General features: G+C 50.5%; 54 protein-coding genes, 1 tRNA gene and 1 pseudogene (2 of these 56 only partly in view). 33 read left to right on the forward strand and 23 right to left on the reverse strand.

All coding sequences use genetic code 11. The features are described 5' to 3' along the window. From rpoD to BD_RS01120, 3 genes are all read left to right on the forward strand, one after another. On the forward strand, positions 1–1,140 hold the 3' portion of the coding sequence (rpoD, locus tag BD_RS01110; protein ID WP_011162842.1) for an RNA polymerase sigma factor RpoD. 690 nt of this gene lie to the left of the window's left edge; the window shows 1,140 of its 1,830 coding nt (coding positions 691–1,830); the start codon falls outside the window, past its left edge; the stop codon is at positions 1,138–1,140. Between the two features lie 143 nt (positions 1,141–1,283). Then, positions 1,284–1,360: transfer RNA gene (locus BD_RS01115), tRNA-Met, on the forward strand. Positions 1,361–1,652: 292 nt separating this feature from the next. Continuing rightward, positions 1,653–2,009 carry a hypothetical protein gene (locus tag BD_RS01120; RefSeq protein WP_011162843.1) on the forward strand — a complete coding sequence of 119 codons (357 nt, stop codon included), beginning with the start codon at positions 1,653–1,655 and terminating at the stop codon, positions 2,007–2,009. A 33-nt stretch (positions 2,010–2,042) separates the two neighbouring features. Here BD_RS01120 and BD_RS01125 read toward each other — a convergent pair whose 3' ends face one another. From BD_RS01125 to BD_RS01135, 3 genes are all read right to left on the reverse strand, one after another. After that, positions 2,043–2,570, reverse strand: coding sequence for a hypothetical protein (locus BD_RS01125; protein WP_011162844.1), 528 nt, complete (start codon positions 2,568–2,570; stop codon positions 2,043–2,045). Positions 2,571–2,711: 141 nt separating this feature from the next. Next, positions 2,712–4,076, reverse strand: a complete 1,365-nt coding sequence (locus BD_RS01130; RefSeq protein ID WP_011162845.1) for a short-chain fatty acid transporter — start codon at positions 4,074–4,076, stop codon at positions 2,712–2,714. Positions 4,077–4,191: 115 nt separating this feature from the next. Further along, a complete protein-coding gene (locus BD_RS01135; RefSeq protein ID WP_226987886.1) occupies positions 4,192–4,494 on the reverse strand; it encodes a hypothetical protein in 303 nt (100 codons plus the stop codon). Between the two features lie 96 nt (positions 4,495–4,590). Here BD_RS01135 and BD_RS01140 point away from each other — a divergent pair, with 96 nt between their 5' ends. Beyond that, complete coding sequence (locus BD_RS01140; protein WP_231839235.1) at positions 4,591–5,355, forward strand: helix-turn-helix domain-containing protein; 765 nt, start codon at positions 4,591–4,593, stop codon at positions 5,353–5,355. Here BD_RS01140 and BD_RS01145 read toward each other — a convergent pair. From BD_RS01145 to BD_RS01155, 3 genes are all read right to left on the reverse strand, one after another. Continuing rightward, the gene (locus BD_RS01145) at positions 5,352–5,600 is read right to left on the reverse strand and encodes an AbrB/MazE/SpoVT family DNA-binding domain-containing protein (protein ID WP_038450573.1); all 249 of its coding nucleotides are present in this window, start codon (positions 5,598–5,600) and stop codon (positions 5,352–5,354) included. The two genes, BD_RS01140 and BD_RS01145, sit on opposite strands and share 4 nt — an antisense overlap. A 107-nt stretch (positions 5,601–5,707) precedes the next feature. Beyond that, positions 5,708–6,331, reverse strand: coding sequence for a type IV pilus modification PilV family protein (locus BD_RS01150; RefSeq protein WP_011162849.1), 624 nt, complete (start codon positions 6,329–6,331; stop codon positions 5,708–5,710). Next, positions 6,332–7,306, reverse strand: a complete 975-nt coding sequence (locus BD_RS01155; protein ID WP_011162850.1) for a DUF4214 domain-containing protein — start codon at positions 7,304–7,306, stop codon at positions 6,332–6,334. 219 nt (positions 7,307–7,525) lie between these two features. Here BD_RS01155 and BD_RS01160 point away from each other — a divergent pair, with 219 nt between their 5' ends. Continuing rightward, positions 7,526–10,996: a hypothetical protein gene (locus BD_RS01160; protein ID WP_011162851.1), complete on the forward strand. Its 3,471-nt coding sequence runs from the start codon at positions 7,526–7,528 to the stop codon at positions 10,994–10,996. Here the strand turns inward: BD_RS01160 and BD_RS01165 are convergent. From BD_RS01165 to BD_RS01180, 4 genes are all read right to left on the reverse strand, one after another. After that, entirely contained in the window at positions 10,971–11,483 is a 513-nt protein-coding gene (locus BD_RS01165) for a methylated-DNA--[protein]-cysteine S-methyltransferase (RefSeq protein WP_011162852.1), read from the reverse strand. The two genes, BD_RS01160 and BD_RS01165, sit on opposite strands and share 26 nt — an antisense overlap. Beyond that, positions 11,480–12,919, reverse strand: a complete 1,440-nt coding sequence (locus tag BD_RS01170) for an AlkA N-terminal domain-containing protein (RefSeq protein WP_011162853.1) — start codon at positions 12,917–12,919, stop codon at positions 11,480–11,482. The genes BD_RS01165 and BD_RS01170 overlap by 4 nt, the downstream gene beginning before the upstream one ends. Before the next feature lie 82 nt (positions 12,920–13,001). Further along, positions 13,002–14,537, reverse strand: coding sequence for a GIY-YIG nuclease family protein (locus BD_RS01175; RefSeq protein WP_011162854.1), 1,536 nt, complete (start codon positions 14,535–14,537; stop codon positions 13,002–13,004). A 20-nt stretch (positions 14,538–14,557) separates the two neighbouring features. Continuing rightward, on the reverse strand, positions 14,558–16,936 hold the full coding sequence (locus BD_RS01180; RefSeq protein ID WP_011162855.1) for an ATP-dependent DNA helicase: 2,379 nt from the start codon (positions 16,934–16,936) through the stop codon (positions 14,558–14,560). Between the two features lie 208 nt (positions 16,937–17,144). Between BD_RS01180 and BD_RS01185 the strand changes: the two genes are divergently transcribed. Continuing rightward, the gene (locus BD_RS01185; RefSeq protein ID WP_231839236.1) at positions 17,145–18,017 is read left to right on the forward strand and encodes a hypothetical protein; all 873 of its coding nucleotides are present in this window, start codon (positions 17,145–17,147) and stop codon (positions 18,015–18,017) included. Here BD_RS01185 and BD_RS01190 read toward each other — a convergent pair. After that, a complete protein-coding gene (locus tag BD_RS01190) occupies positions 18,014–18,769 on the reverse strand; it encodes a substrate-binding periplasmic protein (RefSeq protein ID WP_011162857.1) in 756 nt (251 codons plus the stop codon). The two genes, BD_RS01185 and BD_RS01190, sit on opposite strands and share 4 nt — an antisense overlap. A 51-nt stretch (positions 18,770–18,820) precedes the next feature. On the opposite strand from BD_RS01190, the gene BD_RS01195 reads away from it, so the two are divergent. From BD_RS01195 to BD_RS01215, 5 genes are all read left to right on the forward strand, one after another. Further along, on the forward strand, positions 18,821–19,093 hold the full coding sequence (locus BD_RS01195; RefSeq protein WP_011162858.1) for a peptidylprolyl isomerase: 273 nt from the start codon (positions 18,821–18,823) through the stop codon (positions 19,091–19,093). Between the two features lie 2 nt (positions 19,094–19,095). After that, the gene (locus BD_RS01200) at positions 19,096–20,379 is read left to right on the forward strand and encodes a Na+/H+ antiporter NhaC family protein (RefSeq protein ID WP_011162859.1); all 1,284 of its coding nucleotides are present in this window, start codon (positions 19,096–19,098) and stop codon (positions 20,377–20,379) included. 43 nt (positions 20,380–20,422) lie between these two features. Beyond that, entirely contained in the window at positions 20,423–21,226 is an 804-nt protein-coding gene (locus BD_RS01205) for a transporter (RefSeq protein WP_011162860.1), read from the forward strand. A 9-nt stretch (positions 21,227–21,235) separates the two neighbouring features. Then, positions 21,236–22,651, forward strand: a complete 1,416-nt coding sequence (locus BD_RS17925) for a HAMP domain-containing methyl-accepting chemotaxis protein (RefSeq protein WP_011162861.1) — start codon at positions 21,236–21,238, stop codon at positions 22,649–22,651. 168 nt (positions 22,652–22,819) lie between these two features. Next, complete coding sequence (locus BD_RS01215) at positions 22,820–24,097, forward strand: hypothetical protein (protein WP_011162862.1); 1,278 nt, start codon at positions 22,820–22,822, stop codon at positions 24,095–24,097. On the opposite strand, the gene BD_RS01220 is transcribed toward BD_RS01215, so the two are convergent. Further along, positions 24,078–24,965, reverse strand: coding sequence for a DMT family transporter (locus BD_RS01220; RefSeq protein ID WP_011162863.1), 888 nt, complete (start codon positions 24,963–24,965; stop codon positions 24,078–24,080). The two genes, BD_RS01215 and BD_RS01220, sit on opposite strands and share 20 nt — an antisense overlap. 150 nt (positions 24,966–25,115) lie before the next feature. Here BD_RS01220 and BD_RS01225 point away from each other — a divergent pair, with 150 nt between their 5' ends. After that, on the forward strand, positions 25,116–25,670 hold the full coding sequence (locus BD_RS01225) for a DUF4383 domain-containing protein (protein WP_011162864.1): 555 nt from the start codon (positions 25,116–25,118) through the stop codon (positions 25,668–25,670). Positions 25,671–25,723: 53 nt separating this feature from the next. Here BD_RS01225 and BD_RS01230 read toward each other — a convergent pair whose 3' ends face one another. The 3 genes from BD_RS01230 to BD_RS01240 form a co-directional block, all read right to left on the reverse strand. Next, positions 25,724–26,140 carry a glycine cleavage system protein H gene (locus BD_RS01230; RefSeq protein ID WP_011162865.1) on the reverse strand — a complete coding sequence of 139 codons (417 nt, stop codon included), beginning with the start codon at positions 26,138–26,140 and terminating at the stop codon, positions 25,724–25,726. A 74-nt stretch (positions 26,141–26,214) separates the two neighbouring features. After that, positions 26,215–27,627, reverse strand: a complete 1,413-nt coding sequence (gene glnA, locus BD_RS01235; protein WP_011162866.1) for a type I glutamate--ammonia ligase — start codon at positions 27,625–27,627, stop codon at positions 26,215–26,217. 31 nt (positions 27,628–27,658) lie between these two features. Beyond that, on the reverse strand, positions 27,659–27,997 hold the full coding sequence (locus BD_RS01240; protein WP_011162867.1) for a P-II family nitrogen regulator: 339 nt from the start codon (positions 27,995–27,997) through the stop codon (positions 27,659–27,661). 252 nt (positions 27,998–28,249) lie between these two features. On the opposite strand from BD_RS01240, the gene BD_RS01245 reads away from it, so the two are divergent. From BD_RS01245 to BD_RS01270, 6 genes and pseudogenes are all read left to right on the forward strand, one after another. Then, a complete protein-coding gene (locus BD_RS01245; protein WP_144313893.1) occupies positions 28,250–28,852 on the forward strand; it encodes a gamma-glutamylcyclotransferase family protein in 603 nt (200 codons plus the stop codon). Beyond that, positions 28,845–29,327 (forward strand): tRNA (cytidine(34)-2'-O)-methyltransferase, encoded by a 483-nt coding sequence (locus BD_RS01250; RefSeq protein WP_011162869.1) that lies wholly within the window; start codon positions 28,845–28,847, stop codon positions 29,325–29,327. The genes BD_RS01245 and BD_RS01250 overlap by 8 nt, the downstream gene beginning before the upstream one ends. A 130-nt stretch (positions 29,328–29,457) precedes the next feature. Next, positions 29,458–31,947: pseudogene (gene secA, locus BD_RS01255) on the forward strand (preprotein translocase subunit SecA); the annotation flags it as partial. 300 nt (positions 31,948–32,247) lie between these two features. Continuing rightward, on the forward strand, positions 32,248–32,964 hold the full coding sequence (locus BD_RS01260; protein WP_231839237.1) for a hypothetical protein: 717 nt from the start codon (positions 32,248–32,250) through the stop codon (positions 32,962–32,964). Positions 32,965–32,980: 16 nt separating this feature from the next. Beyond that, positions 32,981–33,544 (forward strand): hypothetical protein, encoded by a 564-nt coding sequence (locus tag BD_RS01265; protein WP_231839238.1) that lies wholly within the window; start codon positions 32,981–32,983, stop codon positions 33,542–33,544. 86 nt (positions 33,545–33,630) lie between these two features. Further along, entirely contained in the window at positions 33,631–34,074 is a 444-nt protein-coding gene (locus tag BD_RS01270; protein ID WP_011162873.1) for an outer membrane protein assembly factor BamE, read from the forward strand. Between the two features lie 4 nt (positions 34,075–34,078). On the opposite strand, the gene BD_RS01275 is transcribed toward BD_RS01270, so the two are convergent. From BD_RS01275 to BD_RS01295, 5 genes are all read right to left on the reverse strand, one after another. Continuing rightward, the gene (locus BD_RS01275) at positions 34,079–34,732 is read right to left on the reverse strand and encodes a hypothetical protein (protein WP_231839239.1); all 654 of its coding nucleotides are present in this window, start codon (positions 34,730–34,732) and stop codon (positions 34,079–34,081) included. 40 nt (positions 34,733–34,772) lie between these two features. Further along, positions 34,773–35,429 (reverse strand): matrixin family metalloprotease, encoded by a 657-nt coding sequence (locus tag BD_RS01280; RefSeq protein WP_011162875.1) that lies wholly within the window; start codon positions 35,427–35,429, stop codon positions 34,773–34,775. Between the two features lie 66 nt (positions 35,430–35,495). After that, positions 35,496–36,020 carry a hypothetical protein gene (locus tag BD_RS01285; RefSeq protein ID WP_011162876.1) on the reverse strand — a complete coding sequence of 175 codons (525 nt, stop codon included), beginning with the start codon at positions 36,018–36,020 and terminating at the stop codon, positions 35,496–35,498. A 73-nt stretch (positions 36,021–36,093) separates the two neighbouring features. Continuing rightward, the gene (locus tag BD_RS01290; RefSeq protein ID WP_041583430.1) at positions 36,094–37,593 is read right to left on the reverse strand and encodes an acyl-CoA synthetase; all 1,500 of its coding nucleotides are present in this window, start codon (positions 37,591–37,593) and stop codon (positions 36,094–36,096) included. Between the two features lie 14 nt (positions 37,594–37,607). Beyond that, a complete protein-coding gene (locus BD_RS01295; protein WP_011162878.1) occupies positions 37,608–38,618 on the reverse strand; it encodes a ketoacyl-ACP synthase III in 1,011 nt (336 codons plus the stop codon). Between the two features lie 144 nt (positions 38,619–38,762). On the opposite strand from BD_RS01295, the gene BD_RS01300 reads away from it, so the two are divergent. From BD_RS01300 to cyoE, 10 genes are all read left to right on the forward strand, one after another. Next, entirely contained in the window at positions 38,763–39,512 is a 750-nt protein-coding gene (locus BD_RS01300; protein ID WP_011162879.1) for an SDR family oxidoreductase, read from the forward strand. A gap of 35 nt (positions 39,513–39,547) precedes the next feature. Beyond that, entirely contained in the window at positions 39,548–40,549 is a 1,002-nt protein-coding gene (locus BD_RS01305; protein WP_231839240.1) for an alpha/beta fold hydrolase, read from the forward strand. Next, positions 40,546–41,322 carry an alpha/beta fold hydrolase gene (locus BD_RS01310; protein WP_011162881.1) on the forward strand — a complete coding sequence of 259 codons (777 nt, stop codon included), beginning with the start codon at positions 40,546–40,548 and terminating at the stop codon, positions 41,320–41,322. The genes BD_RS01305 and BD_RS01310 overlap by 4 nt, the downstream gene beginning before the upstream one ends. Before the next feature lie 148 nt (positions 41,323–41,470). Further along, positions 41,471–42,007, forward strand: a complete 537-nt coding sequence (locus BD_RS01315) for a c-type cytochrome (RefSeq protein ID WP_011162882.1) — start codon at positions 41,471–41,473, stop codon at positions 42,005–42,007. A 36-nt stretch (positions 42,008–42,043) separates the two neighbouring features. After that, positions 42,044–42,901, forward strand: a complete 858-nt coding sequence (locus BD_RS01320; protein ID WP_231839241.1) for an SCO family protein — start codon at positions 42,044–42,046, stop codon at positions 42,899–42,901. Positions 42,902–42,907: 6 nt separating this feature from the next. Beyond that, positions 42,908–43,864 carry a cytochrome c oxidase subunit II gene (gene coxB / locus BD_RS01325; RefSeq protein ID WP_011162884.1) on the forward strand — a complete coding sequence of 319 codons (957 nt, stop codon included), beginning with the start codon at positions 42,908–42,910 and terminating at the stop codon, positions 43,862–43,864. 10 nt (positions 43,865–43,874) lie between these two features. After that, positions 43,875–45,482, forward strand: a complete 1,608-nt coding sequence (ctaD, locus tag BD_RS01330) for a cytochrome c oxidase subunit I (protein WP_011162885.1) — start codon at positions 43,875–43,877, stop codon at positions 45,480–45,482. After that, on the forward strand, positions 45,469–46,134 hold the full coding sequence (locus BD_RS01335; RefSeq protein WP_011162886.1) for a cytochrome c oxidase subunit 3 family protein: 666 nt from the start codon (positions 45,469–45,471) through the stop codon (positions 46,132–46,134). Before ctaD ends, BD_RS01335 begins: the two co-directional genes overlap by 14 nt. Before the next feature lie 3 nt (positions 46,135–46,137). Next, complete coding sequence (locus BD_RS01340) at positions 46,138–46,473, forward strand: cytochrome C oxidase subunit IV family protein (protein ID WP_011162887.1); 336 nt, start codon at positions 46,138–46,140, stop codon at positions 46,471–46,473. A gap of 7 nt (positions 46,474–46,480) precedes the next feature. Continuing rightward, a complete protein-coding gene (gene cyoE, locus BD_RS01345) occupies positions 46,481–47,359 on the forward strand; it encodes a heme o synthase (RefSeq protein ID WP_011162888.1) in 879 nt (292 codons plus the stop codon). Positions 47,360–47,386: 27 nt separating this feature from the next. On the opposite strand, the gene maiA is transcribed toward cyoE, so the two are convergent. Continuing rightward, positions 47,387–48,043 carry a maleylacetoacetate isomerase gene (gene maiA, locus BD_RS01350; RefSeq protein ID WP_041583431.1) on the reverse strand — a complete coding sequence of 219 codons (657 nt, stop codon included), beginning with the start codon at positions 48,041–48,043 and terminating at the stop codon, positions 47,387–47,389. A gap of 118 nt (positions 48,044–48,161) precedes the next feature. On the opposite strand from maiA, the gene BD_RS01355 reads away from it, so the two are divergent. Genes BD_RS01355 through BD_RS01365 form a run of 3 tightly spaced genes read left to right on the forward strand, consistent with a single transcriptional unit; the run spans position 48,162 to position 50,449 of the window. Continuing rightward, positions 48,162–48,833, forward strand: coding sequence for an LTA synthase family protein (locus tag BD_RS01355; RefSeq protein WP_231839242.1), 672 nt, complete (start codon positions 48,162–48,164; stop codon positions 48,831–48,833). 54 nt (positions 48,834–48,887) lie between these two features. Beyond that, complete coding sequence (locus tag BD_RS01360) at positions 48,888–49,445, forward strand: porin family protein (protein WP_231839243.1); 558 nt, start codon at positions 48,888–48,890, stop codon at positions 49,443–49,445. A 23-nt stretch (positions 49,446–49,468) separates the two neighbouring features. After that, positions 49,469–50,449 carry a fumarylacetoacetate hydrolase family protein gene (locus tag BD_RS01365; protein WP_011162892.1) on the forward strand — a complete coding sequence of 327 codons (981 nt, stop codon included), beginning with the start codon at positions 49,469–49,471 and terminating at the stop codon, positions 50,447–50,449. Between the two features lie 28 nt (positions 50,450–50,477). On the opposite strand, the gene BD_RS01370 is transcribed toward BD_RS01365, so the two are convergent. Continuing rightward, positions 50,478–51,047, reverse strand: a complete 570-nt coding sequence (locus tag BD_RS01370) for a superoxide dismutase family protein (protein ID WP_011162893.1) — start codon at positions 51,045–51,047, stop codon at positions 50,478–50,480. A 57-nt stretch (positions 51,048–51,104) separates the two neighbouring features. After that, on the reverse strand, positions 51,105–51,227 hold the full coding sequence (locus BD_RS18385; protein WP_015089486.1) for a hypothetical protein: 123 nt from the start codon (positions 51,225–51,227) through the stop codon (positions 51,105–51,107). Positions 51,228–51,469: 242 nt separating this feature from the next. Here BD_RS18385 and BD_RS01375 point away from each other — a divergent pair, with 242 nt between their 5' ends. Further along, the gene (locus BD_RS01375) at positions 51,470–56,938 is read left to right on the forward strand and encodes an alpha-2-macroglobulin family protein (RefSeq protein WP_011162894.1); all 5,469 of its coding nucleotides are present in this window, start codon (positions 51,470–51,472) and stop codon (positions 56,936–56,938) included. Next, positions 56,935–57,509, forward strand: the beginning of a protein-coding gene (pbpC, locus tag BD_RS01380; RefSeq protein WP_011162895.1) for a penicillin-binding protein 1C. It continues 1,444 nt past the right edge of the window; 575 of the gene's 2,019 nt are visible here — the first part of the coding sequence; it begins with the start codon at positions 56,935–56,937; its stop codon lies off the right edge, out of view. Before BD_RS01375 ends, pbpC begins: the two co-directional genes overlap by 4 nt.

Genomic DNA, 57,509 nt, shown 5'->3' on the forward strand with positions numbered 1-57,509 from the left:
ACTCCGGCTCGTCAGGCTGCTATGAAAGAGCTTGTTGCCATGAATGACAAGTTGATGGCGAACTTCGAGTCCGTGAATTTCAACCGTAAAACTATCAACCGCGTTGTGATCAAGTTCAAAAACCTGGTGAACCGTATCGGAACTCTTCGTCGTCGTATCAAAGACGGTGTGGAGCGTACGTTCTCTAAAGACGTCACAGCGATGGCTGAACGTATGAAGTTGATCGATGCGAATGAAAAAGAACTGACCCGTATGACCCGCGATACTGGTTTGAACTATCAGAAGTTCAAATCCTACGTATTGCAGGCTCAGGAAGCGGAAAAGCGTATCAGCCGTTTGGATTCAGAAACTGAAATGAATCACAACTGGGTGAAAGAAACCTACACGGCCATCTGGAAAGGTGAGCGTGAGGCCGATGCGGCGAAATCTGAGTTGGTTGAAGCCAATCTTCGTTTGGTTGTATCCATCGCGAAGAAGTACACCAACCGCGGTCTGCAATTCCTGGATCTGATCCAGGAAGGTAACATCGGTTTGATGAAAGCCGTTGATAAGTTCGAATACCGTCGTGGTTACAAATTCTCGACTTATGCGACTTGGTGGATCCGTCAGGCGATCACTCGTGCTATTGCCGATCAGGCGCGCACGATCCGTATCCCTGTACATATGATCGAAACCATCAACAAACTTGTTCGTACATCCCGTTACTTGATCCAGGAACTTGGCCGTGAGCCGACCCCGGAAGAGATCGCGGATAAAATGGACATGCCAGTTGATAAGGTTCGTAAAGTTCTGAAAATTGCGAAAGAACCTATCTCTCTGGAAACTCCAGTGGGTGAAGAGGAAGATTCGCACCTGGGCGACTTTATCGAGGACAAAAAGGTTATCAATCCTGCAGAAGCGATTGTGAACCTGAATCTTGCTGAACAAACCCGCCGTGTGCTGTCGACCTTGACTCCAAGAGAAGAAAAAGTCCTGCGCATGCGTTTCGGTATCGGGGAAGAGTCAGATCATACTTTGGAAGAAGTGGGTCAGGACTTCAACGTCACCCGTGAGCGTATCCGTCAGATCGAGGCGAAAGCTCTAAGAAAGCTTCGTCATCCTTCTCGCAGCAACAAACTGAAAGCGTTTGTTGATTCCTAGTGGCCAGCGGCCGCAGTGCCGTTAGGCTGAAGCAGCTCAAATTTCAAAGGCTCCCTTCGGGGAGCCTTTTTTCGTTTAGGCTGATGCACTGTGGTTTTGCCAAGCCTTTTTTAGTTTGATAGGCTCTCTTTATTCCAGATCGTGGGGGGCTAGCTTAGTTGGTTAAAGCACGGTGCTCATAACACTGGGATCGGGGGTTCAAGTCCCTCGCCCCCTACCATTCCTCTGTTTCTTCTTTATTGCCGATAGTTTTGATTTTTAAATGAGTTTGGTGCTGGCTTTGTCGGGACGCGAAAGCCGAGGCATCGAGCCTCGTCTTTCTAAGCGTTCGACATTTGCGGCCTTCGCCGCAAGAGCCTCACGCATGCTCCACACTAAAAAGTGCCACTGGCACTTTTTAGCGCGGGCACAACCTCGCCCCCTGCCATTTTTGTGAAGCAAAAATCCTTTAATCTCCAATTTCCAATATCTCTGCCGGGTCGCCAGTGTTAAAAATGTAAATGGGGGTACTGATGAAATTCCTAACTATGTTTTCTGTATTGATTCTTGGCGGCGCAGCGCAGGCGATGACGGCAAAGGTTGTGAATTCAACGGATGTGCGTTTTATGGCGGACTTGATTTTGACTCGTGCAAGTGGCGGAGCCCCACTGAGTGTTGTGGATGACAAGATCCTTGCGCCGGGAGAAGCCTTCGAGAAAAACTACGGAGTGTTGGACGCCAATGAGCTTGTCCTAAGATACGAAATCATCTCCACCGACAATAAACCCATCTGTTTGGGCAAGGTGGATGTGACTTCTAAAAGCAACTTCAAGCTTGTCGTCGACGGCCACCCTGGGATGGCTCCTGTGGATTGCAAAGTCACCCAATAAGGGTGTCGCAACAACAGAAGACCCGCAGAACTTTTATTGTGCTACGAACTCAATGGGCTGCGGGTTCCAAATAACTTTTCCTTCGGAATCCAGGTCATAACCATAACGAAATTTAAGTGTGCCTGTCTGAATAAGGCTTGCAGGTGTGCAGGGCCCCAGTGGCAACTTTATCTCGTGGCCCATCGTCAGGGTTAGTATCTGGCCGTTGCCTTTCATGCATGCCGACGGATTGCGGTCATTGTAAGGGATGATGATGTGAGAGTTTCTATTGCCGTACTTGCCTGTGCCGTGCAGATAGGCGCAGCCTGTGTCGGTGGCTCTAGGTTTTAGAATATCAATGCCGGAAGCAGTCAGTGCCCAGCCTAAATCCCGGACATTCAGATCCCGCGTTTGCTTTTGGGTTTGTTGTTTGGTGGATTTCATCTTCCAGCGAGTGCCTTCACAAGTCCACTGTGTCCAGTCAGTAGAGGTCACTCCCTGGAGTCTGTAGGTGCCGCCGGGAATTTCGCCGGCAAAGGAAAAGAGTGGCATCAAAAGAATCAGTACTGAAAAAAGCTTCATGAAGACTCCCTGTCGACAAGGTTACTTTCATCCATGAGCTTAGTTAGCGGCAAAGTGATGTCTATAATAAAACAGTGCGAAAGAAAGACTTTTTCATCAGAGCCAACGAAGTTGGCCCTGATGACCAGAAAACTCAGGTAATTACAGGAACAAGAATCCCGCCGAGATCACAAGGCCTGAGTACAAAAGGACGATCAAACAAAAGCCCATGATGTCGCGGGCGCCAAGGCCTGCGATTCCCAAGGCTGGCAAGGCCCAGAAGGGCTGGATCATGTTTGTCCATGCGTCACCCCAGGCAATCGCCATCGAGGTCTTGGCGACAGACACGCCCAGCTCTTGCGCCGCAGGCAGCATGATCGGAGCTTGTACGGCCCACTGACCACCGCCGGAGGGCACAAAGAAATTCACAATACCCGCGCTGATAAAGGTAAAGAACGGGAATGTTGTGACGGTGGAGATGTTCACAAACACATTAGACAGGGCTCCGGCCAGCGAAACACCGCTGCTGCCGCTGGCCACCATCAGACCCATGATTCCCGCATAGAACGGGAATTGCAGGATGATCCCGCTGGAGCTGATCACGGCAGAACGAATCGCCAGAATGTAGCGACGTGGAGTCCCGTGCAACAGAATGCCCAGGAACAGGAAGATGAAATTCACAATGTTCAGATTCAGATCCAAACCTTTTTTGAAGAAGTAGTTTGCGATGTACACGCTGGCAAGGGCGCACAAGATCAAAGAAACCCATTTGCTGTTTTCAATGCGATCTGCCCACGTACTGTTGCCGTTTTCCGTGTCTGAAACTTCGTCATTTAGCAAAGCCGGATCCACACTCACGGTTTCTTCCAGGCGTGGGTGCATGAACATGTTCAGCAGGGGCACTGTCACCAAAAGGACAATTACGATAACCAGGTTGTAGGTTGAAAACAGGGTTTCAGATACTGGGATCATTCCGGTGACGACATTGTTAGAGGCCTTGGCCAGATTCCCGTCCGTGGCAATCGTCAAAGGAATAGATCCGGAAAGACCGCCGTGCCAGATTAGAAAGCCGGAATAAGCAGAAGCGATCAGCAGGCGGTAGTCGACAGTTTTTACTTTTTTCGCGATCTCTTTGGCAAAAAGAGCACCGATCACCAGGCCAAAACCCCAGTTGAACCAGGAACCCAGCAGCGAGACCAAAGAAACGACAACGATCGCCTGACCAGGGGTGCGCAGGTGGGAGGCCAAAGATGACAACAAGCTGGAGCAGGGGCGCGAGTTCGCCAACGCATGGCCGAGCACGAGCACCAGGACCATCTGCATCGAGAATCCCAACAAGCCCCAGAAGCCTTCATACCAACCGTTCACAGTTTCAAGGAAGCTCATGCCAGTTACGGGCATTGCCGCGGCAAATACGATAAAAGTCAAAAGCGCGCAGAAGATAAAGGGATCAGGCAGGTATTCATTGACGAGCTTCACACTGAATCGAATGAGTTTTTGAAAGGCATTGTCGCGGGCTGGGTTCATTGCTGCTCCTTGGTGAAGACTAAATTAGAGCGGCAAAGGTCGTGATTGTCATCTTAAGAAGAGCTAAAGGGGGCACTGGCGAACGTGTGCCCCCACTCACTTTGGGTCCAACTTTTTAGCAGCCGGGCATGCAGCCTTTGATGTTTTCGCCCCAAGAGCAGCAAGCCGCAGCCATGGTTTCGGCTTGGCTGTTGTCTTGGCAGTTTTGTTTCTGCTGCGGGTGTTGATTGATTTTTGGTCTTGGGTTGGTTCTGCCACCATAGCATTTCGCCACGCACTCGTTGTGGTTGCTGTAATAGTCGTCGATACAGCCCTGATAGCACCAGTAAGAAACGTTCTCTGCAGGAGGAAGATAGGCTGCTGAAGCGGCTGCACTGAAAAGGATCATGAATGTTGTTTGAATAAGTATTTTGATCATTTGATAACTCCTTGTTGGAATTAGAAATGTCAAAATAAGATACTTTTATCAAATATGTTTAAATCGGTATCTTTTGGTGATACTAAATTTATGAATATGGATCAAATTAGCCAACACACCGATGCCAAAAAGCTGCTTAAAAGCCTTCAAGAGGTTTTAAAATCCAAGAAGATCACCTATGCGGATCTGGCGCTTCAGATGGAAGTGTCCGAAGTCACCGTCAAAAGACTTTTCTCAACACAGAACTGTAACCTGCAAACGGTTTTTAGAATTTGTGATCTTGTGGGGATTTCGTTTTTTGATCTGGCAGCGCTCGCGAATCAGGACAAAGAAGTCGACTATGTTCTGTCCGAAGATCAGGAAAAGTTTTTTGCGACGAATCCGGCGATGTTTGGAATTTTCAGAGCACTTCATCGCGGGGTCAGTCCCGACAAGCTGGCCGAGGTCTGGAAACTTTCAAGTCAGAAGATGTTTAAGGTCCTTCGTAAAATTGAACAATTCGGATTGTTGGAAGTTCTTCCCAAGAATCAGGTTCGCATCAAAGCTGTTGGCAATATTCGCTTTCAACACAAGGGCCCGCTGGCGCGGGCCATCTTGCGCCCGCAGATTATGCAGTTCTTGGATCACGTGGATGTGGTTCTAAAGAACAAAGATGTGTGCATGCATTCTGCCGAAGTGGAACTGTCGAAGAAAAGCATCACAGAACTGGTGGAAGAGATTCACGCCCTGGGGGCGAAGTATCGCGCCCGGGCTTTGCGTGATAAAAATCTTCTGTCGGCAGACCAGCTTCAGTCGGTGCGCTGGTTGTTTGCGTTTGCGCCGTTTGAGACCAACTGGCAGCAGTACGAACTTAAAGATTAAAGACCGGCCTCGGGCTCGTTTGATTTTTCAGTTTCGGCAGTCCATTCCAGCAAAGACAGTTCAGATGTTTTTGTCCAATCAACTTGTTTGCGGTTGATGATGCGGATATTCACTTCGTCGCCGTTCACAGTCCACAACAGGGTGTCGCCTTTGGCGATGCCCAATGCCTGACGGACGCGGGCCGGGATGGTGGTTTGGTTTTTACGGGACGCTTTTGAAGTGGCACCTGATTTGCTATTGCTCATTGATGTTCTCCGTATCTTCATTCTAAAGGTCCGTACAGAGTCTTGTCGCCAATAGTCTTGTTGGGGGCTTGCAAAACAATCCGTTGGTCCGTTCCCAAGGCGCACTTTTACTTGCAGACCCACTTCTGAATGCCGGCGGAAACCATAAATTGCCCGCTGGCGCAGGCATACTGGGGCAATTCACATTGGCCCGTTTGATCCAAATAGCGTCCGTCCTGGCGATGGCAGCGGTCTTTGCTGGAAAGTTCCGAATAGCAGGATTGTGTCACTCCGGCGGCGTTGACCTCCAAATACAAGGGGCCGACGAAGTGGGTTCTGTTGTCAGTCAAGCTGGTCAACTGCACCTCACCATAGATCAAACGCCGTCCACTTTTTAAGGTGACAACATTCATCAGGTTGCGAATCTCGACAGAGACATTCTTGGACCAGGAGCCGACATAGGACTCGGCAAGTGCCAGAGTTTGTGAGGCCGGCAAAGATGCCGGAGAAAGTACCGGCGCAGTGCCAAAGGCCGCCAGGCAGGATGTGTTTATTGAAAGCAGATCGCGCAAGCTTAGAACCGAGGTCTGTGTCAGTGCCATCTGCTCCAGATCCAATTTTTTTTGGGCCACCACAGATGAGGTGATGAGCCAGGCGGAAGTGACAATCGCAAGAACACCGGCGGCGACAAGTGCTTCCAGCATCGAGAAGCCCTGTTGGTTTTTTCGGCTTTGAAAAAAGCGGTGGGACATTTATTTTCCTGCCTTCTTCTTTTCCGCAGCTTCCGGACTGTTGGCGATTTCATTGCGGATGGTCTGAAGGCTTTCTCCAGGGTCGTACTTGTTTCCCTTGTTCACGGCATTCCAGTATTCAAATCCTTCTTTGTCTGGCTCACGCCCCAGGATCTCCCGGTAGGCTGTGCAAATTGCCGGATTCGTTGCGCACATATTGCCGCTTCCGCCAGAGCTGCCATTGCCACTGCCTCCTCCTCCGGAGCCGCTGCCACCAGAAGAGGCCACATACACAGTCTGTGTGACGTACTCAACCCGCACCGGAGGCACTTCGCAGTTTCCGGGCTGATTCGGGCCCCGGGAAACCAGGATCTGGCCCGTCGGGCAGGCAGGAGGAACGGAGCAAGCCGGATCGCTGGTGGGCCTGTAGACTCCGCCCATCATGCGACAGCTGCCTTCGACACTGATATCTGAAAAGCACGACGCCATTTGGTTGCTGGCATTGACCTCAAACAAGAGGGAGCCCATGTCCGTTGACTTGTTTGTTTTGCCTCCCACCAGATCACCTTTTTTGGACGACTGAAAAGACAGCTGCCCTTTGAAAAGTCTGTTGGGTGATCCAGGGATTGGTTCAATCAAAGTGATGCCGTCCAGACTGAAGACGACATCGGTCAAACCATAGAGGTTTCGGGCGGCATTGGGATCTTTGCCGATCTCGGTCCCGCCAATGGTCACAAAGAGCTTGGATCTGCCGTCATGGATGTTGTCTGCGGGATCCAGTTTGATCTTTTGCGAGCAAACCGTTTTATCCGAAAAGATTCGGCGGGCATCTTGCTGAAGATTGATTTTCCCAAAAGAGGACGAGGCGGACTGTTCCAGATTCTTGGCTGTTGAAACCAAGGCCATGGATCCAACGCTGACCAAGCCGGCAAGGCCCGCCGCAATCAGGACATTTGCCATAGAGAAGCCTTTTTGATTGGAAATCAGTTGTTTCAATGAACCCCCTCAAGACCGTCAGATCACCTGTCGGTCGGAAAGTCCCCTGATATGAGGAATAAAGTGATTTTTGTGTTGCACGGGGAGCACAAGTGTTGCTGGGCAAGAGCAAGCAACAGCCGCATTTCGCACTGGTAATCCACCTGATCTTTTCGCAACTGGCATTGCTCACGGCTTTCCACTAAGACGTGACCTTTAACAATCCGGAAGGAAAGCTCTATGAATCTTTTGCTTTGTTTTCTTATGGCCGTGGCTTCTTGGCCCTCTCTGGTTCTGGCGACCAGTCCTTATTCGCCGTCCGAGGGGGTTGTGGAAAAGGGACATGATCCGGCTTTGAACAAATATCGCCAAAGGTTCTTTTATAACCCTGACGGAACGTTATCCGCGCAGAAGCTTGAATCTTTGGTGCGTTTTTTGGATTTTCAAAAGTCTCTGTTGATGGATTCGGCCAAAATGAACCGCAAAGCCAATCTGATTCTGGTTCATGGCTATGAAAACGACAAAGCGGAAAAAGAGGGCCTGGAAGCGCAAAGCAGCGAGTCGGAAACCATTGCCCCGCTGATCTTCGCCCTGGAGCACGCCCGGGATCTGCAGGCGCGCCACACGCGCATGAGCCGCAATGAGGTCCATGAAAAGGCGGAATTGATTTTATTGTTTCTTGCTGCGGGTTACACACCTTATCCGATGACAATCTTTACGTCACTGGTGGAGCGGGTGAAGAATCTGGCAGAAAATTTCTTTGAATTTTCAGTCAATGACTCTGGAAAAACTCAGGCCAGCAACCTGCTGCTGAACGGCCGGTTTGCGACCCAGAATGAACTGCGTCTGCACCGCCAGAGTGGGAATGATCTTTCAAAGTTGGATCCGCCCTCATCAGCGATCTGGACTGACAATGATATTGAATCTTATGACCCCTATCTGGAGATCTACTGGGGTCGTAAGTTCTTCCCGCCGCGCGAAGATCCTGTTCCGGTATTCCACTATGAGCGTCTGGGAAATGGCACCATCAAATTTAAAACCCATTGGTTTGATTCGCAGGAACTCAATAAAAAAGGTCTGCCGAAGAAAAAGGATGTCACCCTGCGGGTGGGCTTTGAAGCGTACAACGCCTCGGTGGTCAATCACCTGGCGCGTATCATCGGCTATCCGGCAAATCCGACGACCTTCCGTTCGGCGATCAAGCTCGAGCTGGGCGAGACTGATTTTGAAGAGTTCCTGACTCAGTGGAGAAATCTGCATGGTCTGGAGATGGGATCGGCAATGACCCATGTGGATCGCATCCCAGGCGAAAATGCCGTGATCTTGAAAAACGTGACCCTGGAAGCCTATCCGGACAAGGATGACTATCGTCGTATGGGGCCTTTCCGCATGGGCGACAACGGCCTTCGCAACCGTCGTGAGTACCGCGCCATGGTGCTTTATAATGCTTTGATTTCTTTACAGGATCAGTTCGAATATCAATCCCGCGTGGATGCGGTCCGAGATTCCAAGCGGGGCTGGCTGCCGTTGTTCTTCCTGTCGGACACAAGTTCGGCGCTGGGTTTGCCAGCGATGTTGGGGAATGTGGGGGCAGTAAACGAATTCACCTGGGAATTCACCAAAAAATCAGACGGTCAGGTTCGTCTGTTCTGGTTCTCGGTTTTCAATTCGCGCACCTGGAAAGACACCACTTACAGCGACGTCAAATGGCTGGCGCGCCGAATGGCTCGGATCCGAACAGATCAGATCGACGGAATCATGGAGACGTCCGGATTCCCCGAGCCAGTGCGCAGACTTTATGCGGAAAAATTGAAATCACGTTTGAATAAGATGATGGTTGATTTTGATTTGTCCCAAGAGGGCTTTGCCGCGCATCCTGTGCGCTCCAGACAGGAACTTTCGGCCGCCTATCCCGACTATATCAATGAAAAAGGTTTTTTGAAGGAAGGGGCGCAGGAATACCCGGGAAACACCTTGCCGATTCTGGGGAATCGCTTCACCCCTTTGCAGGGGGCCCTTGTTCTGACCCTGAACGCCCTTCATAACAAGTTTCTGACTTTGTTTAATCCAGCCAACTATGGCAAGGGAGACTTTGTCGTCGATCTGGGTAACACCACGATCGAGGGCGGAATTGGCATTGAGGCCTCTCGGGGGGTGAGTGTGAATCCCGAGCTGGGGCCCGGGCAAAGAAGGTACTTACTTAATGACAAGGTCAGCATCAGCATTCCCGTGGGGATGTTTAGCGACCGCGTGACGACACCGCTGGCGCTGTATTACACCTACACTTTTGAATACCTGCACAGTGTGTCCACGATGAAAGAGGTCGGCACCAGCCGGTTCTTTGCGCTGCTAAATCCTTTTAGCATCCTGGAAATCCGCCGCTCTTTGGGAGTGGGCGAGCAACTTCGGGTGACCCACTCGTTTGGGGCCTCAGTGGGCAAGACCAAACTCAAAGTCATTGATGATGTGCAGATTGAAGCGGCCCTGATCGGGTTGGGTTATGCTTCGATAAAAACGGTCTACTATTCGAAACCGCATCCCACGCTGGTGGAAATCAGCACAGACCATGTGGATACGGCGTCCATCTCTAGCGGCATTGATGTGCGAACTTATCTTCGTGTGGCGGCGAGCATGCGGGCGCAGCGATCCAAAAAAGTCTATCGAATGTACCGCGTGGATTTGTTAAATGAATCTTTAGAGTCGCAGGCCCACCTGCAGGACGCGGTGGATGCCGCCCTGGTGGACAGTGACTTTACCGCCCTGACTCGATTGGTGAAGCCCCATGAATGGATTGAGTCCGCCAAAAGCAAACACTTCAACCTGGCCTTTATGGTGTGGAAGAGATCTTCAGATTCTGGGGTCAGTGATCTGTCTGTGAATGGTCAGAAGCTGGTGCTGGCTCACAAGTCCAAATCCTATGACCGCTCTTTAAGCCGTCTGTGGGATGAGAAACTGGATATTGGCTTTGCCAAGCCGGCCGTCAATGTGGTCGGTGAGTTTTGGGGGGAAGGCATGCAGGTGGGAACGACGATCGAAGGCGTTGTGGACAGCCAGCAACGGCGTTTTTCGGAGATCGAAGTGATGATCACACTTTCGATTTTTGATAATTACTGCACGCGCAAGGAATTTGAAAAGACGTTCAAAAAGTTCTTCAACAAACGTGCGGGGATGGATAACTACATCCGTTTCCAGATGCCGGATGAATTGGAGGCCTATCCCGAACTTGTCGGAACCATGCGCTGGCAAATCAGCAAAAAAGCCCTCCGGGATATTTTAAGTGCTGCCAGCAACGTGAATAATCTGGATTATCTCCTGCCTTCCGGCGGAGCATTCCATCAGCGGAATGAAGGCTCCACGAATGATCCTCGCGACGACGTCAGTCGCCGCGCACAGAAGCTGCTGCGCGCCCTGGATAAAGAAGTCACCACCTTTGGCAAGCTCTACACATTGGAGGCCCAGGCGAAGGATCTGCTTTCTGTTCTGGAGGACCTGACAGGGAGAAAAGGCGAGACCGTGGCGCAGCTTCGTAAATTCACCCGGGATGAAAACATCTGGCTGACGACGAACATCGCCAACATGCTGGAGCTAAGCCATCCGACCTTCCGTCAGCAGAAAAACGGTGAATTCTGGGCCAGGGAAATCGGCAAGTACCAGGGGCATAGTTATCTGGATCGCTTTCGCCGCACTAAACTTTTGCAGCCGGTGTATTAGGCGTGCCGCCGCTTTGCTCTAAATTCAGCAGCTTCCTTTTTCTGTCCAGGCCTCCGGAGTATCCTCCGAGGCCTCCGCCGGCAGCAATCACGCGATGGCAGGGTATAATAATACAAATCGGATTCTTTCCGTTGGCGGTTCCCACGGCGCGCACGGCCTTTTCATTTTTAATCCGGCGGGCGATGTCGGTGTAGGACACCGTCTTGCCATAGGGAATCTTTTTAAGCTGCCGCCAGACGGATTCTTGAAACTCTGTCCCGGCAACATCCAATGGGACATCGAAATCCTGGCGCTGGCCTTTAAAATATTCCGTAAGTTCGGCTTCGGTTTGCTTAAGAATCTTAAGGGCGCCGTCTTTCCCAGTAAGGGAAGGGGCCAACGGAATCCCCGCGGTCTTTCCCCAATACAGGGACTGCAGGCCCATTTCAGAGGCGACCATGTACAGGTCTCCTAACGGGGAATTCATTTTCCACTGAAGCTGATTCATTTCTTTCTCCCGGTTTTCTTCAAGACTTGGGAATACTCCCGCCACAACAAGGCGGCGACATAGCCGCGCCATGGGCTGAAGCTTTCAAACTTGGTCTTGGGATGTTCGGCAATCGCACGAGCAATAATCAAATCTGTCGCGGGGAAGGCATCGGTGTGACGAAGAGCCTTCAATGCCATGTAACTGGCTGTCCACGGGCCAATCCCGGGAATGCCAAGTATCTTTTCCACGAAACTATCCACATCCTGGGCTGGTTCCAGCGAAAGGTCGCCGTTGATCAGCGCCTTGGAAAGGGCCACCAGAGTCTCTTTGCGTCGGGTGGTGGTTTTTAAGCTTTTCAGATCAGCTTTAATCACCTGCGCAGGAGTTGGGAACAGGCGCACCGATTTTCCATCGCGCAAAAGTCCTGAGTCGCTGCCTGCAAGATCGATCAAATCATTCACCAGTGCGCGACCCCGTTCAACACTCACGACCTGACCCAGAATGGCGGCGACAACCACTTCAAACGGATCCCAGGATGAAGGCAGCCGGATGCCCGGATGTTTTTTCAGCAAGGCCTTCATGTCTTTGTCGGTTTCAAGCACGTTTGCGATAATCACCGGATCTGAATCCAGATCCAGCAGACTGCGCACGCGGGATATGATGGTGTGCAAGGCTGTTGTATCGGGGAAATCGATCTCTAGCTTTATGCACGATTCATCAGGCAGATCGCTCAAAGTGATCTGTCCCACTTTGCCGTTCACCTCAATAATTCTGTGCATAAGGCCTTCTTCAAACCACTCCAGCTGTCCCACCGCGTGGGAACGATAAAAGTGCAGCAGTCCGGTGAAATCAAAAGGGGGGCGGTAAGAAAGCCGGATGGTTAAAGTCGATTTGTCTTTAACAGGCTTTCGGCGGATCTCGGAGGGGCTTTTCTTAAAACGTTCTTTGAAGGCATCATTGAATCTGCGAATGGAGTTAAAGCCGGCCGCAAAGGCGACCTCGGTGACAGGCAACGCTGTCTCGGTGATCAGTTGTCGAGAAAGATTCAGACGGTTTTCAAAGGACAGCTGTTTTGGGGTCTTTCCTACTTCTTCTATAAACAATCTGCGCAGGTGACGGGCGCTCACGCCAAACAGATCAGCAAAATCATTATCATTGAATTCCAATGTTTCAATTTTATCGATCATCCTGATCGCACGGCGGACCAAGGCAGACTTCCCAATCCACGCCGGTGACTGTGGGGCGCTTTCTGGTCGGCAGCGCAAGCAAGGACGATAGCCGGCCTTTTCGGCCGCCAGATGATTGGAAAAGAATTCGACGTTTTCACGTTTGGGTTTGGCGGGGCAGATGGGGCGACAATAGATGCCCGTGGTTTTGACGCCGACAAAGAACTTGCCGTCAAAACGAGGATCCCGGGCTAGCATGGCATTATAAAAGACGTCGTCCTTTTTCATGCAATCAGTATAACCCTTCTGGGCTCCTGACTATAGCCGTTTTCGGACATGGTCGGGACGAAAAGAAACCCCTAACTGAGCTTTAAAAGCGAATTGAAACCTGGCCCTTTTTGCTGCGGACTCGTTCCAGTTCGGTCAGCAGCACGGCCATCCGGTCATAGGTCTCCACCGAATGCCCGCTCCAGGTGCTGCGCTCTTGGGGGGCGGGCTCGTTGATGGGGTGCCCACCACGCAAGTAAAGCTGGAACTTCTTTCCTTTGGCGCTAAGGGAATACTCAATGTCGCAGTTTAAAAGCTTCGTCATACGACGGGCGCGCAAATAGGCCTGGGCTGCCCGCTTAAAATGACGTTCAAATTTATCGGCGATGTCTTCGGCAGTAAGTTCAATTTCGATATCTTCAGCTGTGTCACTGGCAGCCACGGAAGTTTCCGATTCCTCTTCCATCGCAAGCTCGGTGTCCTCTTCCTCGTCCGGAGCATTTTTCACAAAGACCAAACCTTGCGCAAAAATGGATCTTAAAGACTTAAACACGTCCGGGCTTTTTCCCAGGCGCTCGCAGAAAAGAGCAAATCCGGATTTCAAAAGATCCGCATCCAAAGGTTCAAAGAACATTTCTGGATTGAAGGTCTGATCTTCTGAAAGCAATGATTCATTCAGCTTCAGGATGGAATCAAAGACCAAAGCATTCGTAAAAGGACCGATGCTGTGCTGGTCATCTTGTTCCGGACTCATCGAGGTGAAGTCGTGGCTAAAGAACACCAAACCGCGTTCTCCGGCTTTCAAGCTGATGTTGTAGCGAGGGTTGTATTTTTTGATCTCGTCGGTTTCAAGCAGAGCCGACTCCAGCGGAGTCCGGCATTCTGTCACAATCAGGTCATAGGCTTGGGTCAACATCTCCAGTTTGAAAGAGTCACGGCCTTTTTGCCCTCGGAAATAACTATTCACCCGATCATGCAGGGAGGTGGCTTTACCGACGTAAAGAATTTCACCCCATTGCGAGACATAGCGATAAACACCCGGCACCTTCGGCAGGTTCAGGCGTTTTTCCTTGGCCATTGGATACTCATACTTGGTGCGCTTCTTTGGAGCCTCGGTGGATAGCCAGGTCTGCATATCCACAAAGGTCAAAATGCCCTTGGCTTCAAGTTCTTTCACCAAGTGCTGCCAGATGATCTTAGTGGCTTCCACGTGACTGGCGCCGCGCTTGAATTCACCTGAAGAGTGTCCAAAGTATCCGGCCAGTCCCTTGATTCCCCGTGCAGGCAGGTTGGGGAAAAGTCTTTTGGCAATTTCATGTGTGCAGATGATGGGGAATTCACTGCGCTTAAAAGTTTCAAAGGCGGCCGTCAGAAAAGGTCTTTCAAACTGGGCAAAGTGAATCACCGCCGGACGATCCTGAATATCCTGATAAAGGCGATCGAAGATGTCAGATAGTGGAGTTGCGCTTTCCAGTTCTTCAGAGGCAATTCCCGTCAGAGCCAGAATGCGACGAGGTACGGGGCGGTCTTCGGCCTGGGCTGACAGCACACTGTGAACCTCGGAGTGGCCTGACAGCGACCAGGCCACCTCTAGAATATCAGCGGCACCGGGTTTGGCCCCCGTGGTTTGTAAGTCCAAAAAGAAAACAGGAAGATCTTTTAAGAGCATGGTGTATCGCTGTTTTTCCAGAATGTTTCAAGATCAGCCAGAATTTTTTGCGACACCAGTTCGCGTGGGCTTTCTTTGAACCAGCCCTGCGGCATGGCTTCAGCATAAACCGGATTCAAGAACCGGCTATCCATCAGGATGATCACACCCTTGTCGGTTTCAGATCTGATCACCCGGCCTGCTGACTGAATGGCTTTGGCCATGGCCGGATACACATAGGTGTAGTTAAAGCCGTTTTCTTTGCCATAGCGGCCGTCAAAGTAAGTGCGAATCTGTTCGCGTTCAAAATCAAAGCTTGGCAATGCCGGTCCAATGACAAAGGCCCCGATCAGCATGTCGCCCGGGAAGTCGACCCCTTCTGAAAAGACGCCACCTTGCACGCCCAAAAGTAAAATCGGCTCGTTGGCGGCTTTCAGTTCTTCCAGATAAATCTGCACATCCAGTTGTTTCATGTCGCGCTCTTGGCGAAGCACACGCAGATGTGGCACTTGAAGCTGTTTTTCCACTTGCGCCAGAAACTCAAAACTTGGGAACAGGGCAATGTAATTGCCTGCTTTCACGCGTGTCACCCGGGAAATGACCTCGGCCACTTTGCCAGAGCTGACCACGCGGTCGCTGAGCTTGGTGGAAATCTGCGGGATGATCATCAGCTGACGGTTCTCGGGTTTAAAAGGCGACTGGAATTCCAAAGTTTTGGATTTTTCCAGATCAAACCCCAGAAGCTCCTGATAGTAAGTGAAGGGTTTCAGCGTCGCTGAAAATGCCACGACATTTTTGAATTGTTTGTAGGCGATCTTCAGTTGTTCTGAAGCATCACAGCAGGTGACCTTCAGCATTTCCGTGAAGCGGCTGTTTTGATAGGTGGTAAAAAACTCCGGCCCCCGGTATTCCAGGGCGGCGATGAATTCACTCCACAGATTCATCAGGCGCAACATCGGGTCGCGGGTGATGATTTCGGTGTCGCTGTCCAGATATTCCGTGGTCAGGGCGCGAATTGAACGCTCATGTTCCAGAAAAGGTTCAATATCAATGTCGACCTTGCGGGAGCCGCCGTCCTCGCCATACTCTTGTATGAGCGACTTGGCTTTGCGGATCAGGGACCCGGCCTGCAAAGAAAACGTCGGCGGCAGTTTGGTGAAGTCGCCTTCCAGAATATCCAGTTCCTGAACACTCAATGACGGCGAGAAATAATCCTGTGCCCGGCTGGGCAGATTGTGGGCCTCATCAATCACCAGATTGGGTTTTTCACCGGCTTCCAGTAACGGTTCCGAAAGACGGCCCAACAGACTGCGCGGGGCGAAGGCATAGTTGTAATCACCAATGACAACATCAGCGCGCTCAATGGCTTCAACGGAAAGTTCAAACGGGCAGACTTCGAACTCTTTGCCCATTTCGACAAGCTTTTCCTGAGTCAGTTTGCGCTTCTTGGAAAGTTTGTTCACCAGATCATGTTCGGCAAGCTTGGTGTAGTAGTCGCGCGCAAACTCACAATAACCCGGATTGCACAGGGTTTCGGCCTTCAGGCACATTTTGCTTTTTGCGGTCAGGGTCAAAGAGCGGATCTTGCTGCCTTGTTCCTGCAGCTTTTCCACCGCTTCTTCCGCGACAATGTGCTGGGAGTTCTTGGGTGTCACATACACGGTTTTTTGCCCGCGGGACAAAGAGTCTTTCAAGTTGGGATAAAGCACACCCACGGTTTTTCCCAGGCCCGTCGGAGCCTGCACCAGCAAAGGATGTTCATCGGCCACCTGGGCTTCAATGCCTTCGATCAGTTCACGCTGACCGGGACGTGGAGTTGCAAACGGGAAGGACATTTCCTCCGCCATTTTCTGCCGGGCTTTGAAAAGCTTTTCTTTGACCTTGGTTTCTTCAACCAGTTCATCCAGACGCAGTGCCAGCCACAGTTCATAGTGGGCGATGTCCAGCTCCACGCGCAGGTCCATGGATTTGAAATTGCGTGAAGACACCAGATGCAGATTCAAAAACGGAATGCGCCCGGTTTCTTTATAGTGGAAATATCCGTATGTGCGCAGCTGCCAGATATAGGGATGATTGTCGTCCGAACGAAGCTTGCGCCAAAGTTCCTCGACATCAAAGGCCGTTTTGATTTCTTCAATTTGCACAGGGTTTTCAGTGATACCGTCGGCACGCCCGGAAATGTGAAATTCATAAGGCCCGGCCTCGAAGACCCAGCTCATTTTCTTTTCCGGAGTATAGTCATCAAACTCGCGCTGACGGCGGCGTTGGATGGCCATATGGATTTCCTGCCCGCTCATCGGAGGGGCGCCATAGCCGGAATGCAGCTCGATACTTCCGCGTCGAGGGCAGGGCAGGGCAAATTGTCGGACATCCAAGGACACTTTTCTCACCCTCTTAAATAATCATAATCGGCGCGTAATAGCGACCCATGGCGTTCCACGTTAAGTGGCTGATTCCAGTAATGACATTTGTGAAGTGGCCCCCTAATCTGAATCTATGAGGGTTTTTTCGTTTCTTTTTTGTTTATTTCTGATTTCTCCGGGCCATGCCGAGGAAACACCAAACCCAAGTCCACAGCCCATTTCCCAGGAAAACCCGATGCCGGTGCCGGCCCCGCAAACCGGGGTTGTTGAAGAGTCCATGCGTGCCGGCCGAGTCTATCTGGAAGACACCCGGGAAGTCCTTAGCAAACGAGTGGTTCGTCTTTCTGAAAGTGTCGATGCCCTGTTTGGAAACACCCGCGCCGATGACGCCCGTAACACCAGCACCTTGCGTGTTTCGCAGACCCTTTATGTTCGTGATGGAGACCTGGGGGCAGAGGACCTTTCGACGTCTCTGAATCTTTATTTGCCGAACTTTCAGAAATGGGAAAAGAGCCTTCGCGACAAGTACTTCAGCCGGAATAACACCGATGAAGGGGGCGAGGGTGAATCCGGTCAGGAGCCCGCCCAGCGTTATTGGGATCTGAACACCGAGGCGGGGTTGGTGGTGACAATTCCGGTGAATTATTTTGCGAAGCTGCGCTTGCGCCGGAACTTCTTGATGGGAATTTTTGAAAATTCATTTTATCAGGAATTTCGCTGGTCCAAAAAAGACGAGTGGGAGGAAACATCATCATTGACCACGGACTATGCCTTCGATCGTGAATTGCTGTTTCGATTTATCAATGAAGCCAACTGGGCCATGACCAACGAACGATTTGGAACTCACCATGGTCCGTCGTTGATTCAGACCTTCACAGCAGATTCGGCCCTGTCCTATGACTTCCGTTTTAACACCAAGATGGAAGGCTACTCCCTTTACGGCGACAGCCTGGTGCTGTCGTCCACGTACACCCAACGAACCAGCATTGACTGGATTTATCTGAAAACCACGCCGGAAATCGCCTGGGCCCGCAAAGATGACTTTGCCCCGGTCATGACGCTTTATCTGAAAGTGGATTTGATCTTTGGTAATGAGGGCAAAGACTAAAGCTTGGATTCACTGATGCCCTTGCTTTTCAGCAGGGCGGGCCAGGAGCCATCGTTCATCACCATATCAATCAACCGGTTCATTTCTCCGGTTGAAATGGGGCTTTTTTCCCTGCTCAGCAGAACTCCCAGTTCGTAAATCTGGTCTGGCTTTTTAGAGACCAGAATCTTATCGCGATCGTCGGGATGTTTGCTCAGGTAAATATCCAGATACTCTTTGGCAATCACGGCAATGTCCGCGCGTTTCATCACGACCGAGCGGATGTTTCCGTCAGGAGTGTTGGTGAACTCAACGTTGAAACCTTTCAGGGCCTTGTTGCTGGTGGACAGCCCCAGGAAACCATAGTGATAGCCTTGCATTCCCTTGATCGTTTTGCCTTTAAGTTCATTGAAGAAGCTTTGATCTTTGGCGCGCTCTTTGTTGGCGACAAAGACCTCGGCGCCAAAACGGAAGATCTTGGTGGTGTCGACCTGTTCGTTGCTCCAACCCCAGGATTTGCTTTCAAACGCAATGATTTGATATCGCCCGGATTTCATATCATGGTATCTTCGGGTGGACGTCGTCGGGACAAAGGTGAATTTATATTTGCTCTGTTTTTTGTTTAGTAATGCGATAAAATCCAGCGTCAGGCCTTCATAGTGGCCGCCGGAGTTGATCACATAGGGTGGAAATTCATATCCACCGACATGGACTTCCACAGGTTTTGCCCATGCGGAAAAGCTGAAAAGAAGCAGAAATAAAGTGAATTTCACATTTACGACCTTAAGGAAGCTTTAAGTGATCGTCAAATTAAAAGGGACAGTATGAAAATCAGAGCCAGCCATATTTTGGTAAAACATCAGTATGAGGCGGAAGACATTTTGCGTGCGCTGAAAAGTGGAAAGACTTTTGAAGAACTGGCGCAAAGGTATTCCCAGTGCCCTTCGGCCCGTGTCGGCGGGGATTTGGGTGTTTTTGCCGAAGGCCGTATGGACGAGGTTTTCGAGGAGGCCGCCTTTGCCCTGAAGGTGAATGAGACAACATTACACCCGGTGCGCACACGTTTTGGCTATCACATCATCCGAAGAACGGAGTAGGCATGAGACCCTTTCTTCCACTGCTGACTTTTATTGCGGTATTTTTGGGGAGTGGATTTTATTATTTGTGGCAGGGTGTGGATTTCGCCTTCTATCAATTACCGTCTCCAGTGGCGACTTTGCCTGCGGTGATTCTGGCTTTCTTCCTTATGAAGGGAACCTTTGACCGGAAGTTGACAACTTTCATGCAGGGGCTGGGGGACTATAATGTCCTTACCATGTGCATGATCTATCTGCTGGCCGGAGCTTTTGGCTCGGTGGTGAAGGCCATTGGCGGTGTGGATGCCACGATATACTGGGGACTCAAAGTGATTCCCGAAAGCCTGATGGTTCCCGGCTTCTTTTTCCTGGCAGCGTTGATTTCGACTGCGATCGGAACTTCAATGGGAACTATTTCCGCACTGGGGCCGATTGCGTTGGGGCTTTCCTCTGCGGGGGGATTGGACAAGACTCTGGTGTTCGGCGCGCTTGTCGGCGGCGCCATGTTCGGGGATAACCTGTCCTTTATTTCCGACACCACAATTGCGGCCACGCGCTCCCAGGGGGCCTCGATGCGTGACAAGTTCCGTGTGAACTTCGCCATCAGTTTGCCGGCGGCCATTCTGACAATGATTCTTCTTTATTTCACGGTGAAGTCAGGTGCGGCTGTGCCGGTGGCTTCCGGCGAACTTTACAAAGCTCTGCCGTATGCGGTGGTGCTGATTCTGGCTTTGTTGGGTCTGAATGTATTTTTGGTTCTGATGCTGGGGATCGTCCTGGCGGGAGCGTTGGGATTGTTCTTTGCTGACTACACGGTCCTGCGCCTGGGGCAGGACATCTATGCAGGCTTTAAGGACATGCAGGAGATCTTCCTGCTTTCCATGGTTATGGGCGGCTTGGGTCAGATGATGAAGGAGCAGGGGGGGATTCAGACTCTGAAGTCCTGGCTTAAAAAGTTGCAGTTCCGCAGTGCCCGCTTGGAAAAAATGTGGCCGGAGTTCAGCATTGCCCTGTCGGTGTCCCTTGCTAACTTTGCCGTCGCGAACAACACGGTGGCCATCATCATCACCGGCGATCTGGCTCGTGAGGTGGCTAAGACCGAAGGGGTCCCACCGGCCCGCAGTGCCAGTATTCTGGATATCTATTCCTGTGTAGTGCAGGGGGTGATTCCTTATGGCGCCCAGATTCTGTTGGCAAGTCAGATGGCAAAGATTTCTCCACTGGGGTTGGCCGGAAGTGTGCAGTATTGTTACTTCCTGGGTCTGGTGACTATAGTCTCGATGGTATGGAGAACCTTGCGTCGGTAAGATAAATTCGAAAGAATATCATCTATATCCGGAGGGAAAATACATGATGTTCTTTAGAAGTCTCACTGTTGTGCTGTGTGTGTTGTCTGTGTGTGCGGTGACATCCGCCGAAGTTGTCAAAGACAATTCCTTTTTGATTGAAGAGGCCTACAACCAGGAGGCCGGGGTTGTTCAATTCATCCAGTCATATCAGTACATTGATCCAGCCCATGAATGGACCTATAACTTCACAAATGAGATTCCAATAACCGATGAAACTCATCAGTTTTCCTATGTGATCCCTGTGATGAAGCTGAACGGTGTTGAAGAGGAAACCCAGGTGGGTGACGTGCTCTTGAACTATCGTTATCAGTTACTCAACACTGACCTTGTCGCCATCGCTCCTCGCTTTACCCTGATTTTGCCGACCGGGGATTATAAAAAAGGTTTTGGTAACGGCGTGGCGGGTTTTCAATTCAATCAGGCGGTGTCTCTGACTCTGAGTGAAAAGTGGACCAACCATTGGAATGCCGGATTTACTTATACTCCGGATGCAAAAAATTCGGATGGGGACACGGCTTCTGTATTCGGATTTAACTTCGGCACCAGTGTTGTTTACAATGTGACCCCGAAAACGAATCTTTTGTGTGAATTTGCCTTTAATAATGCCGAGTCTGTGGTGGCTCAGGACACCAAGGCCAACGAGTCCACCTATTACATCGTTCCTGGGATACGTACGGCCTTTGATGTAGGTCAGGAAACGGAAGTGGTTCCGGGCATTGGTGCACTGCTGGGGTTGGGTCCGTCAGCGGTAGAACATGAACGGGGTGTCTTCGTTTATCTCTCTATCGAATCCAAGCTTTGGTAGAAGGCAGTCATGAGCTGGACTTTAAGAAAAAGACTGTTGTTCCTGTGTGGGGGATTCATCGTTGTTCTGGTGGGAGTGGCGGTTCTTTCCTATGTGAATTCCACCACCTTGATGAATCAGTTTGATAATGTTGCTAAAGTTCAGCTGCCGGCGGTTCGTAACATGACTCTGGCGGATATGATGCATGACGGTCTGCGATCCGTTGTGCTGGCATCCTTATTGGCGGCTGAAAGTAACGAAGCAGACAATCTCAAGGCGATTGCGCAAGAGACAGAGGAAAAAGCAGGTGACTTCCAACGGTATCTGCAGGCTTTGGAAGAATTGCCGTTGAACGAAGGCACTCGTCGAGCCATTGCCGAAACCAAGCCCGAAATGGAAAGGTATATTGGGCAGACCCGAAAGATTGTGGGTCTTGCCAGCACCCAGGGGTATCGGGCGGCCTTAAGCGAGCTTGAAGATTTCAACAAGAGCTTTAAGGTGCTTGAGGAAAAAATGGAAGCGCTGGGGGGGCTGATAGAAAAGGATGCCGAAGCGGCCCATCAATCGGGAGCGGGTTTGAGAACCTTGAATGTGGTGGTGGCAGGTCTTGGTGTTTTGTTCTGTTTGGCGGGTGGAATGCTTGTGACCCAGAGTCTGGTAAGTCGAATGACCCGGTTTGCGGCCAATATCGAAAGTTCGGGAGATTCACTGGATGAAACCAGTGCTCATTTGAATCGTGCCAGTCAGGATTTGGCGCAAGGTGCGACCCAGTCCGCAGCCTCACTTGAAGAAACGGTGGCTTCTCTGGAGGAGCTTTCCGGCATGGTGAAGTTGAACTCTGAAAGTGCAAAAACCGCATCAGCTTTGTCGGCCGAAAGTTTTGCCGCATCCAAGGCCGGGGCCGAGTCCGTGCAGAAACTGATAGCCTCAATGGAGACATTAAAAGAATCCTCCGCGGCGATCCGGGATGTCAGCCAGGTGATCGATGATATTGCCTTTCAGACAAACCTGCTGGCTTTAAATGCCTCAGTGGAAGCAGCCAGAGCCGGAGAGATGGGAAAAGGTTTTGCGGTGGTTGCGGATGCTGTTCGGGGACTGGCGCAAAGAAGTGCCGATTCAGCCAAGGGCATATCCAAGATGATCGAAGAAAGTGTTTCCCGCATTCACGACGGCAGCAAGGCGGCGGCCGAAAGCGGTGAGCAGCTTCAAAAGTTTTTGGACTCAGCAAAAAAAGTGCTTGAGATCAATAACGAAATCGCCGGTGCCAGTCATGAACAGTCCCGCGGCATCACTTTGATCAGTGAAGCAATGAACAGGCTGGATCAGGCTTCACAAAAGAACGCCCAGGTCGCGCAGGAAGTGGCGCAGACCAGCGATCAAATGTCGCAGATGTCCCATGGGATGCAGGGGCTTGTGAGTGAATTAAAGTCCCTGGTCGGAAAGTAAAGAAAGATCACGGACCTCGCCTCGAGGTCCGTAAACAAACAAGCCTTCTTGTTCTTTCATTCAGAATTTCTGCACTTGCAGTCAATCTGGTGAAAAAAGTTTTTACACCTCCAAAAACATTAAATTCCTAATGTGAGTCGGCCGAAGACCTCTGTGAACGGAGGTCCCATGGCAGGAACCACAATAATCACCAAGTCTCTTTTGTTGGCAGCACTTTTGATTCTGGCGGCATGTGCACCAGCCAATGATTTCCCGGCGATTGATGAAACCGGCAACGAAAGCGCCTCGATTGTTCCACCGACTCCTGAAGTGGAGTCCCCGGAAGAAGAAGCGGGCGGCAATACCGGTGCAGGCGGTGGTTCAGCGGTCGCCAGTCAGAAGTTGTTGCTAAATCAGGCCATGACTCTGCGCTATGAAAAATCCGGTATCCTTGAAAATAAGGTCGAACTTCCCCCGGGAACCCAGATCGAAGTTCCGTCCAATTACGAAGTCAAACATCTGGATTACCGCACCTCCAGCGGAGCCATTGAAAGATCCAGCACCGGATTTCTGTATCCGGTGAAGATCGTTTCTGTCACTGATGCGTTCAAAACGCAGTTCCCGCAAAGCAAGATTGATGAAATCAACAAAACCTCGGGTGGACTGTTTGTTTTTGCTTCCATCGTTGGAAACCTGGAAGGAACCGAAGGCAACTTTGCAGTGGTTCAAGCGGCCTCTCCGGGGGAAGGCTTTCTGAAGTATTATCAGCCCAGCGGAAAGCCGAAGTTCAACTATGTCACTTCTGTGACCAAACGGTTTGGTGCGAAACTAAATCAGGGTGTAAAGCCTGAATCAATGTCAGCGGCTCAGCGTGAAAAGTACCAGAGCATCTTTGCAGAATTGCAGAAAGCGGTAAACCGTGAAGTGGCCACGCCCAAGTCTTATTTGATGATCGATAAAAAGGTCGCGACCCAAAGATCCATCGACTTTGAAAAAACCGGAGCGATCACAACCACCGGGGCCTGGAGCATTGCGACTCAAGGCACGGCGGTTCGCCACGGGTTTGCGAATGTTCCTTGTGCAGAATTTCAGTCGGAACTTTTGCGTCAGGCTTATCAGCGCGCAGGCTATCGTGTGACGGATGACTTTAACAAAACCAAAGGCAATCAGCTGATCTGGTCCAGCACTGCGGCGGTCGTGAACTATTCCATGGCCCTTTACAAGGCGGGCTGGATCGCCTGGGATTCCACAAAGTATCGCCCGATTTTGGGTGCGATCATGATGAATGGCGCAGGTTATACTCCGGGGCATACTTATATTTCCGGCAGCAATGACGGTTTGATCATCGTGGATAACGGCGCCCCTCAGGGCCGGGATTTAAGAAAAACGACAGATAAAACGATTTCCATCATGTTCCAAGTGGGTGTGTTCTTCCTTCCTCCGGGAATCAACCCGCCCGCTTGGTAAGCGTCAGCACATTTCCCAGCAGACACAGAACCACACCCAGGATGATATAAGGCGTCCAGTGGAAGTTCTCAAAGAAACTGGAAAGTGTCAGAGCAATCACCGGAGAAAGCACGCTGGTATAGGCGGCTTTCTCCGCTCCAATTCTTCCTGCCAAAGACAAGTATGCGCCAAAGGCGATCACCGATCCGAACAACGCCAGATAGAACAGCGCCCCCAGGAAACGGGCATTCAGGGGAATGCTTAAATCATGTTGCAGCACCAGGGCCACAATCAGGGTGAACAGACTTCCGTAAAGCATACCCCAGGTGTTGGTGACGACCACGGGAATGCGCTTCTGATAGCTTTTCTGCGCGACCATGTTTCCCAGGGAAGCCGAGAGTGTTGCCAGGAAGCCCACCAGCAGACCCCAGATAGTTCTGGAACTGGGATCAAAGTTCAGAATCTCGTTCAGGAAAATGAATACGATTCCCACACCGCCCAATAAAGAACCCCAGATCACATTCTGTGTGATGGGTTTTTTGAAGAACAGACGCATTCCAAACATATTGTAGTAAACCAGCAGGGTGAAACTTAGTGCGACCATCCCTGAGCTGACCATGGTTTCCGCCACATAGGTCAGCATGTAGTTGATGGAAAACATCAGCACACCCTGGCCTGCAAACAGCAGATGATCCTGGCGGGAATACTTCAGGTTTTGTTTTTTCCAGAAACAGAAAAGTAACAAGATAGCCGTGGACAGCAGGAAACGCCAAAACACCGAAGTCACTGGCGACGCCGCATCGATCTGGAAGGTGATCACCAGCCAGGTGGAGCCCCAGATCAGGGTGCAAATTGCATATAAAATCAGATTCTCAAATCTTGCAGGCATCGGCGAAATTTAGCAGAAGGTCCAAGTACGGTCACCGGATTCCTGTCGAATCGCATCTGGGCCAATGAATCTTGTCAAAATTCCATAAGACTTCTGCCGATGCCCCCGGGGAAGGCGGATAATGATGCTGTTTAAACAAAGGAGCATCTTATGGAACCGCAAAGATCGAACTTTGAAAAAACACCTAAAGAGATTCCGAAACAAGAGAAAGTCTCGAAACCGATTCAGCGTCCTGAAGAAAAACCCGTGGTACTGGCCGAAACTGAAACCTCACCCGCGCAGTGGGTGTGCATGGTTGTCGGGGTGGCTTTTGTGCTGGTCGGAATGGCAGGGTTTGTGCTGCCGAACCTGTTTGGAATGCATCTGGGCTGGACCCACAATCTGGTGCACATCTTCTCGGGAATTGCGGCATTATGGTTTGGTGTGAACAATTCGCTGCTTTCGGCAGAGCGCTTCAGTTATGTTTTCGGAGCCATCTATGGGATGTTGGGGCTTGCCGGATTCCTTTTCGGTTCCAACACCAGTATGATTCCTCCGGCTATGGACTATGATTCGTTCTGGTGGCGTTTGGTTCCTGGCTATCTGGAGTTGGGTACCGCCGATCACATCGTGCATATTCTGATCGGGGCGGCTTTTGTGATCGGAGCCTGGCTGACGGCCCGAAAGCTGGATCGCATGGCTCCGAAGGGAACCACCTGGCATTGATTCGTGAATAAAAAAAGCCCCGGTTTTCCGGGGCTTTCATTGATAGTTAAGGACTAGTCTTCGTCCTCATCCTCGTAATCGTCGTCTTCATCCTCATCATCGTCGTCGTCGTCGTCGTCATCATCTTCGTCTTCATCGTCCTCATCGGCTTCTTCATCAGCCTCGATGCGGATCAGCCAACCCTCTTCGTAAGGGTCTTCCATGATCAAAGATGGATCGTCGATAACCTGGGAGTTCACTTCCACCACAGTTCCGGCAACCGGAGTGTAGATGTCCAGTGGACCGTCATCAGTTTCAAGGGTTCCGATTACAACATCTTCTTCGACCTGTTCATTTTCTGCAGGAAGGTCCACAGAAGAAATGGATTCGAAGTCTTCAAGACCGTCTTCGTTGATACCGATAGTGATGAGTCCATCTTCCTTTCGGATCCACAGATAGCCCATAAAATTTCTTACGTCGTCAGATGCCATATTCTTTCCTTATCTAAAGCTGATCTAGTCCAGCGATGCGAGCAAGCCCGCATCGCCTCCTGCGCAAAAGCGCCTTAACAATCGTAGTACAAGTGGAACTCGTAGGGAACCGGTCTTTGTTGAACCGGACGCACTTCTTTGTCGATTTTGTACTGAACCCAGGTCTCGATCAAGTCATCAGTGAAAACATCGCCTTTTTTCAGGAAGCTGCAGTTTTTCATCAGGTGATTCAAGCTTTCTTCCAAAGTGCCCGGAACAGAAGGGATCGCCGCTGCTTCTTGTGGAGGCAGACCGTAGATGTCTTTGTCCAGTGGATCGCCCGGATTGATTTTGTTGATGATGCCGTCAAGACCCGCCATCAGGATGGCTGCTTCTGCCAGATAAATGTTGGCAGATGGATCTGGAGTACGGAACTCAATACGTTTTGCCTTCGGATTTGGACCGGAGTTCGGGATACGCATTGCCGCAGACCGGTTTTTGAAGCTGTAAGCCAGCTTGGTCGGAGCTTCAAAGCCCGGAACCAGACGCTTGTAAGAGTTGGTTGTCGGGTTGATGATACCGCAAAGAGCCGGAGCGTGTTTCAAAACGCCACCGATATAGTGCAAAGCCATTTCAGAAAGGCCTGCGTATTTGTTGCCGGCAAACAGGTTTTTTCCATCTTTCCACAGGGACATATGGATGTGCATGCCGGAACCGTTGTCGCCGAAGATCGGTTTTGGCATGAAGGTCACGGTTTTACCGTAGCGTTTTGCCACGTTTTTCACGATGTATTTGAACCACATCATTTTGTCGCCCATGTTCAGAGCGGTGTCGAAGCGGAAGTTGATCTCCCCCTGGCTGGAAGCGACTTCGTGGTGATGACGTTCCACTTGCATGCCGCATCTTTCAAGCTCAAGGCAGATTTCGGTTCTTAGATCCTGCTGGGAATCTGTCGGCAGAGCCGGGAAGTAACCCTCTTTCGGACGGATTTTGTAACCCAGATTTTTGCCACCTTCGTCGCGTCCGGTGTTCCAGACAGCTTCGTCACTGTCGATCATATAGAAGGCCGAGTTGTTGGTTTGTTCGTAACGGATGTCATCAAAGATGAAGAACTCCGCTTCCGGACCGAAGTAAGCCGTGTCAGCAATGCCGGTGGACTGCATATAAGCGATGGCTTTTTTCACCACTTGGCGAGGGTCACGGTTGTAGGCTTGAAGTGTTTCAGGAAGGCAGACATCGCAGATCAAAGACAATGTTGGAACCTGCATGAACGGGTCCATCATCGCTGTGGAAGGATCCGGCATGATGATCATGTCTGACTCTTCGATCCCTTTCCATCCGCGGATCGAGCTTCCGTCAAAGCCGTAGCCTTCTTCAAAAGCTTCAGCAGTCAGTTGGTGCAAAGGCACAGTCAGGTGCTGCCAAGTTCCAAGCATATCGCAGAACTTCAGATCCACCATTTTCGCGCCTTTTTCATTGGCGAACTTCAATACATCTTTACCGGTCATCGTGAGCCTCCCTGGGGGTTAAAACTATAATCTAAAGAGCCTGCTCGTCCTTCTCACCGGTGCGGATGCGAAGGGCTGAGTCCACAGGAAGCACGAAGATTTTGCCGTCACCAATCTTGCCTGTGTGAGCTGTTTTGCGAATGGCCTCGACAGCGCTGTCGACCAGAGCTGTCGGAAGAACCACTTCAATTTTTATCTTTGGGAGAAAGTCGACAACGTATTCGGCGCCTTTGTAAACCTCAGTGCGCCCTTTTTGTCGACCGAAACCACGAACTTCTGAGACAGTGATCCCTTCAACGCCGACCTCTGAGAGAGCATCGACCACATCATCAAGCTTGAAGGGTTTTATGATTGCCTCAATTTTTTTCATCTACTTCTTTGTTCGGGAAAACGAAATTCTAAATTTAGATTTTCAAAAGGATAGCAAAGGAACTCAGGAATGCAAAAACTAGAAAGGTCATTTAATTTTTTTAATTTCTTAATAACGCAGACCAGTAAGTGTCACTGCTTGGAAAAAAAGAAAAAGCGTCGGCAAAGCGGCTTGCGGTGCCATGTGGTTTTTGGTACACACGGGACCTCTTTTTCGGAAAATCAAACTTTGTTGTCGTACTCGGGGGGGATAATGACTACAACGCGTTTTTTCGTATACGGTTCTTTTTGCGAGGGCATGGTCCATTTCAGCAAGATCCAGAATTTCGTGGAATCTTCAGTATTTGCAAGGGTTAAGGCGACTGCCTACCGCTTGAAAGTGGGCTTCCCGGCGGTGGTCAAAGGGGGATCTGACCTGGTTCCGGGGCAACTGATTGAACTTAAGGGATCCGATCTATTGTTGAGCCTGATGGATGAGTTCCACGGCTACAACCGCATGGATCCCGACAAGAGCCTTTACTCCAGAGAAGAGATCGAAGTGCACCCGGAAGGCATGTCTGCTCCGGTGAAAGCTTGGATCTACTTCCTGAATCCTCTGAAGCTGCCGGTGAATGCCACGGTGATTTCAGGCGGCGACTGGAGACGCTCCATGGAAGAACAGCCGGTGCTGACTTCCAAACTGAGTGAAAAACAGGTTACCTATATTCAGAGACTGGGTCGCTCCTCTGGCCGGGAGATCGTACCGATTGATTTGACGCTCTATCGTGAGCTGATGAATCTTGAGCTGATCGTCGATAAAGGTCGTCGACTGGCGCTGTCTAAACTGGGCCAAGAGGTTTACAGACACCTTGCCTAATACAGAAAAGCTTTTCCGCATTGTTCTTATCGAGCCCGAAATCCCGCAAAACACCGGAAATATCGGGCGCACGTGTGTTGGCACCAACTGCGAACTGCACATTGTGGGAAAAATGGGCTTTGAAATCAACGACACCAATCTGAAGCGGGCGGGGCTGGATTACTGGCCTCACCTGACGTGGTATCGCCACGAAACCTTCGAGGACTGGTGGAAACACGTTGAAGATCCGTCCCGCATCTGGCTTTTCACCACCAAGACCCAGCGCACCTATTTTGAGCCCCAATATCAATCCGGAGACTGGTTCGTTTTTGGTAAAGAAACCAAAGGACTGGATCCCGAGTTCCTGCAAAAGCACCCACAGCAGACCGTCACCATCCCCATGATTGGGGAGGGGGCTCGCAGCCTGAATCTCGCCACCAGTGTGGCGATCGCGGCTTATGAGGGTCTTCGTCAGGTGCGATTTACATTGCGATAGTTTAAGGCTTTGGTCGGGGTCGCTCTCGAGGAAGTCTTTGAAATTCTGAATGAAATCGCGTCAATGACGCATCCAGAAATTGCCCCCTTACCTTGCCGCCTCTGTCAATTTGGGTCTATCCTCTTAGGCTATGGTTACACAAATTTTGACAAAAATGTTCGGAACGAAGCACGACCGTGAGATGAAAAAGATCCAGCCCACCGTGGATCGTATCAATGCCCTGGAACCTCAGATGGCAGCCCTTACGGATGATCAACTCAAAGCCAAAACTCCTGAGTTTCAAGAGAGACTGAAGAAGGGCGAAACAGTTCACGATATCCTGCCGGAAGCATTCGCGGTTTGCCGTGAAGCCTCCAAGCGTGTGTTGGGAATGCGCCACTATGACGTTCAGTTGATCGGTGGTTATGTTCTGAATCGCGGCAACATCGCCGAGATGAGAACGGGTGAAGGTAAAACCCTGGTGGCGACTTTGCCGGTTTACCTGAATGCTCTTACGGGCCGCGGTGTTCACGTTGTGACTGTGAATGACTATCTGGTTCGTCGTGATGCTGAGCACATGGGTCGTCTTTATGGCTGGCTGGGTCTTACCACGGGTATCATCGTTCACGGTCTGACAGATCAGCAGCGCAAACAGATGTACGCTTGTGACATCACTTATTGCACCAACAATGAACTTGGTTTCGACTATCTTCGCGACAACATGAAGTTTGATTTGAACGACTATGTTCAAAGACCTCACTATTATGCCATCGTCGATGAGTGCGACTCCATCCTGGTCGATGAAGCGCGTACGCCGCTGATCATTTCCGGTCCTGCGGAATCCTCCACTGACAAATACTATGCTGTGAATCAGATCATCCCGCACCTGAAGCGCGATGTTCACTTCACCATGGAGGAAAAATCCAAAACAGCCTCCCTGACTGACGCCGGAAACGCGAAAGTCGAAGAGCTGATGGGACTTTCCAATCTTTATGATCCACAAAACATCGAGATCCTGCACCACGTGTATCAGGGCCTGAAAGCTCACTATCTGTATCGTCTTGATGTGGAATACATGATCAAAGACGGCGAGATCGTGATCGTCGATGAATTCACCGGACGTTTGATGCCAGGTCGTCGCTGGAGCGATGGTCTGCACCAGGCGATTGAAGCCAAAGAAGGCGTTGAAGTGAAGTCTGAGAATCAGACTTTGGCGACCATCACCTTCCAGAACTATTTCCGTATGTACGAAAAACTGTCTGGTATGACCGGTACGGCAGATACTGAAGCGGTGGAGTTCAAGAAAATCTACAATCTTGAAGTGAACGTGATTCCGACCAACCGTCCGATCCAGCGTAAAGATCAGGAAGACGTGGTCTACAAATCAGAAAAAGCGAAATTCAAAGCCATCACCGCCGACATCAAAGAGCGTATGGCCAAGGGTCAGCCGATTCTGGTGGGTACTGAATCCATCGAAAAATCCGAAGCTTTGAGTGCGTTCCTGCGCAAAGAGGGTGTTAAGCACGAAGTTCTGAATGCAAAACACCACGAACGTGAAGCGGAAATCATCGCGCAGGCGGGCCGCAAAGGGGCTGTGACCATCGCCACCAATATGGCGGGTCGTGGTACTGACATCATGCTGGGCGGTAACGCTGACATGCTGGCAAAAGCTCAGGTGGGCAATGATGATTCTCCGGAATTCGCGGAAGCGGTTCAGAAAATCAAACCTCAGGTTGAAGCCGAGCGTGCGGAAGTTCGCTCTGTGGGTGGTTTGTACATTATCGGTACTGAACGTCACGAATCTCGCCGTATCGACAACCAGCTGCGGGGTCGTTCCGGTCGTCAAGGGGATCCGGGTGAATCCAGATTCTATCTGTCTTTGGAAGACAAACTGATGAGAATCTTCAACGGTGAGCGCATCCAGAAGATCATGGAAATGCTGAACATCCCTGAAGATGAACCAATCACAGCTAAAATGGTGACCAACGCGATCGAAGGCGCTCAACGCAAGGTCGAAGGTCACAACTTTGATATCCGTAAAAACCTGATGGAATACGACTCTGTGATGAATGCGCAGAGAAACGCCATCTACGGCATGCGCCGCAAGGTTCTGGAGGGTCAGGAAATCGAAAGAACCACTTTGGACTGGCTTGGTGATGTTGTTTCCAATCTGCTGGATACGCACATCCCTGAAGGTGGAAAAAAAGAAGAGTGGAGCCTGGAAGGCCTGAACAACTCTCTGGCACAAAGCTTCGGTTTCAAAATCGACTTTGCGACCATGGCGGTGAACACCGAGACGGTCACGGACGCGGTGAAGTCCGGTGTGAAGGAAGTTTGGGAACGTCAGAAAAATTCCATGGGTCCGTTCTTTGAACAGGTTCAGAAGATGATCCTTCTTCAAAGCATCGATCACCACTGGAAGAACCACTTGTACGTGATCGACAAACTGAAAGAGGGTATCTCTTTGCGCGGTTACGCACAGAAAGACCCTTTGATCGAGTACAAAAAAGAGGCGTTCAAAGCCTTTGAAACTTTGAACAACACCATCAAGTCTGATGCGATCGAAAAAGTGATGCGCGTTCAGCTGGTGGCTCAGCAAAACGAGCAGGAAGTTTTGGAAAGCCTGCGTCCGGAAGAAGCGGACCTGGATGAGTTGGATTATTCATCTCCTAGCGAAGCGGACATCGGTCACAGTATTCCTGAGACTTCTGAAGATGCTCCAAAGCGCAAGATGACCTTCCAAAGCGGCCCGCGTGATGATCGTCCCATGAACCGCGAAGAGCGTCGTCGTATGGACAAAGACACGAAGGGAAAAAGATAATTGGCTTCTTGTCCAAGTTGCCACCAGCCGGTAGAGATTCTTGATAAGCATCTGGGGACTCTTTTCACGTGTTCCCACTGCAATGCGGTTTTCTTTGTCGACTGGAATGGACAGCCAGAAATGGCGCAACACGAGCCGGAGCCAGAAACTCCGGCCGAGTCGTTTTCAGAGCCTGCACAAAGCTTTCAAAACGGCACCGACTTCCAAGGGGGACAGGATTTCCAGCAGCCTGGAAATGATTTTGTTCCACCTATTCAGGATTTCTCTGCTCCGCAGGAAACTTTTACTCCCGACAATTCCATACCAGAACAATCTTATCAGGATCAGTCGTATTCCAACGAACAGCAGTATGCCGAGCAGGCGTATGAGCCTTCGCAGGATCCGGGCATGATGGCACCTCCGCAGGACAATGTTTCCTATGCGGAACCAGTGGAAGTTCCCGGTGAAGTTCCTCCAATGGAAGAAACCCCTTACGATTTCAGCCAAACTTTGGATTCTGTGAATTCGCAGCCGCTGAATGAGCCTGCGCCGATGTCTTCAGACACGGCGGATTTTTCTGATGTCACTGATTTTGCCAACGCCGACACGGCGGTGGGGCCGCTGGCTTATACGGTCACTATTGATGGCATTGAATCCAGTCGTTTGCTTGCGCAGTTGCGAGAGGCCATGACCGATTCCCGCTTTGGCTGGGATGTGGCGGATTTGCTGTCGCACGTGGGGGGCGGACGTCTGATTTTGCATGGCCTGACTCCGGCTAAAGCCTCTGTCCTTATCAACCGAATAAAGTATCTGCCTTTTAAAATTTCCTGGAGGCAAGATGTCCTGTCTGGTTCTTAAAATTTCGTCTAGCTTTTTGACAATCCTTTTGTCTGCTTCCGCGGCTTTGGCCAGCGGGGGAGAAGAGAGCGGCAAGCCTGCGGATGCAAAAGACGCCCCGAAAGAAGTTAAACCGCGCGAGGAAAGTTACGGCGTGGTTCAGGCTCGGGTGGCGGCTTTGGAGGCCAAGATCCGTGCGGGTGAAACGGAAATTCAAAAATTGATTTTGGAAAAGCAGCACACCAAGGATCCAGCCAAGGTGAATGAGATTCTTCAGCACATGATGACCCTGCACAAGGATCTGGCAAAGAATCTGAAGGACTACGACAAGGAAAGAACCCTTCTTAAGTACCGCTACCCTGAAAAGGGCCTGGCGGACAAACGCGAGTATGAGCGCATTGATCTGAAATCCATCGAAGAGATGGAAAATCAGATGAGCCTGGGGTCGTCTGTAAAGCGCACCCTGAAGAAGGTTCGCACTCAGTACGAAGCTCCGGAAGATGTAAAAAAGGTGGAAGCGTCAGAGGCTGCTGACGGGCATAAAAAGTCCGTTCCTCAGGCTCCGGCCAGTCTGACTGATCCGGTCATCCTGAAAAAATAAAAATCCCTGTCCCAGTTTGAGACAAAAGAAAGTTGCTCGCTTTCGAGGAACGGGCGAAGCTGGTACCTTAGAAGAATGGGGGAAGTATGCTCCGATATGCGGCTATACCGTTGATTTCGCTTGGCCTGATGCTGTCTGCCTGCCAGACATCCATGCTGAAGCAGTTTGAAGAAATCACGCCAGGAATGGAAAAAGACGACGTTCTGGATCTGATGGGCAGCCCCACCCAAACTCAAAGATTTCATGGCAAAGACCGCTGGACTTATGTGTTCTATGATAAGCGCATCAAGTTTGTGAAAGAAGTGCAGTTCTTTGAAGGCAACGCCATCTATGTTGGTGATGTCTGGCAGCCGCCGGCTGAAAAGAATGCCGTGGCCATGGATTCACTGAACGATCGCAAGAACCGCGAGATCGACGAACAGATCGCCCGCGATGTGGAAGGTCACCGTCGTTCCTATGATGAGTATGAAAAGAAATCCAAAGGCGAAGACAAGGTTCGTTACGTTCCGGATTTCGAGCCGGTTCGTTAAGTACTTACTGCCCCTGAGGCAACACCAGGGGTTCACCCAAGACGGAGATCACTTCATAGCCGGTGATCTCTAAAGTGTCCGAGGGATCTTTCCCGTAAAATTTCACACCCGTCCAAGCCCACTCGCGCGGCCATTCATCCACCACATTGCGGAAATAGATTTTGCCACCTTCGCGAATGCCCGGGGCGGTGATGTCGAATTCAAAATCACTGACGGGGCTGGCGAAGATCCGGGCAAACGGAATCGGGAAGGCCGCGATGTGATTTTGATCATCGCTGACCACGCATGGGATGCGCACGACCATCTTCGGAATTTCACCGGAAATCGCCACACCTTCGGCAGAAAACAGCAAGTCCACGGTTGGATAACGATCACACACAAACACCCGGGAACCGGCAGGGCTCTTCATCAGGAACAGACCCAGTTTGATGCCGGGGCCGTCACTGAACTGATCCAGTTCGACATTCTTCAGAACCTGGTATTTGAAAGCTTTTTTGAACTCTTCCGGGGTGGCTTCGCTCAAATCGAAGCTGTCCGAGACGGAGCCCACCGAGCTTAAGCCGCCGTCCGAGGCGACTTTTCGTTGCGGGGAAAGTTTTTCGTTCAGCAGATGCAAGGCAAAGGGAAGAGCCGCCATCAGTAAGATCAGGCTCATCATGCGCGACATTTTTTGTAGCGGTGACTTTTGTCTCTTCATATTAGTACTCGCACTTTATGGTATCACGATCCGCCTGAGTCAGGGTGTTGCGGATGGTGTCTGAACTTAAAATACTCCACATAACGCTGGCTATGGTGTTGTCGCGGTGTTTGAGACCCAACACATGTCCCAGTTCGTGCACCATCAAACTTTCCAGATGTACACCTGAGCCCATAGACGGGGTGTCGTAAGTAAAGAAGTTAAAGAACTGGTCGTTCAGGATCAGATCTGCTTCATAGATCTGGTTGGAGCGCCAGTACAGGGTCGTCAAAGCCTGATAGTTCTTTTTCGGAGCTTCCTGCCAAGGCCAGTTGTTTAGGACGTGCACGGTGCTTTTTGAGTCTTTGGCGGCAGAGTTGGTTTGGGAATCTGTCACACGACTGAAGGTGAACAAAGTCATGCCGGCAGCATCGTTCCAGTGCTGGGCCGCTTTGTTAAGTGCGTCTTCGTATTCAGTCGGATAGCTGCCGTGAAGTTTCAATTTAACGGGGATGTTGGATTTCCAGGAAACACGCTGACCGTAAGAGTTTTGCACAAAGCCACAGTCGGCTTGATTTTCACTGGCTAATAGACCGTCGTCGCCGGGCCCAAGACTGGGGCCCTTTTCGCAGGCGCACAAAGATAGAAGTGTGAGAGAAAGGACGATCCACTTGAACATATACTTGTCAGTTTACACGAGTTTTAAACGCGCAACCTGACAAGAAATGAATACTCGACCTAGGACCTAGTTATAGAACTGAGCGATATCGTCGTGGTTGCGGATATAGGTTTTGAAATCCGGGGACACATAGCTGGACTCATGGATTTTACCCATCGGGCATTTTTCCAAGCCCGACATGCTTTCGCCATCCCAGCCGCAAGCGCCGACATACCAAGCTAGCTGGCTGTAGTCGACTTTGTAAGCAACCAGGGTAGTTCCTTTAAAGATCGCCACGACTTCTTCCAAAACGGTTTTGCCGTCAGTGTGGAAGTCACCTTGCAAAACGGTGTCGATCCAGATGAAGGCTTGTTTGTCAGAGATGCGTTCAAGTTTTGTGAACTGAAATTTTGTCAGGAAAGAGTCGCGCACGCCGTTTGTGTAAACAATCATCTCGCGGTAAGGCTTCACGCACTCTGCAGATTTGCAAACCGATTTGTAGTCTGCGATCAAGTCGTAGAACTTGTTCGCGCCCACGAATTGCTTGTCAGCCAAGGCGTTGAAGGAAATCAGATTCACGGCCAACATCAGGCCCATCATCAGCTTTTTCATAAAAAGTCTCCGTTCAGGTGGACTTTGTATAACCCCCGTGGGGGCGTTTGTATAACTGAAAATGACGGACTTGTTAGAAGCTTTGATTCGCCGTTTCCGCAAGAACGCGCTTCAGAATCTTGCCGCTGTCCCCTTTGGGAAGGCTCGGCAAAAACACGAAATGCTTGGGAATTTTGAATTTAGCCAGATTCTGAATGCAGTGCTGGTGCAGGGTTTCCGGCGTCAGCTCATTGCTGCTGCGAACCACAAAGGCTTTGCCGACCTCGCCCCATTTGTCATCTGGAATGCCAATAACCGCAGCCTCTAAGACCCCGGGGTGGGAGCGCAGAATCTGCTCCACTTCAGGGGGGTACACATTTTCTCCACCCGAAATGAACATGTCTTTTTTGCGCCCGACAACGTAATAGTACCCTTCGTCATCACGGCGAACCAGATCACCAGTGCAAAGCCAGCCCTCTTTGATGGTTTCCTGTGTGGCCTTTTCATTGTGCCAGTAGCCTTGCATGATCATCGGACCACGCAACAACAGCTCGCCCACTTGATTGGAGCCCAATTCGCGGCCTTCCGGGTCGACGACTTTGGCTTCAATATAAAAGTTTGGAAAACCGATAGAACCGATCTTTCTGAGTGCATCTTCCTCATTCAGTGAAAACACATTCGGACCAAATTCAGTCAGACCGTAACCCTGGCGCACCGGAACGCCTTTTTTGTCCCAGGTCTTGATCAGCTCCAGCGGCATCGGTTCGCCGCCCACAATCGCATAGCGAATGCTTTCCAGGTTGATGTCGTTGAGGCGGGGGGATCTTGCCATCATTTCCATGGTGGTCGGAACACCGAACAACAGCGTCGCTTTTTCTTTTTCGCTTAAAGATAAAATCTGTTCAGCGTCGAATTTTTTTAAGAACACAACCTTGGCTCCACGATGAATGAACGGCGTCGTCAAAACATTCCAGCCGCCTGTGTGGAAGAACGGCAAAAAGATCACCGTGCAGTCGGTTTGAGAAATATTCAAACGCAGGGTTGTGTTGATCGAGTTCCAGAAGATCATCTTGTAAGTCAGGAGGGCCCCTTTCGGGGATCCCGTCGTGCCTGACGTGTAAAGGATCATGGCCGGGTCCTCTTCCTTCGGTACGAAGGGCATTTCCCCTTGGGCCGGAGGGTTTTGCAGGTCCGTGGCAAAACTGTCCGGTCCTTGCAGCAGATAGTGCCGGGTGTCCGGAAGGTTCTCAACGATGTCACGATAGGCTTCCTGGAACAAAACCAGTTTCGGCGAAGAATCCGTGATGATGTGATTGACCTCTCGCTGGGTCAGACGGAAGTTGACGGGCACCATGATGGCGCCCAGGCGCTGCAAAGCAAAGAACAGGAACACGTATTCCAGTTCGTTGGTGGCCAGAACCGCCACACGATCCCCTTTGCAGATGCCGAACTTTTCATGCAGCACATGTGCTCCGGCATTGGCCAGATCGAAAAATTCAGCATAGGAAAATTCACGGCCCGTATCGCCATCTTTAATGGCGATATTTTTCGGAGAATAAAGCTTCCAGCGTTTCAGCCAATCCAGTTCCATCATTACCTTCTCGTGGATTAAGTGTCGTATCCCCACTCCAGAGCCAGTGCAGCCATGCTCATACCACCGCCAGAGCCCAACATAAAGACCAAGTCGCCTTTTTTCATTTTTTTCTGATTGGCCGCATCCGCTACCGCCATGCCGATGCTGGCAGATCCGGTATAACCAAAGCGGTCCATCACGTAGTGGGCGCGATCGCGCGGTAGCTCCAGTTTGTCCAAAGTTTCATAGATGCTTTGCACGTTGAACTGGGTGATGAAGAAGTGCTTGATATCAGACGGCTTCTTCTGGATACGATCCAATAGAATGTTAGTCAAACGCGGCCAGTGAATGCCATTGGTCTCAGGCGGAATGCGTTTTGGGAAAGCCAACAGGTGACCTTTGTTTTCCACCACCTGGTGGGTGACCGGCTGGGCGGTGCCCCCGGCATAGATGCCCATATAGTCGTGGTACTGACCGTCGGTGTACATCTGGCTGTCGATGAATCCTGTGTCATCTTTGGATGGTTGCAGAATCACGGCCCCTGCACCATCGGCGAACAAGGAAGCGATTTTGTAGTCATCAAAGTTCAGATACTTGGACATCGCATAGGCGCCCACCACCAGCACGTTTTTATATTTGCTGTCGGCGAAAATATATTTGGAAGCGATATCACAACCCACAACAAAGCCCGCGCACGCGGTGTTGATGTCATAAGTTCCCGCATTCACCGCACCCAGGCGGTACGCCACCACCGAGGCGGTGGACGGGGAAAGGTAATCAGGTGTGTCGGTAGAGACAATAATAAGATCCAGATCCTTTGCCGTAATGCCAGCGGTTTTCATCGCCTGTTCTGCCGCTGGCAGAATCAAATCAGACGTGCGCTGATCTTCAGTCATCCAGCGGCGTTCCTTGATGTTGCGGTTTTCCGCCAGGAAGGTTCCGATGTCTTTTTTGTAAAGATCATTGAAATATTGATTGGTGATCACACGCTCAGGCGCGTACATCCCGGTCCCTGCAATTGTCGCTTTTCTTGTCGTTGTCATCATTTAATCCTTTGCGATTTCGCTTATCTACAATTCAATTTCGCAACTTTGGCAAGAAAAGAAATTTAGAGCATTCACTCTATACTCCGAGCGAAAAAGTGCTTTTTCCTTTGACGGACCGGGGGCCTGTCGGGGTACTTCAAGTGCATGACAAATATTAATTTCGATTTCAAAAACAAAAATGCCATCGTGACCGGCGGAGCTTCCGGTATCGGTTTTCAAATCACCAAAAGCTTTTTGGAAGCCGGTGGAAATGTTTCCATCTGGGATTATTCTGAAGCAGCTTTGCAAACGGCGAAATCTGAATTTGCAAAGTACGGATCGCAGATTCACATCGCGCAAGTCGATGTGGGCAATCGTGACTCGGTAGCAAAAGCCGCGGCGTCCCTGCCGTGGACTGTGGATATTCTTGTGAACAACGCAGGTATCACCCGCGATAAGTCTTTTGCAAAAATGTCACCCGAGGACTGGGATGCCGTCATCAGTACCAATCTGACAGGTTTGTTCAACGTCACGAAATCTGTTTTGGAAAAATTCAATCCAAACTCCAACAGCAAACGCATCATCAATATCGCGTCTGTTGTGGCGCTTTATGGAAACTTCGGTCAGACCAATTACGTGGCGGCAAAAGCCGGCGTGATCGGAATGTCCAAGACATGGGCGAAAGAACTGGGTCGCAAAGGCTTCACCTCCAATGCAATTGCTCCGGGCTTTATTGCAACAGCAATGACCAAGGCGATGCCTGCTGAAGTGCTGGATGGCATGAAAGCAAAAGTTCCAGTGGCATGTTTGGGGGAAGTGGACGACATCGCCAATACATGTCTGTTCCTGTCCAGCGAGCAAGCGGGTTATATCAACGGCGCTGTGATCAGCGTTGATGGTGGTTTGGTTCTATAAATGATCTGACAACTTTTTTATAAGGAGTGACTTCGATGAGATTTCTGTTCTTGGCTTTGAGTGTCTTGGTATCAGGTTTCTTTGTGTCCTTGGAATCTTTGGCAAAGGCTGAAGCGTTCAAAGGCTTCGTTCAGGTTGCTCCGCAAAAAGAGTTGTTTGTGGATTATGTTCCGGCCAAAGAAAAACAGCCCACCGTTGTTTTGGTCAATGGTCTGACTTACAGCACCCGCCAGTGGGATTCTTTCGTGAATGCACTGCTGGCAAAAGGTGTCGGCGTTTTGCGCTATGATCCGATCGGGCAGGGGCAGACTTTGTTGAAGTATGCTCCGGTGGTGGCACCGATTCCGGTTCAGGATCAGGTTGTTGATCTGAAGTCGCTGTTAGATAAAATGAATTTAAAAGGTCCTTACAATATTGCAGGACTGTCTTATGGCGGTGGTGTGGCTGCAGGCTTCACCGCCGCTTATCCATCCCTGGTGAAAAATCTGATCATGATGGCGCCGTTCACGCGCCCGCTGGATGGTCAGGATCAGTGGATTCGTGCGCAGATCTGGGCGACTCGTCAGATTTTCCCGTTCAACAAAATGTCCGATGATGATCTGTATGATTATTATCTGCACCAGATCATCTATGCGACCTACCCGCAGGCAGAACCCATCGTGCTTGAAAATCCATTCAAGCTGGAAGCCACCTTCCGTCTGGTTCAGGGGATTCGCAAATACCGCCCGATAGATCTGACCAGCTCCATTCCGGCGAAGTCCTTGCATTTGTTGATTGCGCGTCAGGATCAGTACATCAACACCAGCGTGCTGGATGAATACTGGGATGCAGTTCCGGAACAATCCCGCGCCAGCCGTTTGTATATCAACGGTTCTGAACACAAGATGGTGGAAGCGGTTCCGAATTTCACGGCGGCCTGGGTTTATCAGATTCTTTCCGGCAACAAAAAGCTTTCTGAGGGCCGTGACTTTGAAGGATATCCTTTCCGCGGTGAAGTTCGCAGCGGTCAGGAAGAAATTCAGGTGGGTCGCGAATGATTCATCACGAGGTTGTCGACGGGCTGGTTCCGGAAAGTGTTTTCTTTATCCATGGGAACCTGGCTTCCAACCGCTGGTGGTATCCGGCGCAGGAATTCTGGGAAAAACATGCGGCAGGGAAAAACTATTCCGGTTCTTTGATTTACGCTGAATTCCGCGGGTGCGGTAAAAGTGCCGCTCCTAAAGACAGTAGCGAAGTCGACATGCACCTGTTTGCCGAGGATTTCATCGCGTTGCTCAAGAAGTTGAATAAGGGTCCGTATCACCTTGTGGGGCATTCCACCGGGGGGCTGATTGCGGCACTGATGTTGTCAAAAGCACCCACTCTTTTTAAAAAGGCTGTCCTGCTTGATCCTGTCGGGGCACAAGGCGTCACATTTGATGCTTCGATGATCACCGCGTTTGAGCAGATGAAACAAGATCGGGCGCTGACGGCGGCGGTGATTGGATCCACGATTCATAATAATAATCCTCAATCCCAATACTTCCAGGAAGTGGTGGTGGCGGACGCCTATAAGGCCGTGCAAACCATCGGTCACTGGGTGCTTAAAGCCCTTGATGGGCTTGATGTTCGCGAGGATTTGAAGTCCGTGGAACACGAAGTTTTGGTGCTTCACGGGGAGCACGACAAGCTGCTTTCTGAGGTTGATTCTCAAGCTCTGGCGGCACTGTTTTCGCGCGGTAAATTCGCGCAAATCCCTGACTTGGGACATTGCCCAAATATCGAGAATCCCGAAGTCTTTGTGAACATCACTCGGAGTTATCTGTTTTAGTGGTTGCGTGGCGCATTGCGCCGCGCAAAATCAACTCGACCGGGTCGGCGTAATAGGTTGCCCATCTGCCTGTTTTCGGTTAGTTATCGTTTAATATATTACAATACTGTGACAAAACTACTTTGCGTCCCCCAGGGAGTGCCAACCTATGTCTGAGCCTAGAGATGAGTATAACCGTAGTGGTCTGCTGGCGTTTGCCTTTTCAATGGTATTCGTCTGTGCATTCTTCGTTTACATCGTTGCGATCAATAAAGGTGTTGATCTTGGCGAGAACGTTGTAGATCCAAATGCCCCTGCAGTAGAGGGCGCTGTTCCTGTCTTTGATATCACCAAAGTTCCAGATCCTTGGGTTTCCACTCCGGAAATGGTTGCTTACGGTAAAAAGTTCTACGCTACAAACTGCGCTATGTGCCACGGTAACGAAGGCAAAGGCGACGGTGCTGCGGGTGCAGCTTTGAATCCAAAACCACGCAACTTGGTTGAGGGTAAATGGACTCAAGGTGAAGGCGTTATTGCTCACTTTAAAGTTCTGCAAAATGGTATCAAAGGTTCCTCTATGGCGGCGTACTCTCATTTCAAGCCTGCTGACCGCTGGGCCGTGATCCATTTCATCGATTCTATCACTGAAAATAAATCTAAAGACGATCCTGCTGCAGTTGCTGAGTTTGCAAAAACCGCACAATAATTAAGGATTTAATTAATGCTTGCCAATGAGCTGGTATTGAAAACAAAGACAATGGGAGCGGTACTGACAACGGCCGTTCTTGTTTTGTTTTCAGCAAGTGCTCAAGCCTACGACGGCAAGCCGGCTCCGATGGTTGCCAACGAGCAGCCCAAAGAGCTTGAAGGCGTGGGTATCGACGAAAAGTTGGGTACTAAAATCGACCTGACTTTGAAAGTGAAAGACGACAACGGCCAGGAAGTGGCGCTGGGGTCTTTCTTCGACGGTAAACATCCGGTGATCATTTCACCGGTGTATTTTTCCTGTCCGGGTCTTTGTAACTTCCACTTGAACGGTCTGACCGACGCGCTCAAGTTGATGGATAAAGATTGGACGATTGGTAAGAAGTTTAAATTGCTGTCTGTGAGTTTTGACTCAAAAGAAACTCCCGACTTGGCGGCAAACAAAAAACAGACTTACATGAAGCTGTATGACCGCGCCGGCTCTGAAAAAGAATGGCACTTCATCACGGCGGACGAATCCACAGTGCAGGCAATGATGCAGTCACTGGGGTTCAAGTTCAGATGGGACGAGAAAGCTCAAGAGTGGGCGCACGCCTCTGCGGCGATTGTGATCACTCCGGACGGAACGATCTCGCGCTATCTGCCGGGGATTATGTTTAATCCTCAGGACATCAAGATCGCTCTGAACGAAGCGACCGATGGTAAAATCGGAACCTTCGTCGACAGCTTGGTGCTTTATTGTTTTAAGTATGACCCACATCAAAGCAAGTACACGCTTGTTGCCTTCAACGTAATGAAGATGGGCGGAGCGGTGATGGTTTTGGTGATGGTAATTTGGTTATTGCCTGTATGGATTCGCGCTCGCAGAGAGCAGAACAATACGGCGGGGAGATAAAGGTACATGATGTGGTTTAATATTGCGAAGGCCCAATCCTTCATGCCCACGCAGGGAACCGAGATTGCGAAGCAGGTCGACAATCTTTATGGATTCTTGCTTGTAACAAGTTTGATCGCCTGCGTCCTAGTGATCGGTGGGATGATCTATTTCGTTTGGAAATACAGACGCAAGTCTTCCAACGACAAGACAGCCTATATCTCTCACAACACAGCGTTGGAGTTCTTGTGGTCATTCATTCCACTTGTAATCTTCCTGGGTGTGTTCGGCTGGGGTTGGTACATCTATCACCAAATGCGCGCGATGCCTAAAAATGCGTTGGAAATCAACGTATTGGGTAAGCAGTGGGCTTGGGAAGTTGAATACAAGAACGGTTTCAAAACCGTGAATGAGGTTGTGGTACCAATCAATCAGGACGTGAAGATCCTTCTGACTTCCTCTGATGTGATCCACTCCTTCTTCGTTCCATCCTTCCGTATTAAACAGGATGCGGTTCCAGGCCGTTACACAGCTTTGTGGTTCAAAGCTGACAAGCTGGGCGAATTCCACCTGTTCTGTACTGAGTACTGCGGTACTTCTCACTCCGGCATGATCGGTAAGTTGAGAGTTGTATCCCGTGAAGACTTCGACAAATACCTGGAACAGGGTCAGGAAGAAAGATTCCTGCCACTGGGTGAAAAAGGTAAGAAATTGTTTGCGGTTAAAGCCTGCGCGTCCTGCCACGCAGTGGACAGCCCTGCAACAATGGTCGGTCCTTCTTTGTTCCAAAAATTTGGTCACGAAGAAGTTATGGATGATGGTTCCAAGATCGTATTCGACGAAAACTACATTCGCGAATCCATCCTTGAGCCCAACAAACACATCGTTAAAGGCTTCCCTAAGGGCGTTATGCCCACCTTCCAGGGTCAGCTGAACGAAAACGAATTGAGTGCTCTTGTCGAGTACATCAAGAATCTGAAGTAAGGAGTTGAGCATGGCGAAAACTACAGCTCACGGCGACAACTATATTAATTTTGAAAAAGGCATCTGGTCCTGGCTGACTACTGTCGATCACAAACGTATCGGTTTGATGTACTTCATCACTGTTATGTTCTTCTTCTTCATCGGTGGGGTTATGGCCCTGTTGCTTCGTTTGGAACTTTTTGCTCCAAATGCGGCTCCAAACGTGGGTCAGATCCTGGCTAACGGTGACGTTTACAATCAGGTGATGACATATCACGGGGCGATCATGGTCTTCATGGTTATCGTTCCTGGTATCCCTGCGATCCTGGGTAACTTCTTCCTGCCTTTGCAAATCGGCGCGAAGGACGTGGCCTTCCCAAGAATCAACCTGCTAAGCTGGTACTGCTTCATGGCGGGTGCGATCCTGGCGATTGCAACTTTCTTCACTACTAAAATCGACACTGGCTGGACGTTCTACACTCCATACTCTATCAGAACGGGTACAGCGACAGCGATGATGGTTCTTGCAGCCTTCATCATGGGTATGTCCTCCATCCTGACGGGTCTGAACTTCATCGTGACCGTGCACAAACTAAGAGCTCCTGGCATGACCATGCACAGAATGCCTTTGTTCATCTGGTCTTTGTATGCAACAGCGATCCTTCAGATGCTGGCGACTCCGGTTCTGGGTATCACATTGCTTCTTTTGGCGGTGGAAAGATTCCTAGGTATCGGTATCTTCGATCCTAAACTGGGTGGTGACCCGGTATTGTTCCAGCACTTCTTCTGGTTCTACTCTCACCCTGCGGTTTACATCATGATCATCCCGGCAATGGGTATCATCTCTGAGCTGATCACGACCTTCTCCAAAAAAGTCATCTTCGGTTACACGGCGATTGCATACTCTTCTTTGGGTATCGCGGCTGTATCCTTCTTTGTTTGGGGTCACCACATGTTCGTGTCCGGTCAGTCTGAAACGACCGGCATCATCTTCTCCTTCCTGACAATGCTGGTAGGGGTTCCGACGGCGATCAAGATGTTCAACTGGGTTGCGACCTTCTATAAAGGTTCCGTGTCCTTCCAGTCTCCGATGCTTTATGCTTTGGGCTTCATGTTCCTGTTCGCCATCGGTGGTGTGACTGGGGTTATGCTTGCGACTTTGCCAATCGACGTACACTTCCACGACACTTACTTCGTGGTAGCTCACTTCCACTATGTGATGGTGGGTGGTACTTTGATGGCATTGATGGGCGGCTACTTCTACTGGTTCCCGAAAATGTTCGGTAAGATGTACAACGAAACCACAGCTCGTATTTCTTTCGTGTTCATCTTCATCGGTTTCAACGTGACCTTCTTCCCTCAGTTCGTTCTGGGCGCGATGGGTATGCCTCGTCGTTACTTCGACTACATCCCGGCGTACGAGAACCTGAATAAGATCTCCACAGTGGGTTCTTGGTTGATCCTTATCGGCTTCCTGTTCGGTCTTTACACAATCGTTCAGGGTCTGTTGAAAGGTGAAAAAGCTCCGATGAATCCTTGGGGCTCTAAAACTTTGGAGTGGCAGACGGCTTCTCCTCCTCCACATGACAACTTCAGTGTTGAACCAGTAGTAACAGCGGGGCCTTATGAGTACAGATAATACAGCACACGGCGCTCACACAGCACACGTAGCTCACCACTTTAAAACGGCTGAGCAACAGTATTCCTCTGGTAAAGAGGGTATCTGGTTGTTCATGCTTACAGAGATCCTGATGTTCGGTGCGATCTTTGTGGGTTACGCTCTTTATCACAATGAATATCCGGCGATGTTCGCTGAAGGTGCGAAGTCTCTTGATTGGAAGATGGGTTTCGTAAATACCCTGGTTCTGATCTTCTCGTCCTTCACTATGGCGATCTCGATCTCCTTCATCCAGAAGAACCAGCAGAAAAAAGCGGTCCTTGCCCTGGCAACGACTGTACTTTGCGGCGCGATCTTCATGGTGATCAAGTACTTCGAATACCAGCATAAATTCCACCTGGGTCTGTTCCCGGGTAAATTCCTGGATGTTGCGAAAGTGGGCGCAGAACACGCAAACCTTGGTTTGTACTTCGGCTTCTACTACGTGATGACGGGCCTGCACGGTATCCACGTCTTGTTGGGTATGGGTCTGATCACCTGGTGTTTGATCCGCACAATGCGCGGTGATTTCCACAGTCAGTACTGGATCGTGGTAGAGGGTGTTGGTTTGTTCTGGCACATCGTCGACTTGATCTGGATCTTCCTATTCCCTCTTCTGTATTTGGTGGGGTAACAAATGGCTCAACATAACGACAGTAATTCGAATGTTCTTCATCCGCACATCACGCCACTGGCAACTTACTTCAAAGTTGCCCTGGCTTTGTTCGGTCTGACCTTCCTGACAATCATCGCCCACAACTTCAGAGCTGAATTGGGTGCTTTGGCTGCGCCAGTGGCGTTCCTGATTGCTTTGGTTAAGGCTACATTGGTCTGCCTTTGGTTCATGCACTTGAAAGACGACACCAAGATGAATCGCTTTGTCTTTGCATCTGGTTTCTTCTTCCTGGCGTTGCTGTTCGCGATCTGCGCGATCGACTTCGCGACTCGCGTTCACGAAGTCAGCCCGCTGTAAGATTATCGTGCTACGAATCTACGCAGATCTTACCAAGTTTGGCATAGTCGTTTTCTCAGTCCTAGCGGGACTGGCCGGCTATGCCACTGGTTTTCAGATCGAAAATCCCTTTGATTGGAAAATCTTTTTAGAAACCCTGCTGGGGATTTATTTCCTCAGCTCGGGCTCTCTTGCGCTCAATCAGGTTCAAGACTGGAAGATCGACCAAAAAATGCCCCGTACAGCCAAGCGTCCGATCCCTTCCGGTAAAATCAAGCCGGCAGCGGCGGGTATTTTGTCGGTAGGTCTTTTGCTGGTCGGTATGAACATGCTGTTCAAGCTGGAGCCTGTGGCCGGCTGGGTGGGGTTGTTCTGCGTTTTCCTTTATAACGGTCCTTATACTTTGTGGTGGAAACGCCGTTGGGTCTTTGCGGCCGTTCCGGGGGCGATCCCGGGGGCTTTGCCAGTGACTATCGGTTACGCGGTGGCAAATCCGGACATCTTCAACTCGGAGTCTTTGTATCTGTTCCTGATCATGTTCCTGTGGCAGATGCCGCACTTCTGGGTGCTGGCAATCCGTTACAAAGATGACTATGCAGCGGGCGGGATTCCGACTTTGCCGGTGGCTTTGGGCATGGAAAAAACCATGTTCCAGGTCGGCCTTTACACCTTAGTTTATGTGGGTGTGGCTTTGGCGGCGCCGATGTTTGTTCACGCCAGCTGGATGTTTGTTCTGCTGACGTTCCCGTTTGTGTTCAAGGTTCTGCAAGAGTTCTATCGCTACTACAAGTCCAATGGGACTGAACGTTGGCTGGCCTTCTTTATGTGGCTCAACGTTTCCATGTTAGTCTTCATCATCATCCCGGTGATTGATAAATGGAACTTCCTCTTCATTCATCATAACTAAAAGAAAAGGCCCGTTTCCGGGCCTTTTTTATTTTTTGAATTCTTCGGGTGTATCCATCTGATTGAAGGGGTGGGCTTTCTTGAAAGCTTCCAGCTTCAGGCAGTTGTTGTTGATCTTCACCAGGGTCGGGAATTTGGTGATGTCGGCTTTGTATCTTTGAGACGTTAAAAGCTGCGGAATCAGGAAGATGTCGGCCATGGTGATTTCATCGCCGAAGCTGTAAGTTCCAGAGAACTCTTTAAGGGTTGTTTCTAGAACTTCCAAGCCCTGATAGATCCAGTGCTGGGCCCATTCGTCTTTTTGGTCCTGATCGTAGCCGTGTTTGCTGGTCAGGTACTTCAGGGTTTTCAGATTGGCCATCGGGTGCATAAAGGAATTGATCACCTCGCACACTTGGCGGATGCGGGCACGTTTGTAGGCATCTTTCGGCATCAGTGGGGTTTGTGGGAAGACCTCATCCAGATACTCGATGATGGCAAAGGATTCCGGGATGATCTTGCCGTCGTGAACCAGCGTGGGAACACCGCCCAGTGGGTTGATGGCTTTGTATTCGGGGGTCAGCTGTTCGCTCTTCAAAAGATTGATGGGCTTGTATTCAAAGGCCAGGCCCTTGTGGTGCAAAGCCAGACGAACACGGTATGAAGTGGAGCTTCGAAAATAGTTGTAAAGTACTATCGAGGACATATACTGACTCCTATTGAGCCTCACATTTCATTCTGCTTTTGATTTTCAGTCAAAGGACTTTTCGATGCCCAATCGCTTTATCTTTTCTCTGCGTTTTTCCTCTAAAGTATTTCTGAAAATGGCAGTCCTGGCTTTTGCCATGATCGTCTTCATGACCTTATTCCGACTGAATCTCTATTTTCTTTCGGTCTTTCATGCGACTCCGGATGCGGCGTTTGTTGAAATTGCCCAGTCCTTCCTGGCCGGCTTCCGTTTTGATCTTTTGATTTTTGGATTTCTTTTTATCCCGCTATATTTTCTGGTGATGATTCAGGCGGTTTTGCAGAAATGGCCGCGCGCAGGCTTTCTGTTTTATAAAGTCTATTTCACGATTGTCTGGTTCCTGATCTGCGCGTTGACGTTTGTGGACTTCTTCCATTTCGCGAAGTACGGAAAACGCATGTGTTTTGCGGATTACAATTCCTGGAACATGCAAAGCTGGCTGGAACAGTTCCAGTCCATGCCGCCGAACCAGTCCTGGATCTTCTGTATCATCACAGTTCTTTTGTTCAGCCTTGGATACATGCTGGTGAAAAGCCTTAAGTTCGGGGAGTGGAAAGACGAGTATTCTCCACAGGCCGGGTCGAAGTTTGAAGTCCTGTGGCGTGTGCTGCTTCCCCTGGTGATGATTGTTTTGGCCGCTCGTGGAACCGTTGAAGCACACCATCTGGCTTTGGAGCACAGCGAGGTGTCGCTGGATAAGGTTATAAACGAGATGGCACTAAATGCTGTGTGGTGTTTTGATAAGTAATTAAAATTATGGGACTATTTGAGGGCTTCAATGAAAGCCTTTAGGAGGATTAAAATGAAAAAGTTGGCTCTAACAGTGATGGCGGTTTTGGGTATGATGTCATCCGTTGCGATGGCAGATATTGATTATGGTTTGGAAGTGGGTATTCGTCAGCAGTCCGGTGAAGTGGATTCTAATTTGGCTTCTGTAAAATCCCAAATGGGTTTCCAGTTCGGTGCAACAGCTCATTTCCCGATCTCCGGTGCATGGCACATGCGCACAGGTCTGCTTTACACTCAAAGACCGGTGATTGTTGAAACAGATGCGACTGGTGATGAAAACAAGATCAGCATGAACTATCTGGATGTTCCAGTGGCGCTTATGTACAAATTCGAAGAATACGCAGGCGTGTTCGCCGGTGTATCTTTGGGTCTGAATCTGGACAGCGATGCTGAAGTCGGTAAGGTGAACGATGTAAAATCGCCACTGACTCCGATCATCTTCGGTGCCAGCTTCAAATTTGCCCCGCAACTGGGCGCGACTTTGTACTATGAAACTGCCAGCGGTGACGCCGCAGACGGTCTGAAAAACTACCGCGCGGTGGGCGCGAACTTGCAGATCACTTTTGACTAAGAATTTTTTGAATAGGATACGACGTGAAATTAGGTTCTCTTAAATCGTCTCAAAGCATGGATGGTGAATTGTGTGTGATCAGCCGCGATCTGAAGACCGCGGTGAAGGCCACGGCGATTGCCCCTTCCTTGCGTGAGGCGATGGAAAAATGGTCCGAGAAAGAAGCTTCCCTGAAGAAACTTTCTGACGACTTGAATGCGGGCAAAGCGACCGGTGCATTTGCCGTTAAAGAAGGTGACTTCCATTCTGCGCTTCCGCGCACGTGGTTGTTTGCTGATGGTTCTGCTTTTATCTATCACATCAAGCTGGTGCGCATGGCGCGCAAAGCTCCACTGCCAGAGACATTGAGCACCGTTCCTTTGATGTATCAGGGCGAATGTGGCCAATTCCTGGCGCCGACCGAAGACATCCCTCAGCGTGATTTCGCGCACGGGACAGACTTTGAAGGTGAAGTGGGTGTGGTGACTGATTTCGTGCCAATGGGTGTGACACCGGACGAAGCACTGAAATACATCCGTCTGTATGTTCTGATCAATGACGTGTCTTTGCGTGGTTTGATCCCTGAAGAGCTGGCGGCGGGCTTTGGCTTCTTCCAAAGCAAGCCGGCATCAGCCCTGGCTCCGTTTGCTGTGACGGCAGACGAGCTGGGTGAAGCCTTGAAAGACGGGCGCATTCATCTGCCTCTGAACGTGAAGTACAATGGGGAATTCTTTGGTAAAGCCAATGCAGGCGCCATGCACTTCCACTTTGGTCAGTTGATTGCTCACGCAGCAAAAACCCGCAATCTGGCGGCTGGATCCGTGATCGGCAGTGGAACTGTTTCCAATGAAGATCACGCCAATGGTTCAAGCTGTCTGGCGGAAAAACGCATGATTGAGCAAATCGAGACAGGCGCGATCAAAACGCCATTTATGAAGTCCGGCGACACCGTTGAAATGGAAATGTTCAACGCTCAAGGTGAAAGCATCTTCGGACGCATCTTCCAGAAGGTGAAGGCTGTTTAAGCCTTCACCCGTTCTTTCGGGCCCTTGCTTAAAGGGCCTGAATCACTCCACACGCAATACGCGCACCAGAGTTTCCTGCCGGTTGGGATTTCAAATCATCCTTGTCCGCGTGAATCACAACCGCTTTACCGATAATGCTTTCAGCACCTGGCTTCATGGTCATGCCTTTGATAACCAAAGTTGTGATCGCCTTGGATTTATTGTCAGCAATCAGGTTCCCCATATCACCCACATGACGTCCATGACCGTCGTGACCTGCGTGAGATCCTTTGGTCGGATTGAAGTGGCCACCGGCTGAAGAAAAGTCCGCAGCAGAACAATCACCTTTTTCATGGATATGGAATCCATGAGGGCCAGGCTTAATGCCTTCAACCATGGTTTCGATTTTCATTTCGCCATCACCTTCGGTGAAGTGAATGATGCCCTTCAGTTTAGAACCTTTGATGGTCTTCAGAACCGCTTGGGCTTTTTGAGGAGCGGCTGTCGCCGTCGGGGTTGGAGTGGATTCAGCAGGGGCTGGAGCTTCCGCCTTCTTTGATTTGTACATACAAGAAGTCATCGCAACGGCCAACAAACTGACAAGCAACATTCTTTTCATAGGGATCCCCTTTCAGTGTTGTGCTGAATATTGTCCCTGATCCCTTAGTTGATGTCATCAGCCATTCGCCAGATAGGCTATAATACCGACTACGATGAATGTGGTCAGATAGAAGTAAATTACCACACGTCCAAGGCGAATTTTCGGAGCCAGAATAGCTCTCGTTTCAAGAGTCGTCATAGTGACCTCCCTTTACTGAGAATGATTTTCTCATGGTTCTGCGCAATCTCACCAATAGATAAAAGCTAATCACCTCATAGAGAAAATCTTATGTCTTTCCCTTGTGATTTCGAGATGAGGTTGAATACGGAACTAAGTCCAGTTTTGAGAATGAAAGCCCTTTGAGAACGTCGGCATAGGGCATCATCCAGTGACCTTCCAGAAAGCCGCAGACAAGCTTAAGAGGCAGAAGGAGTTCGCCTATGATCAGCTTGTTTTTCTCTCTTCTAACCACGGTGTCTTTTGCTCAGCAAAAGGTTCAGGTACAGACATTCACTCCACAGGGGTTTGTAAAGTCTGTCGAGCAAGTGCGGGTTGAATTCAATCAACCGATGGTCCGATTTGGCGAGATCAAACTGGATTCCCCGGTGCAGAGTTCTTGCTTTGACGCAAAAAAAGGACAGGGCCGCTGGATCGACACCAAGAACTGGGTCTTTGATTTCACCGAACCTCTGGCTGGCGGACAATCGTGTGAAGTGAAGGTCCATGCACAGACTTTCAGTTTCAACACCGGCGGGCCGCACATCAAAAACATCTTCCCGCAAACCTACCGCGATGTGGATCCCGAGCAGAGCTTTGTGGTCTTTGTGGATTCAGCCGTAAAAACCGAATCCCTGGCTGCGGGTGTGTACTTTGTGATCGAGGGACTGGGGGACCGTGTTCCAGTGCAAGTCATCACCGGGGGCGAAGCCACGAAGACTTATCAGGCGGCGGAAAGCGAATACAGGTACGAAAAAGAGCTGTTCAAAGGGGACTATGTCGTTTTGAAAGCGCAGCGCCCATTCCCCGCCGGAGCACGTGTCAGTCTGGTGTGGTCGAAGTCGGTGCAGTCTCCTTCCGGGTATGCCTCGAAAGAAGATGAAGTTTTTGAGTTCAATGTGCGTGAGCCTTTTAAACTGTCTTTCAACTGTGATCGTGAAGCTGCGAACCGCCCATGTGTTCCCTTGATGGGAATGCGCCTGAACTCGTCCTCCGCATTTTCGGCGAAGCTGGCGCAGGAAGTTTATATCCAGTCCGCCGACGGAAAGAAAATCAAAGCCACGAATCTGGATGCAGCTGCGGGTGGCAAAGATACGGTCAGTTATTTGGAATTCAAGGGACCTTTTGTCGCCAACAGCCAGTACACTGTTGTGATTCCGGCAAAAATGAAAGACGAGGATGACCGTCTTTTGTCCAATCAATCTCAGTTCCCGTTAAAAGTAAAAACGGGGGAAGATCCGTCACTGCTTAAGTTTTCCTCCACTTTCGGCGTGATCGAATCCGGTCCTGAAGCCGCGATGGCTGTGACTTTGCGTCGCGTGGAAAAGTCTGTGGACACTCAGTTTGCAGGCTGGACGGGGCAGTTGAAGGCCAATGACTTTAAGTCCGTCATCAAAGCGCTGGGCGAAGTGATGCGCAATCCTTACGGCGAAGAAGCCATGAAAAACTGGCAGGGAAAAACCACGCAGAAAATCAAAGTTGATAAGCCGGCGAAAGCCACCGACCTGGAGGTTGTGGGAATTCCTTTGAAAGCTTCGGGTTTCTATGTGGTGGAAATGAAAAGCCCGCTCTTGGGGCAAAACCTGCTGGATCAGAAGAAACCTTTCTATGTGCGCTCGGCAGGGCTTGTGACAAACATGTCCGTGCACGTGAAGCACACGCGCAACGAAGCCTGGGTGTGGGTGACAGAGCTTAAAACCACCAAGGTGATCGCGGGCGCGAAGGTGTCCATCTTTGATAATGCCGGAAATGTTATTTCCGGCGCGACCACGGATGCGCGGGGTTGGGCTTCATTCAAGTTCACAAAACCTGTTGATGATTGGGCGACCGATCCGCAAAGCGGTTTTTATGGTGGCTTCTTTGCCATGGCAGAAAAAGGCGATGACTTCAGTTTCACGCACACCAGTTGGGATAAGGGCATTGAGTCCTGGCGCTTCCAGATTCGCTCAGGCGAAACGGATTCCCCATGGCTGGGCCACGCGGTTTTGGATCGCACCTTGCTAAAGCCTGAAGAAAAGCTGTCAGCAAAGATCGTTCTGCGTAAGACCAGCCTTTCTGGCTTCTCTTTACCAGCAGGGAATGAATGGCCGACTCATCTGACGGTGGCCCATGATTCAGGACTTCAGACTTTCAAGCTGCCTCTGACCTGGAATAAAAAAACTGGCGTGGCCCTGTTAACCTGGCCGGTTCCTGCGGGTGCGAAGCTGGGCCGTTGGACCCTGACCTTGGAAAAAGACACACCAGCGATGAACATTGCCATCGGCGACGTGGCAGTGGAAAACTTCCGTGTGCCTTTAATGCAGGTAAGACTGGATGGAACAAAGCCGGTTTATGTGCAGGAAAAGAATATTCCGGTTCAGGTGTCGGGCACTTACTTTGCCGGGGGGCCTGCCGGGGAATTGCCAGTGAAGATGCGCTGGAACGTTGAGCCCGGATACTTCTCGCCACAAAATGAAGACTTCCAGGAATATGCTTTCGCCAACGGTGCTGTCAGTGAAGGTCTGTTCCGTCAGGGCGAAGAAGAGATTCAGCGTCATGTCCCGCAAAGCGGCACGCGTGATTTCAAATTGAACAAACAAGGCGTGGCCCAGGAATCCATCTCGGGGATCAAATACGCAGCAGCCCCGCAGAATCTGCGCACTGAAATTGAATACAAAGACCCGAATGGCGAAATTCAGTCCCTGAGCCGCACGTTCCCGCTGTGGTCTTCGTCCTTGGTTCTGGGGATGAAGTCCCGCGGCTGGTCCGCAACTCCGGATAAGGTGGAGTTTGATGTGGTCGCTCTGGATCTGCAGCAGCGCCCACTGAAAAATCAGAATGTTCAGGTCGATCTCTATACCAGCCGTTATTACACTCATCGTAAGCGTCTGGTGGGTGGCTTCTATGCCTATGAAGATTTCCGTGAATACAAAAAGGTCGGCGAACTGTGTCGCGGGGTCACAGATACAAGCGGACAGTTCCTGTGTAAGGGGAAAACCAAGGTTTCCGGTTCCGTGATTGCAGTGGTGTCTGGAAAAGATGCCCAAGGCCGCACGAGCTATAGCAACGTCACTCAATGGATTATCCGTCCCGGTGAAAATCAGTGGTTTGGATCTGAAGACAATGATCGCGCGGATCTGATTCCATTTAAGAAAACCTATGAACCCGGTGAAACCGCCGAGTTCCAGCTGCGCACACCATTCCCGCAGGCCAAAGTTCTGGTGACGGTCGAACGTGATGGCATTTTGCATTCAGAAGTCATCGACGTCAGCGGCGACAGTCCGGTGGTTCGTGTTCCTATCAAAAAAGAATACGCTCCGAATGTGGTGGTATCAGCCTTTGCGATCCGGGGACGACTGGCGGATCCTAAGCCAACAGCGTTGGTGGACTTGGCGAAGCCCGCTTACAAACTGGGCCTTGCGCAAATCAAAGTGGGCTGGAAAGAAAACACTTTGAAGGTCGCTGTGGCTACGGACAAAAAGACTTACAGTGCCCGTCAGAAATCCCAGGTCACCATCAGTGTGAAGGACAGTCAGGGGCGCCCAGCATCTAGTGCAGAAGTGGCTTTGGTGGCGGTGGATGAAGGGCTGCTGGCTTTGCGCGATAATGATTCCTGGGATTTGCTGTCTTCGATGATGCGTTTACGCCCGCACACGGTGCAGACTGCGACCTCGCAGACCCAAGTGGTGGGTCGTCGTCACTTTGGTTTAAAAGCGGTGCCGATTGGCGGTGACGGTGCCGGAGGCCTGCGCCGCGAGTTGTTTGATACTTTGTTGTACTGGAACCCAAGTGTGAAACTGAACGCCAAAGGCGAAGCCAAAGTGGATATCAAACTGAATGACTCCACCACCAGCTTCCGCATTGTGGCAGTGGCGCTGCAGGGGCAGGATCAGTTTGGCACGGGCTGGACATCCATTCAGTCGTCCCAAGACGTCATGATCATGCCGGGGCTGTCCTCGGTGGTTCGTGATGGCGATGAATTCCAGGCAGGCTTCACGGTGAGAAATGCCTCGGACAAGATTCAGAATCTGAATTTGAATCTGGCAGTGACTCCAAATGCGGGAACACACCCGGTGCAGACATTGCGTTTGGCAGCGGGTGAAGCCAAAGAGATCTTCTGGAAAATCAAAGTTCCTGCCGGGGCTTCTCAGCTGGAATATGTCTTAAGTGCGCGCACCTCTGATGGTCGTGCGGTGGATGAGATCAAAAAGACCCAGCAGGTTCTTCCGGTGCGTGTGGCAAGAATTTATCAGAGCGAATTCGGCAACTGGCCTGATTTCAAGAAACTTTCCCTGCAGCAGCCTGCCGGGGCGGATCTTGCCCAAAGTTCTCTTGTTGTTGAATTGAAAAGTTCGTTGGGTGGTTCCTCGGAAGGCATTCGTGAATTCTGGAAGAACTATGTCTATTCATGCCTTGAACAGCAGGTTTCCAGAACTGTGTCTTTGAATGACAAAAAGTCCTGGCAGAAGCTGGAAGAAAAGCTTGATACCTATTTGGATGGCAACGGGCTGCTGCGCTACTTCCCTGGCAATGCCGTTTCCGGCAGTGTGAATCTGACAGCTTACGTCTTGAATATCGCGCATGAAGCGGGCTTCACTTTCAGCGATGAACATGAAAACCGCATGCTCGATGCCATGAACGCTTATGCAGAAGGCCGCCTGCGTGAAAGTCATGAAGCCGATCGCGCCGACAGTGTTCTTAAAAAGATCACCGTTATGGAAACTCTGTCCCGCTATCGCCGACTGAATGTCGCCACCATCCCGGCGGTTGAGTATTCGCCGAATCAGTGGCCGATGTACACGTTGATTGAATGGTATCAGATTCATCTGTGGGAAAAAGACATCCCAGGCCGCGAACAAACCCTGAAAGATATCGAATCCATTTTGCGCAATCGGTTCTATTTCTCGGCCAAGCGTTTGCAGTTTAAAGACGAGCGTTTGGAATCCATGCCGTGGCTGATGCGCGATTCAGAAAGCTCGGTCTTGCGTTTGATTCTGACCATGATGAAGCTTCCACAGTGGCAGTCTGATATTCCTCGCCTTTATCAGGGGGCTTGGTTTCTTCAACAAGAAGGGGCCTGGGCCCTGACCTCAGACAACGCCTGGGGCGCGATTGTGATGAGACGCCTGCAAGAACACTATGGCAAAGAGAAAGTCGAAGGCACCTTCGTGGCCGAGCTTGCCGGCGCGTCTGAAAAGTATGCTTGGTCCAAAGGCAGCTCTGGTTCCTTGAGTCTTCCTTGGCGCCAGGACAAGGCCGAGCTGAAAATGGATCAGCAGGGCGCGGGTCGTCCGTGGATCACGGTTTCAGTCAAGGCCGCGGTGCCGGTGACTAAAGCGGTCTTTGCCGGGTTTAACGTCGAAAAGACCATCACGGCGGTTGAACAGAAAGAAAAAGGCCGCTGGAGTGTCGGGGACATCGCCAAGGTTCAATTGAAGGTCAAAGCCAAGGCCCCACAGACATGGGTGGTGGTGGAAGACCCTATTCCAACGGGTGCCAGTGTGATTCAGGCTTCTTACGCCACTTCGGTGGAAAGAAAGTCTGAACTGATTCGCTTCTATCATTCCTGGTTCCCGCAAGAAGAACAGGTGATGGAATACACCCTGCGTATCAATCAGTCAGGAACCTATGTGCTGCCAGCTCCACGGGTCGAAGCCATGTACAGCCCGGATCTGTTTGCTGAATTGCCAGAATCGGTCTGGAGCGTGCAATGAGAAAGAAACTGATCTGGGGACTTGCAGTGGCCGGGGTGCTGGGGGGAGTGGCTGGTGTGGCCATCATTGCCAGCAGCGTGCCTTCCTTGCCAGCCTATGATTCGGTGAAAAAATCCTATGTCAGTTCCGATCTTTTCCTGGTGGACCGCAATGGCAAACCTTTGCATCAGTGGCGCCAGGATCTGAAAGAGCGCACATTGTTGTGGGCGGATCACAAGGATATCGCTCCGGCCATGATCACGGCCTTGCTAAAATCCGAGGATAAGAACTTCTTCCATCACTGGGGTGTGGATCCCTTGGCGATGGCAGCTTCGGTGTATCAGCGCAGTGTGAAGGATTCCCCGCGCGGGGCCAGCACCATCACCATGCAGTTGGTGAAGCTGCTTCATCCCAATAAAAAAACCTGGCAGGGGCTGTCCGGAAAAATACGCCAGTCTTTCGCAGCCATGATGCTTGAAAGCCAATGGAGCAAAGAGCAGATCCTGGAAAGCTATTTGAACCTGGTCAGCTTCCGCGGGGAACTGCGCGGGGTGAACGCGGCCTCGTGGATGATGTTTGGTAAAAGTGCAGC

This window comes from Bdellovibrio bacteriovorus HD100 (assembly GCF_000196175.1).
GTDB classification, from domain to species: Bacteria; Bdellovibrionota; Bdellovibrionia; order Bdellovibrionales; family Bdellovibrionaceae; genus Bdellovibrio; species Bdellovibrio bacteriovorus.

Excerpts from the sequence above, each read along its gene's own strand:
- BD_RS01220 (WP_011162863.1), bottom strand. The coding sequence starts at position 24,965 with ATGCCTGCAAGATTTGAGAATCTGATTTTATATGCAATTTGCACCCTG.
- BD_RS01295 (WP_011162878.1), bottom strand. The coding sequence starts at position 38,618 with ATGATGACAACGACAAGAAAAGCGACAATTGCAGGGACCGGGATGTAC.
- BD_RS01275 (WP_231839239.1), bottom strand. The coding sequence starts at position 34,732 with ATGATGAGCCTGATCTTACTGATGGCGGCTCTTCCCTTTGCCTTGCAT.
- glnA (WP_011162866.1), bottom strand. The coding sequence starts at position 27,627 with ATGACCGGTAAAGATGTATTGAAGTTCGCCAATGAAAAAGGCGCGAAA.
- coxB (WP_011162884.1), top strand. The coding sequence starts at position 42,908 with ATGATGTGGTTTAATATTGCGAAGGCCCAATCCTTCATGCCCACGCAG.
- BD_RS01140 (WP_231839235.1), top strand. The coding sequence starts at position 4,591 with ATGGATCAAATTAGCCAACACACCGATGCCAAAAAGCTGCTTAAAAGC.
- BD_RS01125 (WP_011162844.1), bottom strand. The coding sequence starts at position 2,570 with ATGAAGCTTTTTTCAGTACTGATTCTTTTGATGCCACTCTTTTCCTTT.
- BD_RS01200 (WP_011162859.1), top strand. The coding sequence starts at position 19,096 with ATGAGACCCTTTCTTCCACTGCTGACTTTTATTGCGGTATTTTTGGGG.
- BD_RS01195 (WP_011162858.1), top strand. The coding sequence starts at position 18,821 with ATGAAAATCAGAGCCAGCCATATTTTGGTAAAACATCAGTATGAGGCG.
- BD_RS01135 (WP_226987886.1), bottom strand. The coding sequence starts at position 4,494 with ATGATCAAAATACTTATTCAAACAACATTCATGATCCTTTTCAGTGCA.
- BD_RS01245 (WP_144313893.1), top strand. The coding sequence starts at position 28,250 with ATGACTACAACGCGTTTTTTCGTATACGGTTCTTTTTGCGAGGGCATG.
- BD_RS01270 (WP_011162873.1), top strand. The coding sequence starts at position 33,631 with ATGCTCCGATATGCGGCTATACCGTTGATTTCGCTTGGCCTGATGCTG.
- BD_RS01240 (WP_011162867.1), bottom strand. The coding sequence starts at position 27,997 with ATGAAAAAAATTGAGGCAATCATAAAACCCTTCAAGCTTGATGATGTG.
- BD_RS01260 (WP_231839237.1), top strand. The coding sequence starts at position 32,248 with ATGGCGCAACACGAGCCGGAGCCAGAAACTCCGGCCGAGTCGTTTTCA.
- BD_RS18385 (WP_015089486.1), bottom strand. The coding sequence starts at position 51,227 with ATGACGACTCTTGAAACGAGAGCTATTCTGGCTCCGAAAATTCGCCTT.
- BD_RS01360 (WP_231839243.1), top strand. The coding sequence starts at position 48,888 with ATGAAAAAGTTGGCTCTAACAGTGATGGCGGTTTTGGGTATGATGTCA.
- BD_RS01300 (WP_011162879.1), top strand. The coding sequence starts at position 38,763 with ATGACAAATATTAATTTCGATTTCAAAAACAAAAATGCCATCGTGACC.
- BD_RS01340 (WP_011162887.1), top strand. The coding sequence starts at position 46,138 with ATGGCTCAACATAACGACAGTAATTCGAATGTTCTTCATCCGCACATC.
- BD_RS01280 (WP_011162875.1), bottom strand. The coding sequence starts at position 35,429 with ATGTTCAAGTGGATCGTCCTTTCTCTCACACTTCTATCTTTGTGCGCC.
- BD_RS01185 (WP_231839236.1), top strand. The coding sequence starts at position 17,145 with ATGCCGGTGCCGGCCCCGCAAACCGGGGTTGTTGAAGAGTCCATGCGT.
- BD_RS01310 (WP_011162881.1), top strand. The coding sequence starts at position 40,546 with ATGATTCATCACGAGGTTGTCGACGGGCTGGTTCCGGAAAGTGTTTTC.
- maiA (WP_041583431.1), bottom strand. The coding sequence starts at position 48,043 with ATGTCCTCGATAGTACTTTACAACTATTTTCGAAGCTCCACTTCATAC.
- BD_RS01230 (WP_011162865.1), bottom strand. The coding sequence starts at position 26,140 with ATGGCATCTGACGACGTAAGAAATTTTATGGGCTATCTGTGGATCCGA.
- BD_RS01225 (WP_011162864.1), top strand. The coding sequence starts at position 25,116 with ATGGAACCGCAAAGATCGAACTTTGAAAAAACACCTAAAGAGATTCCG.
- BD_RS01205 (WP_011162860.1), top strand. The coding sequence starts at position 20,423 with ATGATGTTCTTTAGAAGTCTCACTGTTGTGCTGTGTGTGTTGTCTGTG.
- BD_RS01160 (WP_011162851.1), top strand. The coding sequence starts at position 7,526 with ATGAATCTTTTGCTTTGTTTTCTTATGGCCGTGGCTTCTTGGCCCTCT.
- BD_RS01370 (WP_011162893.1), bottom strand. The coding sequence starts at position 51,047 with ATGAAAAGAATGTTGCTTGTCAGTTTGTTGGCCGTTGCGATGACTTCT.
- BD_RS01355 (WP_231839242.1), top strand. The coding sequence starts at position 48,162 with ATGGCAGTCCTGGCTTTTGCCATGATCGTCTTCATGACCTTATTCCGA.
- BD_RS01150 (WP_011162849.1), bottom strand. The coding sequence starts at position 6,331 with ATGTCCCACCGCTTTTTTCAAAGCCGAAAAAACCAACAGGGCTTCTCG.
- BD_RS01335 (WP_011162886.1), top strand. The coding sequence starts at position 45,469 with ATGAGTACAGATAATACAGCACACGGCGCTCACACAGCACACGTAGCT.
- ctaD (WP_011162885.1), top strand. The coding sequence starts at position 43,875 with ATGGCGAAAACTACAGCTCACGGCGACAACTATATTAATTTTGAAAAA.
- BD_RS01165 (WP_011162852.1), bottom strand. The coding sequence starts at position 11,483 with ATGAATCAGCTTCAGTGGAAAATGAATTCCCCGTTAGGAGACCTGTAC.
- BD_RS01375 (WP_011162894.1), top strand. The coding sequence starts at position 51,470 with ATGATCAGCTTGTTTTTCTCTCTTCTAACCACGGTGTCTTTTGCTCAG.
- BD_RS01130 (WP_011162845.1), bottom strand. The coding sequence starts at position 4,076 with ATGAACCCAGCCCGCGACAATGCCTTTCAAAAACTCATTCGATTCAGT.
- BD_RS01290 (WP_041583430.1), bottom strand. The coding sequence starts at position 37,593 with ATGATGGAACTGGATTGGCTGAAACGCTGGAAGCTTTATTCTCCGAAA.
- BD_RS01170 (WP_011162853.1), bottom strand. The coding sequence starts at position 12,919 with ATGAAAAAGGACGACGTCTTTTATAATGCCATGCTAGCCCGGGATCCT.
- BD_RS01315 (WP_011162882.1), top strand. The coding sequence starts at position 41,471 with ATGTCTGAGCCTAGAGATGAGTATAACCGTAGTGGTCTGCTGGCGTTT.
- BD_RS17925 (WP_011162861.1), top strand. The coding sequence starts at position 21,236 with ATGAGCTGGACTTTAAGAAAAAGACTGTTGTTCCTGTGTGGGGGATTC.
- BD_RS01120 (WP_011162843.1), top strand. The coding sequence starts at position 1,653 with ATGAAATTCCTAACTATGTTTTCTGTATTGATTCTTGGCGGCGCAGCG.
- BD_RS01285 (WP_011162876.1), bottom strand. The coding sequence starts at position 36,020 with ATGAAAAAGCTGATGATGGGCCTGATGTTGGCCGTGAATCTGATTTCC.
- BD_RS01145 (WP_038450573.1), bottom strand. The coding sequence starts at position 5,600 with ATGAGCAATAGCAAATCAGGTGCCACTTCAAAAGCGTCCCGTAAAAAC.
- BD_RS01305 (WP_231839240.1), top strand. The coding sequence starts at position 39,548 with ATGAGATTTCTGTTCTTGGCTTTGAGTGTCTTGGTATCAGGTTTCTTT.
- BD_RS01215 (WP_011162862.1), top strand. The coding sequence starts at position 22,820 with ATGGCAGGAACCACAATAATCACCAAGTCTCTTTTGTTGGCAGCACTT.